The sequence below is a fragment of the Flavobacterium sp. genome (assembly GCF_035299245.1).
Taxonomy (GTDB): domain Bacteria; phylum Bacteroidota; class Bacteroidia; order Flavobacteriales; family Flavobacteriaceae; genus Flavobacterium.
Map to the genome: position 1 here is coordinate 1 of NZ_DATGWY010000005.1, position 57,671 is coordinate 57,671.

The 57,671-nt window shown below is 35.1% G+C and carries 52 protein-coding genes, 1 tRNA gene and 1 other RNA gene (1 of these 54 running past the window's edge); 34 read left to right on the top strand and 20 right to left on the bottom strand.

Annotated elements, in window-relative coordinates; all coding sequences use genetic code 11:
- Positions 1–235, top strand: a 235-nt coding sequence (locus VK161_RS03780) for a hypothetical protein (RefSeq protein ID WP_324213428.1), incomplete at its 5' end; no start/stop codon positions are given.
- Positions 236–427: 192 nt separating this feature from the next.
- Here VK161_RS03780 and VK161_RS03785 read toward each other — a convergent pair.
- Positions 428–1,108: a DUF4294 domain-containing protein gene (locus tag VK161_RS03785; RefSeq protein WP_324213429.1), complete on the bottom strand. Its 681-nt coding sequence runs from the start codon at positions 1,106–1,108 to the stop codon at positions 428–430.
- Positions 1,109–1,189: 81 nt separating this feature from the next.
- Here VK161_RS03785 and VK161_RS03790 point away from each other — a divergent pair, with 81 nt between their 5' ends.
- Entirely contained in the window at positions 1,190–2,278 is a 1,089-nt protein-coding gene (locus VK161_RS03790; RefSeq protein ID WP_324213430.1) for a M42 family metallopeptidase, read from the top strand.
- Between the two features lie 70 nt (positions 2,279–2,348).
- Here the strand turns inward: VK161_RS03790 and VK161_RS03795 are convergent, their stop codons facing one another.
- From VK161_RS03795 to VK161_RS03810, 4 genes are all read right to left on the bottom strand, one after another.
- The gene (locus VK161_RS03795; RefSeq protein WP_324213431.1) at positions 2,349–2,855 is read right to left on the bottom strand and encodes a hypothetical protein; all 507 of its coding nucleotides are present in this window, start codon (positions 2,853–2,855) and stop codon (positions 2,349–2,351) included.
- A gap of 264 nt (positions 2,856–3,119) precedes the next feature.
- Positions 3,120–4,064, bottom strand: a complete 945-nt coding sequence (locus VK161_RS03800; protein ID WP_324213432.1) for a phosphoribosylaminoimidazolesuccinocarboxamide synthase — start codon at positions 4,062–4,064, stop codon at positions 3,120–3,122.
- Positions 4,065–4,363: 299 nt separating this feature from the next.
- Positions 4,364–5,209, bottom strand: a complete 846-nt coding sequence (locus VK161_RS03805; protein WP_324213505.1) for an SDR family NAD(P)-dependent oxidoreductase — start codon at positions 5,207–5,209, stop codon at positions 4,364–4,366.
- Positions 5,210–5,351: 142 nt separating this feature from the next.
- The gene (locus VK161_RS03810) at positions 5,352–6,302 is read right to left on the bottom strand and encodes a PhoH family protein (protein WP_324213433.1); all 951 of its coding nucleotides are present in this window, start codon (positions 6,300–6,302) and stop codon (positions 5,352–5,354) included.
- Between the two features lie 107 nt (positions 6,303–6,409).
- Between VK161_RS03810 and VK161_RS03815 the strand changes: the two genes are divergently transcribed.
- From VK161_RS03815 to VK161_RS03845, 7 genes are all read left to right on the top strand, one after another.
- Positions 6,410–7,231 (top strand): SAM-dependent chlorinase/fluorinase, encoded by an 822-nt coding sequence (locus VK161_RS03815; RefSeq protein ID WP_324213434.1) that lies wholly within the window; start codon positions 6,410–6,412, stop codon positions 7,229–7,231.
- A gap of 163 nt (positions 7,232–7,394) precedes the next feature.
- Entirely contained in the window at positions 7,395–7,691 is a 297-nt protein-coding gene (locus VK161_RS03820) for an antibiotic biosynthesis monooxygenase family protein (protein WP_324213435.1), read from the top strand.
- Between the two features lies 1 nt (position 7,692).
- A complete protein-coding gene (locus tag VK161_RS03825) occupies positions 7,693–8,550 on the top strand; it encodes a class I SAM-dependent methyltransferase (RefSeq protein WP_324213436.1) in 858 nt (285 codons plus the stop codon).
- On the top strand, positions 8,551–9,276 hold the full coding sequence (gene gldF / locus VK161_RS03830) for a gliding motility-associated ABC transporter permease subunit GldF (RefSeq protein WP_324213437.1): 726 nt from the start codon (positions 8,551–8,553) through the stop codon (positions 9,274–9,276).
- 8 nt (positions 9,277–9,284) lie between these two features.
- Entirely contained in the window at positions 9,285–10,958 is a 1,674-nt protein-coding gene (gene gldG / locus VK161_RS03835) for a gliding motility-associated ABC transporter substrate-binding protein GldG (protein WP_324213438.1), read from the top strand.
- Positions 10,959–11,019: 61 nt separating this feature from the next.
- Positions 11,020–12,138, top strand: a complete 1,119-nt coding sequence (gene dnaN, locus VK161_RS03840; protein WP_324213439.1) for a DNA polymerase III subunit beta — start codon at positions 11,020–11,022, stop codon at positions 12,136–12,138.
- A 597-nt stretch (positions 12,139–12,735) separates the two neighbouring features.
- On the top strand, positions 12,736–13,422 hold the full coding sequence (locus VK161_RS03845; RefSeq protein ID WP_324213440.1) for a LipL32 family surface lipoprotein: 687 nt from the start codon (positions 12,736–12,738) through the stop codon (positions 13,420–13,422).
- Between the two features lie 52 nt (positions 13,423–13,474).
- On the opposite strand, the gene VK161_RS03850 is transcribed toward VK161_RS03845, so the two are convergent.
- Positions 13,475–14,305 carry a universal stress protein gene (locus VK161_RS03850; RefSeq protein ID WP_324213441.1) on the bottom strand — a complete coding sequence of 277 codons (831 nt, stop codon included), beginning with the start codon at positions 14,303–14,305 and terminating at the stop codon, positions 13,475–13,477.
- Positions 14,306–14,492: 187 nt separating this feature from the next.
- Here VK161_RS03850 and mnmE point away from each other — a divergent pair, with 187 nt between their 5' ends.
- The gene (gene mnmE, locus VK161_RS03855; RefSeq protein ID WP_324213442.1) at positions 14,493–15,899 is read left to right on the top strand and encodes a tRNA uridine-5-carboxymethylaminomethyl(34) synthesis GTPase MnmE; all 1,407 of its coding nucleotides are present in this window, start codon (positions 14,493–14,495) and stop codon (positions 15,897–15,899) included.
- Here mnmE and VK161_RS03860 read toward each other — a convergent pair whose 3' ends face one another.
- Positions 15,900–17,861, bottom strand: a complete 1,962-nt coding sequence (locus tag VK161_RS03860) for an endonuclease (protein WP_324213443.1) — start codon at positions 17,859–17,861, stop codon at positions 15,900–15,902.
- A gap of 157 nt (positions 17,862–18,018) precedes the next feature.
- Here VK161_RS03860 and VK161_RS03865 point away from each other — a divergent pair, with 157 nt between their 5' ends.
- From VK161_RS03865 to VK161_RS03875, 3 genes are all read left to right on the top strand, one after another.
- Positions 18,019–18,795, top strand: coding sequence for a DUF4369 domain-containing protein (locus tag VK161_RS03865; protein ID WP_324213444.1), 777 nt, complete (start codon positions 18,019–18,021; stop codon positions 18,793–18,795).
- A gap of 8 nt (positions 18,796–18,803) precedes the next feature.
- The gene (locus VK161_RS03870) at positions 18,804–19,214 is read left to right on the top strand and encodes a TlpA disulfide reductase family protein (protein WP_324213506.1); all 411 of its coding nucleotides are present in this window, start codon (positions 18,804–18,806) and stop codon (positions 19,212–19,214) included.
- Positions 19,215–19,365: 151 nt separating this feature from the next.
- A tRNA-Tyr gene (locus tag VK161_RS03875) sits at positions 19,366–19,447 on the top strand.
- Positions 19,448–19,784: 337 nt separating this feature from the next.
- On the opposite strand, the gene VK161_RS03880 is transcribed toward VK161_RS03875, so the two are convergent.
- On the bottom strand, positions 19,785–20,483 hold the full coding sequence (locus VK161_RS03880; protein ID WP_324213445.1) for an SIMPL domain-containing protein: 699 nt from the start codon (positions 20,481–20,483) through the stop codon (positions 19,785–19,787).
- A 38-nt stretch (positions 20,484–20,521) separates the two neighbouring features.
- Positions 20,522–21,169 (bottom strand): rhomboid family intramembrane serine protease, encoded by a 648-nt coding sequence (locus VK161_RS03885; protein ID WP_324213446.1) that lies wholly within the window; start codon positions 21,167–21,169, stop codon positions 20,522–20,524.
- Positions 21,170–21,268: 99 nt separating this feature from the next.
- Here VK161_RS03885 and VK161_RS03890 point away from each other — a divergent pair, with 99 nt between their 5' ends.
- On the top strand, positions 21,269–22,144 hold the full coding sequence (locus tag VK161_RS03890) for a lipid A biosynthesis acyltransferase (RefSeq protein ID WP_324213447.1): 876 nt from the start codon (positions 21,269–21,271) through the stop codon (positions 22,142–22,144).
- Here VK161_RS03890 and VK161_RS03895 read toward each other — a convergent pair.
- Complete coding sequence (locus VK161_RS03895) at positions 22,141–22,323, bottom strand: CAL67264 family membrane protein (RefSeq protein WP_324213448.1); 183 nt, start codon at positions 22,321–22,323, stop codon at positions 22,141–22,143. The two genes, VK161_RS03890 and VK161_RS03895, sit on opposite strands and share 4 nt — an antisense overlap.
- Positions 22,324–22,922: 599 nt before the next feature.
- Entirely contained in the window at positions 22,923–23,927 is a 1,005-nt protein-coding gene (gene holA / locus VK161_RS03900; protein WP_324213449.1) for a DNA polymerase III subunit delta, read from the bottom strand.
- A 61-nt stretch (positions 23,928–23,988) separates the two neighbouring features.
- Here holA and VK161_RS03905 point away from each other — a divergent pair, with 61 nt between their 5' ends.
- The 3 genes from VK161_RS03905 (at position 23,989) to VK161_RS03915 (ending at position 26,353) form a co-directional block, all read left to right on the top strand.
- On the top strand, positions 23,989–24,438 hold the full coding sequence (locus tag VK161_RS03905) for a type I restriction enzyme HsdR N-terminal domain-containing protein (RefSeq protein WP_324213450.1): 450 nt from the start codon (positions 23,989–23,991) through the stop codon (positions 24,436–24,438).
- A 6-nt stretch (positions 24,439–24,444) separates the two neighbouring features.
- A complete protein-coding gene (locus VK161_RS03910) occupies positions 24,445–25,431 on the top strand; it encodes a glycosyltransferase family 2 protein (RefSeq protein WP_324213451.1) in 987 nt (328 codons plus the stop codon).
- An 82-nt stretch (positions 25,432–25,513) separates the two neighbouring features.
- Positions 25,514–26,353: an OmpA/MotB family protein gene (locus VK161_RS03915; protein ID WP_324213452.1), complete on the top strand. Its 840-nt coding sequence runs from the start codon at positions 25,514–25,516 to the stop codon at positions 26,351–26,353.
- A 98-nt stretch (positions 26,354–26,451) separates the two neighbouring features.
- Here VK161_RS03915 and VK161_RS03920 read toward each other — a convergent pair whose 3' ends face one another.
- Positions 26,452–27,072 (bottom strand): L-threonylcarbamoyladenylate synthase, encoded by a 621-nt coding sequence (locus VK161_RS03920; RefSeq protein WP_324213453.1) that lies wholly within the window; start codon positions 27,070–27,072, stop codon positions 26,452–26,454.
- An 88-nt stretch (positions 27,073–27,160) separates the two neighbouring features.
- Positions 27,161–29,488 (bottom strand): ATP-dependent helicase, encoded by a 2,328-nt coding sequence (locus tag VK161_RS03925; RefSeq protein ID WP_324213454.1) that lies wholly within the window; start codon positions 29,486–29,488, stop codon positions 27,161–27,163.
- Between the two features lie 140 nt (positions 29,489–29,628).
- On the opposite strand from VK161_RS03925, the gene VK161_RS03930 reads away from it, so the two are divergent.
- Together VK161_RS03930 and VK161_RS03935 are read left to right on the top strand one after the other, a co-directional pair.
- The gene (locus VK161_RS03930) at positions 29,629–30,144 is read left to right on the top strand and encodes a hypothetical protein (RefSeq protein ID WP_324213455.1); all 516 of its coding nucleotides are present in this window, start codon (positions 29,629–29,631) and stop codon (positions 30,142–30,144) included.
- A 7-nt stretch (positions 30,145–30,151) separates the two neighbouring features.
- Positions 30,152–30,673 carry a hypothetical protein gene (locus tag VK161_RS03935; protein ID WP_324213456.1) on the top strand — a complete coding sequence of 174 codons (522 nt, stop codon included), beginning with the start codon at positions 30,152–30,154 and terminating at the stop codon, positions 30,671–30,673.
- 193 nt (positions 30,674–30,866) lie between these two features.
- Here VK161_RS03935 and VK161_RS03940 read toward each other — a convergent pair whose 3' ends face one another.
- Both VK161_RS03940 and VK161_RS03945 read right to left on the bottom strand, forming a co-directional pair.
- A complete protein-coding gene (locus VK161_RS03940) occupies positions 30,867–32,006 on the bottom strand; it encodes a carboxypeptidase-like regulatory domain-containing protein (RefSeq protein WP_324213457.1) in 1,140 nt (379 codons plus the stop codon).
- 208 nt (positions 32,007–32,214) lie between these two features.
- Positions 32,215–34,335: a M1 family metallopeptidase gene (locus tag VK161_RS03945; protein WP_324213458.1), complete on the bottom strand. Its 2,121-nt coding sequence runs from the start codon at positions 34,333–34,335 to the stop codon at positions 32,215–32,217.
- 94 nt (positions 34,336–34,429) lie between these two features.
- On the opposite strand from VK161_RS03945, the gene VK161_RS03950 reads away from it, so the two are divergent.
- From VK161_RS03950 to VK161_RS03980, 7 genes are all read left to right on the top strand, one after another.
- Entirely contained in the window at positions 34,430–34,945 is a 516-nt protein-coding gene (locus VK161_RS03950; RefSeq protein WP_324213459.1) for a hypothetical protein, read from the top strand.
- A gap of 4 nt (positions 34,946–34,949) precedes the next feature.
- Positions 34,950–35,642, top strand: coding sequence for an aspartyl/asparaginyl beta-hydroxylase domain-containing protein (locus tag VK161_RS03955; RefSeq protein ID WP_324213460.1), 693 nt, complete (start codon positions 34,950–34,952; stop codon positions 35,640–35,642).
- A 41-nt stretch (positions 35,643–35,683) separates the two neighbouring features.
- Entirely contained in the window at positions 35,684–37,789 is a 2,106-nt protein-coding gene (gene recG, locus VK161_RS03960; protein WP_324213461.1) for an ATP-dependent DNA helicase RecG, read from the top strand.
- Positions 37,790–38,097: 308 nt separating this feature from the next.
- A complete protein-coding gene (locus VK161_RS03965) occupies positions 38,098–39,156 on the top strand; it encodes an efflux RND transporter periplasmic adaptor subunit (RefSeq protein ID WP_324213462.1) in 1,059 nt (352 codons plus the stop codon).
- Positions 39,157–39,198: 42 nt separating this feature from the next.
- Positions 39,199–42,285, top strand: coding sequence for an efflux RND transporter permease subunit (locus tag VK161_RS03970; protein ID WP_324213463.1), 3,087 nt, complete (start codon positions 39,199–39,201; stop codon positions 42,283–42,285).
- Positions 42,286–42,289: 4 nt separating this feature from the next.
- Positions 42,290–43,600 (top strand): TolC family protein, encoded by a 1,311-nt coding sequence (locus VK161_RS03975; RefSeq protein WP_324213464.1) that lies wholly within the window; start codon positions 42,290–42,292, stop codon positions 43,598–43,600.
- An 89-nt stretch (positions 43,601–43,689) separates the two neighbouring features.
- Positions 43,690–44,613 carry an AraC family transcriptional regulator gene (locus tag VK161_RS03980; RefSeq protein WP_324213465.1) on the top strand — a complete coding sequence of 308 codons (924 nt, stop codon included), beginning with the start codon at positions 43,690–43,692 and terminating at the stop codon, positions 44,611–44,613.
- Between the two features lies 1 nt (position 44,614).
- Here the strand turns inward: VK161_RS03980 and VK161_RS03985 are convergent, their stop codons facing one another.
- Entirely contained in the window at positions 44,615–44,995 is a 381-nt protein-coding gene (locus VK161_RS03985) for a DUF779 domain-containing protein (protein WP_324213466.1), read from the bottom strand.
- A gap of 89 nt (positions 44,996–45,084) precedes the next feature.
- On the bottom strand, positions 45,085–46,587 hold the full coding sequence (locus VK161_RS03990; protein WP_324213467.1) for an aldehyde dehydrogenase family protein: 1,503 nt from the start codon (positions 46,585–46,587) through the stop codon (positions 45,085–45,087).
- A 234-nt stretch (positions 46,588–46,821) separates the two neighbouring features.
- On the opposite strand from VK161_RS03990, the gene VK161_RS03995 reads away from it, so the two are divergent.
- From VK161_RS03995 to VK161_RS04020, 6 genes are all read left to right on the top strand, one after another.
- On the top strand, positions 46,822–47,685 hold the full coding sequence (locus tag VK161_RS03995; protein ID WP_324213468.1) for a bestrophin family protein: 864 nt from the start codon (positions 46,822–46,824) through the stop codon (positions 47,683–47,685).
- 70 nt (positions 47,686–47,755) lie between these two features.
- Complete coding sequence (locus tag VK161_RS04000; RefSeq protein WP_324213469.1) at positions 47,756–48,667, top strand: hypothetical protein; 912 nt, start codon at positions 47,756–47,758, stop codon at positions 48,665–48,667.
- Positions 48,668–48,739: 72 nt separating this feature from the next.
- Positions 48,740–49,573, top strand: a complete 834-nt coding sequence (locus VK161_RS04005; protein ID WP_324213470.1) for a DUF3667 domain-containing protein — start codon at positions 48,740–48,742, stop codon at positions 49,571–49,573.
- Between the two features lie 146 nt (positions 49,574–49,719).
- Positions 49,720–52,143, top strand: coding sequence for a phenylalanine--tRNA ligase subunit beta (pheT, locus tag VK161_RS04010; RefSeq protein ID WP_324213471.1), 2,424 nt, complete (start codon positions 49,720–49,722; stop codon positions 52,141–52,143).
- Between the two features lie 10 nt (positions 52,144–52,153).
- On the top strand, positions 52,154–52,960 hold the full coding sequence (locus VK161_RS04015) for a DUF3822 family protein (RefSeq protein ID WP_324213472.1): 807 nt from the start codon (positions 52,154–52,156) through the stop codon (positions 52,958–52,960).
- The gene (locus VK161_RS04020; RefSeq protein WP_324213473.1) at positions 52,957–53,526 is read left to right on the top strand and encodes an RsmD family RNA methyltransferase; all 570 of its coding nucleotides are present in this window, start codon (positions 52,957–52,959) and stop codon (positions 53,524–53,526) included. Before VK161_RS04015 ends, VK161_RS04020 begins: the two co-directional genes overlap by 4 nt.
- Before the next feature lie 116 nt (positions 53,527–53,642).
- Here VK161_RS04020 and rnpB read toward each other — a convergent pair.
- An RNA gene (gene rnpB, locus VK161_RS04025) (RNase P RNA component class A) lies at positions 53,643–53,954 on the bottom strand.
- Positions 53,955–54,054: 100 nt separating this feature from the next.
- Here rnpB and dnaX point away from each other — a divergent pair.
- Entirely contained in the window at positions 54,055–55,137 is a 1,083-nt protein-coding gene (gene dnaX, locus VK161_RS04030) for a DNA polymerase III subunit gamma/tau (RefSeq protein ID WP_324213474.1), read from the top strand.
- Positions 55,138–55,409: 272 nt separating this feature from the next.
- Complete coding sequence (locus VK161_RS04035; protein WP_324213475.1) at positions 55,410–55,796, top strand: hypothetical protein; 387 nt, start codon at positions 55,410–55,412, stop codon at positions 55,794–55,796.
- Between the two features lie 28 nt (positions 55,797–55,824).
- On the opposite strand, the gene VK161_RS04040 is transcribed toward VK161_RS04035, so the two are convergent.
- Positions 55,825–56,994, bottom strand: a complete 1,170-nt coding sequence (locus VK161_RS04040; RefSeq protein WP_324213476.1) for a proline dehydrogenase family protein — start codon at positions 56,992–56,994, stop codon at positions 55,825–55,827.
- Between the two features lie 93 nt (positions 56,995–57,087).
- Positions 57,088–57,671, bottom strand: partial view of an SDR family oxidoreductase gene (locus VK161_RS04045; RefSeq protein WP_324213477.1) — the final stretch only. Its footprint extends 844 nt past the window's final position; the window shows 584 of its 1,428 coding nt (coding positions 845–1,428); its start codon lies off the right edge, out of view; its stop codon occupies positions 57,088–57,090.

The window sequence follows — 57,671 nt, forward strand, 5'->3', positions numbered from 1 at the left end:
AAACGGCTGTCAATTCAATATGTCTATGAACTTTTATTCTTTTATTTCGCCTCTCTCTCGATTAGCGGGTGCAAAAGTAGTCATTTTTTTTTACCAAACAAGCTTTTTTGAAATTATTTTTGAATTTATTTCTAAATCACTCTGCTTAACCAAAATCCCAATGAACTCCCTATTGCGGGGTGCAAATATAGAAAACTTTTTCCACCCTTTCCAAATCTTTTTAAACCTTTTTTAAACCTTTTTCTTAACATACTGATAAACACTTTTTTGAAACACCGTTTTTGTGCTTTTTACCTTCTATTTGGTTACATATATGCTTTTAGATGCTTTAAATAGCCCCGATTGAAATGAAAATCCCGACTGAAAAGGCGGGATTGTAGTGGAAAGCGGGAAAATAGATTGCTGAAAAAGCCCAAGCTATTTGCTCCTACTCTTTTTTATTTTTAACTAATTCGTTTGATTTATTCATCCAATGTACATTCAAATCATCAATATCTACAGGGTTAGCCGATTTTTGTTCTGCTAATCGACCGTTGTAAAATGCTCTGTAAAGAATTGTTTCAATAAGGTAATCTTCATTTACTTGATAAGGATCATAACCTGTTTTGAGGTTTATGTCAAAAAGTCGGGCCGTATTATTAGACCAAAATGCTTTCCAACCACTTTTGTGCTCCTTAATTAAATCATATGTAGAGACACCAGTTTGTCTGTAAATTAATTTGACTAAAATTTGTCCTTGCTTTCTAGAGAGTTTTTTTAATTGTGCCTTAAATTCATTCTCCATATAATCTTCAACAATCTTTGAATAGCGTTTTTTTTCCTTGTTTGACTTTAACTTGCTCATCGTATTGTTCAAAGAAACCAATCGTTCGGAAGCAATTTTGGCGTAAGGGTATACTTTATAGACTCTATTTTGCAACAACAAAAATTGTTTTCTCTCTTCGGCGCTTAATTTATTCCTGTAAATAATAACTTCTTTCAAAAGAATTGAATCTATTGTCGTAGTATCACTTTCTTCAACATCCAACTCCTTTTTTGTTTCAACTTGAGCAAAAAGAGAAGTTGATGTTATCAATAAGAGTCCGAAGATTATTTTTCTAAAAAACATCGTTATAAATTAAAGTGTAAAAATATAGAATATGATTAACAAGTGTAATGCCAAATTTATATTTTAGCAAAAAAAATATTTATGGCAACAAAATCAATACTAAACAAAGCTTCCTTAACCTTTTTAGAAAAATATTTAAACAATGCATCGCCTACAGGCTATGAATCAGAAGGACAAAAAATATGGATGGACTACTTGAAGCCGTATGTAGATACTTTTATGACCGATTCGTATGGTACTGCTGTTGGTATTATCAATCCCGACGCGAAATACCGAGTCGTAATTGAAGGTCACAGTGACGAGATTTCGTGGTATGTAAACTACATTACCTCAGATGGCTTAATATATGTTATTCGAAATGGTGGTTCTGATCATCAAATTGCACCTTCTAAAAGAGTAAACATTCACACCAAAAATGGAATTGTAAAAGGCGTATTTGGTTGGCCAGCCATTCACACCCGTGGACGCGGAAAAGAAGAACCTGCAACTTTGAGCAATATTTTTATTGATTGCGGCTGTTCTACTAAGGAAGAAGTTGAAAAGCTTGGAATTCACGTTGGATGTGTGATTACCTATCCGGATGAATTTATGATTCTGAATAAAAACAAATTTGTTTGTAGAGCAATTGATAATAGAATGGGCGGATTTATGATTGCTGAAGTTGCACGTTTATTAAAAGAAAACAAAAAGAAGTTACCATTTGGACTTTATATAGTGAATTCCGTTCAAGAAGAAATTGGATTGCGCGGTGCAGAAATGATTACTCAAACCATCAAACCTAACGTTGCAATTGTAACCGATGTTTGTCATGACACAACTACACCTATGATTGATAAAAAAATTGAAGGCGAGTTGCAAATTGGTAAAGGTCCGGTTATTGCTTATGCGCCTGCCACACAAAATGTACTTCGCGAACTCATCGTTTCTACCGCTGAAGAGAAAAAGATTCCATTTCAACGTCACGCGAGCTCGAGAGTAACTGGAACGGACACTGATGCTTTTGCCTACAGCAATGGCGGAGTTCCATCAGCATTGATTTCTTTGGCATTGCGTTACATGCACACAACCGTAGAAATGGTTCATCGTGATGATGTTGAAAATGTAATTCAATTAATATATGAAAGTCTATTAAAATTAGAAAACAATCATAATTTCTCTTATTTTAAATAGAATTGAAAATAATTACATAAAAAAAGTCCCAAGAATTAAACTTGGGACTTTTTTTTCATCTGATAGTAACTTACGATTTTAAGGCTTCGTTTCTTTTAACGATGAACCCTTCTCTGTTTTCACCCGAATAGTTGTTGATTAATTCTAAGTCGAGTGGAAATGACTCGTCAGTTCTATCGCTTTCGATGATCATTTCGTTTTCTAGCATAATCTCGTCAATGCTTCTTCCAAAATAACTATCAAAATCAAATTCTTCTTTGCTCTCGATGATTTGCTCGTTTTCTTTAATGGTTTCAATCATAGGTTTTACATAGTCTGCAGTGATTATTACGATTGACTCTGCTAACTCTGATTCAGATTCGATTACTACCGTCGGTTTTGATAATACAACTGTAGTTGCATTCGATTCGGCTACTAAAGTGCTTTCCATTTGATCGACATTATTTTGTTGATCGATAGCATTTCTTCCGAATGAACTAGTAATGAATACTATCGAAAGAATTCCAAAATACATAACCGATTTTCTAGTTATGTTAAGTAAATTACTTTTTCCTTGTGTTTGATTTGTTGTTTTCATGATGATTTGTTTTTTTTAATAATTGATGATTGATGATTGATGATGATTTTTATTGATTTCTTTTATTCTAATATCTTAAAACTAATACCTTGTATTACATAGTAGATGTTTGTAGTACTCCAAAATTTTATACTTTCATGATGTTTAACTAATTATGATTATACAAATAAGACGACAACACATTTTTTTTGTTACAAAAAAGTATAAAAAAAATTAAAGCCACGAAAAATTCGCAGCTTTGATCTATAAGAATTCAATAATTAGTTATTTCAAAAACTCTAAGACATTTTTTTCAATTCGTTTATTAATATTGGTGATGTCTGCTTTTACAAACGATTCTCCTAAAATATTTTCATACAATTCAATGTAACGTTCAGAAACCGTTTCAATATATTCATCAGTCATATTCGGAATTTGCTGACCTTCTTTTCCTTGAAAACCGTTTTCAATCAACCAACGTCTGACAAATTCTTTCGATAATTGCTTTTGCTCTTCTCCTCTATCTTGACGCTCTTGATATCCATCAGCATAAAAATATCGTGAAGAATCGGGTGTGTGAATTTCGTCAATCAAGACAATTTTCCCGTCTTTGGTTTTTCCAAATTCGTATTTTGTATCCACTAAAATCAATCCGCGTGAAGCAGCAATCTCAGTTCCTCTTTGATACAAAGCTCGCGTGTATTTTTCTAAAATTACGTAATCTTCTTCAGAAACAATTCCTTTTTCTAAAATAGCTTCTCGTGAAATATCTTCATCATGAGAACCATTATCTGCTTTAGTTGTTGGAGTAATTATTGGAATTGGAAACTGATCATTTTCTTTCAAACCTTCAGGCATTGTTACTCCGCAAAGCACTCTTTTTCCTGCTGCATATTCGCGTGCAGCATGACCAGAAAGATATCCACGAATGACCATTTCTACTTTAAAAGGTTCACACAAATGTCCGACAGCCACATTAGGATCGGGAGTTGCAATGAGCCAATTCGGGACAATATCTTCAGTCAAACTCATGAATTTAGTAGCAATCTGGTTCAGAATTTGACCTTTGTACGGAATTCCGCGTGGCATTACCACATCAAAAGCAGAAAGCCGATCAGTGGCAATCATCACTAATAATTCGTCATTGATATTATAAACTTCGCGCACTTTTCCGCGGTAAACGGATTTTTGATTGGGAAAATGAAAATCGGTAGTAGTTAGTGTGTTCATTGTATTTTTGTTGTTCTGAAAGGCTTCAGATTTTTAGTTGTGTGCGACAAAAATAGTGTGTTTTGAATAGAAATACAATAATTTTATTTAAAGAGATTTCAATATAATTTTTAATGAAATTAGTTCAGTCACAAATGACCAATATACTAAATGATGATAATTTTAGCCACGAATTCACGAATAAATACTAAACGCTATATAATTAGTTCATCATGGATGAACATTCGAATAAAATCAAATATTTTAAGAGCAAATTCGGTAATTCGTGGCTGTAAAATAAGTTTTTACTTAGTACAGAATTATTTGGCAAAAACTTTTCTTCGAATGACAATATTGAATAATCGATAGCCTAAAAATCGACGGAAATAACGCATGAAATTCGCATCAAAACCAATCGTATATTTTCGGAAGCATTTGTTTGGATGTTCGGCTATATAATATATTTTCTCTACAATATCATTCGTTAAAGTGGTATTCTTAGTAGATTTATTTTGCAGGATTTCCGATATTTTCTCCATCATACAATTGTACGACTGAATGTCTGATTTTTGACACTTGACTACATTTTTCTGAAAATTAGTTGGTGCATTTCCAAATTGAACGGTACAAACACTAATATTAAATTCCATTAGTTCATACGACATACATTCGGAGAAGCTTTCTACTGCTTGTTTGGTGGAATGGTAAAAACTACCCAAAGGCAAATTCACCAATCCAGCAATTGAGGAAATATTAATAAACTGACCTTTGCGTTGCTCTCTAAAATGCGGGATAAAAGCGCGGCAGATTTTCACCACACCCAACCAATTGATGTTCACGATTGAATCGATTTCGGCATCCACTGATAATTCTACAAAACTTCGGTAACCTACTCCTGCATTGTTCACTATAGTGTCAATGGATTTGTGATCCAAAAGAATTTGATCTTTTGCTTTCTCGATACTTTCTTGTGAAGTAACATCCAATTGATAACAATAAATATTGGAATAACCATCAAAAACTTTTCGATCATGCTCTGAAACCAATGTAGCAATTACCTTCCAACCATTTGAAGAGAAATGATGAGCAATTGCAGAACCAAGTCCGCCAGAAGCACCAGTAATAAGGATTGTTTTAATCGTTTCTGAATTTTTAAGCGTCCAAATCTATACTATTTTATATTTATATACAAAGATTATCTAACATATGAACAATTTATAGTGAGTACAGATAGTGCATTTCATAAAAAAACCTTTGTCAAAATTGGAACGCTGACAAAGGTTAACTTTTTAAATTATTTTAGAACTTCTAATCGTGATTCTCAATACTTTTGTATGCATCAATCACTTTTTTCACTAATCGGTGGCGTACAATGTCTTTATCGTCTAGATAAATAATTCCGATGCCTTCAACATCTTTTAAAATCAAAAGCGCTTCTTTCAAACCCGATATGGTGCGTCTTGGTAAATCAACCTGACCTGGATCACCAGTTATAATAAATTTAGCATTTTTCCCCATACGCGTCAAAAACATTTTCATCTGAGAATGAGTAGTGTTTTGCGCTTCATCTAAAATTACAAAAGCGTTATCTAAGGTTCGTCCACGCATGAATGCCAATGGCGCAATTTGTATGATTCCTTTTAAAATGTAATCTTCCAGAGTTTGTGGAGGCAACATATCGCGCAACGCATCGTACAACGGTTGCATATACGGATCTAATTTTTCTTTCATATCACCAGGCAAAAAACCTAAATTTTCACCTGCTTCTACTGCCGGACGAGTCAAAATGATTCGTTTCACTTGTTTTTCTTTCAACGCTTTTACTGCCAATGCAACTCCAGTGTAAGTTTTACCTGTTCCCGCTGGACCAACCGCAAAAACCATATCGTTTTTGTGAACAAAGTCAACTAACTTTTGCTGATTTGGAGTCATCGCTTTAATGAGCTTTCCTCCTATACCGTGTACCAAAATCTTGTCGTGATCAGGCATGCGTTGCTCTTCGTGGGAATTGCTCTGGATAACACGATCAATTACATTGCTATCAATATTATTGTAACGTGTAAAGTGGAGCATCAATCGACTGAACCTGTTTTCAAACTCATCGAGTTCTTCTTTTTCTCCGAATGCTTTGAGAGTAGTGCCTCGAGCGACAATTTTTAACTTGGGATAGTATTTTTTGATCGTTTCAAGATGAGCATCTTGCGCGCCCCAAAATTCTTTCGGAGCGATGTCGTGTAATTCAATGATACGTTCGTTCAAATGGATGAGTTTTTTAATTAATTTTTTGCTAATTATTCTTAGCTTTGCAATCATTTCAAATTTAAGAAATACACTAATACGTTTCTCATTTAGTTATAAACAATTTTATGTCAATAATTACCCTTACTACTGATTACGGCTTGAAAGACCACTTTGTTGGCGCCATAAAGGGGAAAATTATTAGCGAATATTCTGAATGTCAAATCATTGACATTTCACACCACATCGATCCGTTTAACATCTCCGAAGCAAGTTATTTACTTTCGGCTGCTTACTCTAGTTTTCCAAAAGGAACTGTTCACGTTGTAGGTGTTGATATTGAACTCAATAAAGAGAATCAACATATTGCCATGCAGTGGGACGATCACTTCTTTATTTGCGCCGATAACGGAATTTTGAGCATGCTGATTCAAAAGATTGTTCCTCAAAAAATTGTATCGATTAATATTCACGATCGATTGCTTCCTGACGCAACAGACATGGACGTTTTCATCAAAGTAGCGTGTCATATTGCAAAAGGTGGTTTACTCAATGTAATCGGAAAAGAAATCAAAGAAATCAAATCCATAACTGAGTTGCAAGCGATTGTAGAACCCGATTCAATCAAAGGAAATGTAGTTTACATTGATAGTTTCGGAAATGCTGTAACTAATATTTCTAAGAAAATGTTTTTGGAAGCCGCTAAAAATCGTCCTTACGAAATTCGCATCAAAAACAAAACCATTAAAACGATTTTGCCTCGCTATTCAGATATTGCCATTTCTGAGAAATACCCAATCAAATATTATGAAGGAGAAAAAATGGCCATTTTCAACGAAGCTGGTTTTCTTGAGATTGCCATTTTCCGCAGTAATCCTGCAACAGTTGGAACGGCAGCTACTTTATTAGGAATCGGTTACCGCGACATTATAACCATCAATTTTAGTTAAGAAGAAAGATGAAAGACCATTTCATTGAAAGAAGAAAGACTAAGCCTCTTGAACAAAGGGCAACTCACCATAGAGAGAAGCTTTCTTGCATCTTTCAGCGAAGCGGTCTTGCAGCGAAGCGGTCATACTGTCCTTCATCAACGAATCATTAACATTGTACTTTATGCTCATTCGAATAGTCAAATTATCCTTTCACGAAGAAAACATTCCAGCTTTTATGGAAAACTTCGAATTAATGAAGGAACACATACGAAACTCGCCCGGAAATCGTTTATTAGAACTTTATCAAGATAAAAACAATCCGTGTATCTTTTTTACTTACAGCTTCTGGGAAACCGAAGCTGACCTTGAAAATTACCGAAAATCGGCTCTATTTGATGAAGTATGGACGTTCACTAAAAAACTCTTCAATGACAAACCCGAAGCATGGAGTGTGAATCAGTTAGTTAGTTTGAAATAGTTTGAACAACATTAAACAACCCAAAACCTTGAAATCCATAACTCGAAAAATTTTCTATTCCTTACCCGTTTCGCTACGCTATTTGTTGCGGAAAATTATCTATTTACCACACGATTTGCTTTCCAAACGCAATCCGTTGGTTCCACCTAAAGGAAAAATTTTTATTGGTAGTGGCGATTTTCTTCGAATTGGAAATCAATTTTTTCAGTACTTTAAAAAATACGGAAACATCACTCCTGATAGTGCTGTTTTGGATGTTGGTTGCGGAATTGGACGAATGGCGGTTCCGTTTACGAGTTTTCTTTCTACCAACGGAAAATACGAAGGCTTTGATATTGTAAAATCGGGAATTGATTGGTGTACTAAAAACATCACTTCACGTTACTCAAATTTTCACTTTCGCCTGATTCCTTTACAAAATGATTTATACATCGACGGAAAGTTAGAAAAAGCAGCTCATTTGAAATTTCCGTACGACAATAAAAGTTTTGATTTTGTGTTTCTAACTTCGGTATTTACACACATGTTAGAAGACGATGTGATGAATTACATCAGCGAAATTCATCGGGTTTTGAAAGACGATTCGATTTGTTTTACAACCTTTTTTATTTTGGATGAAGAAAGCGAAAGTGCCATGAATACTAATGGTGTAAAGCAATTCAACTTTCATTATGATCATTATTCATTAATGGATAACCGAGTAAAAGAAGCCAATGTTGCCTATAGAAAAGATTTTTTATTTGAAAACCTGAAAAAGTATAACTTTGAGGTCTTGAAATTCATTCGTGGAAACTGGTCGGGATTAACCACTGGCGAACTCAATGAGCATCAAGACATACTGATATTAAAAAAATTGTAAATGAAATCAATATTAATTAGAGAAATTAAATCCTTTTTTGGCTCGCCCATAGGTTATTTAGTTATCGCCATTTTTTTATTGCTCAACGGATTGTTTCTGTGGGTTTTTGAAGGCGATTTTAATATTTTAAAAAGTGGATTTGCCGATTTGAGTCCGTTTTTTACCATCGCACCATGGATACTTATTTTCTTAATTCCAGCGGTAACCATGCGCAGTTTTTCAGATGAAAAAAAGCAAGGAACCATCGAATTACTGATGACCAAACCGCTATCGATTTGGCAAATTGTAAACGGTAAGTTTTTAGGAGCATTTTTATTGATTGTAATTGCCATCATTCCAACATTCATCTATGTTTATGTGATTTCTACTTTAGGTTTACCTGAAGGAAATATTGATATGGGAAGTACTTTAGGTTCGTATTTCGGACTCTTATTTTTAATTGCTGGTTATACTGCCATCGGAATTTTTACTTCTACACTATCCGAAAATCAAATCATCGCATTCATCACTTCGGTGTTTTTGTGTTTTGTGTTTTACTTCGGATTTGAAGGAATTGCTACATTCATCAAAAGCTTTGAAGACATTATCGCTTCCATCGGAATGGATTATCACTTCAAAAGTATGGGTCGTGGTGTAATTGATTCGCGTGATGTAATTTACTTTGTGAGCATCACTATCTTATTTTTGTCACTTACCGTTTACAAATTAAAATCCCTTAAATCATAATGAAAAGTATGAAAGCAAACTTGAAAAATCTGCTTACAATCATTGGGATTTTGGTTGTAATTAATGTGATAAGTCATTTCTTTTTCAAACGCATCGACTTGACCGCTGATCAACGGTATACCTTATCGGAAACATCACTAAACATTATCAAAGAAGTTAAAGAACCTTTGTATGTGGATGTTTTTTTAGAAGGAAATTTTCCAGGCGAATTCAAAAAACTACAAACTGAAACGCGTCAGTTGTTAGAAGAATTCAAAGCCTACAACTCCAACATTGTTTTTGATTTTGTTAATCCACTAGAAGATGGTGACGAAACCGAAACCATGCAACAATTTTTAGACAGAGGTTTAACTCCAATCAACGTAACACTCGATGACAAAGGAAAGCAAACTCAAGAAGTTGTTTTTCCGTGGGCTGTTGTAACGTACGGAAATAAAAGCACCAAAGTTCCATTGTTAAAGAACATGATGGGCGCATCAACCGCCGAAAAAGTGGTGAGTTCGGTGCAACATTTAGAATACGCTTTTGCGAATGCTTTCAACACAGTTGCCAAATCAAAAGAGAAAAAAGTAGCGATTATCAAAGGTAATGGCGAAATGCATGAACTACTTATAGCCGACTTTCTGAAATCAGTTCGAGAGAATTACTACATCGGTCCGTTTACCTTAGATTCGGTGGCTACTAGTCCGCAAAACACCATAAAAGCACTCAAAAAATACGATTTGGCTATCATTGCCAAACCAACTGAAACCTTTACTGATGAAGAAAAACAAGTATTAGATCAATTCATCATCAACGGTGGAAAAACCATGTGGTTGATTGATCAAGTAACCATGGAAATGGACAGTTTGTATACTGAAACAGGTTCGAATTTGGCGTATCCACGTGACTTGAATTTGAACGATATGTTCTTCAAATACGGTATTCGAATCAAGCCTGACTTAATTAAAGATTTACAAGCTTCTCCAATAGCATTGGCAACAGGAAAACAAGGTTCGGCCACTCAATACACGCAGTTCCCGTGGTTGTATTCGCCTGCTATTTTCCCCGAAATCAAAAACCCGATTGTCAGTAATTTGGACATGATTAAATTCGAATTTGCTAATCCGATTGAGTTACTTAAAAACGACATTAAAAAGACTGTTTTATTAACTTCTTCCAAATATTCTAAACCCGTGGGAACGCCCATTGAAGTGAGTTTGAATATGGTCGGCGAACAACCCGATCCAAAAGAATTTGCTCAAAATACAGGCTACATTCCTACCGCTGTTTTGTTGGAAGGAAAGTTCAATTCGGTGTACCAAAATCGCGTCCTTCCGTTTGAAGATAAAACCTTTTCTGCTACAGGAAAATCAACCAAAATGATAGTTATTTCGGATGGTGATGTGGTAAAAAATCAATTGGATAAAAACTACCAGCCTTTAGAATTGGGGTACGACAAATGGACCAATAAATTGTACGCCAATAAAGAATTCATGATGAATTGTATCAATTATTTGTTGGACGACAACGGACTTATCAACATCAGAAGTAAAGAAGTAGATTTACCTTTATTGGATCAGGAAAAAGTATACGAAAATTACACCCAGTCTCAAATCATAACTGTCGGACTTCCAATAGTAATTTTAAGTCTATTTGGAATTGCCTTTACATTTTTAAGAAAGAGAAAGTACGGTAAGTAATGTTAATAAAAATCTTTTTGAAATCGAGTTCTTTACGATATATTTGTAAAAAATAAAAAAAATGAAGTTTATAGTTTCAAGCTCGTATTTATTAAAACAACTACAAGTATTAGGTAGCGTTATTAACAGTAGCAATACCTTGCCTATTTTAGATAACTTTTTATTTGAATTGAATAAAAAATCGTTGACGGTTTCGGCTTCTGATTTAGAAACTACAATGTCGGCTACATTAGAAATTGAGTCAACAGACAAAGGAAGTGTTGCAGTTCCAGCTAAATTATTGTTGGATATTTTAAAGACATTTCCAGAGCAACCGTTAACATTTACCGTTGAAGAAAACAGCACTATCGAAATCAGTTCGAACTCAGGAAAATATGCTATTGCATACGCTCCAGGTGAAGAGTTTCCAAAATCGGTACAATTAGAAGATCCTTCTTCAACCATTGTTCCTGCCGAAGTTTTAGCAACCGCGATTAGCAAAACCATTTTTGCGGCTGGAAACGATGATTTGCGTCCAGTAATGTCGGGAGTTTTCTTCCAATTTTCTCCAGAAGGATTGATTTTTGTAGCTACCGATGCTCATAAACTAGTAAAATACGCTCGTACTGATGTAAAAGCTTCGCAAGTAGCCGATTTCATCATGCCGAAAAAACCATTGAATATTTTAAAAGGAATTTTAGGCGCTTCTGATGCTGAAGTGAAAATCGAATACAACGATTCAAATGCGACTTTCTCGTTTGAAAATTACATTCTAACGTGTCGTTTAATCGATGGAAAATACCCTAATTACGAAGCCGTTATTCCAAAAGAAAATCCGAATAAATTATTAATCGACCGAACCCAATTCTTTAACTCTGTCCGTCGTGTGGCGATTTTCTCTAATAAAACTACACATCAAATTCGTTTGAAAATTGCAGGTGCCGAATTGAACATCTCTGCAGAAGATATTGATTATTCTAACAAAGCAGAAGAGCGTTTGACGTGTGATTACCAAGGCGATGACATGCAAATCGGATTCAACTCACGCTTTTTATTGGAGATGTTAACCAACTTACAATCAGATGATATTCAGTTGGAAATGTCGATGCCCAACCGCGCAGGAATCCTTACTCCTGTTGATGGATTAGACGAAGGTGAAACCATTACAATGTTAGTCATGCCAGTCATGTTAAACAACTAAATTAACTAACCTATATAACCTGAAAGCCGTTTTAATTTATTTGAAACGGCTTTTTTTTATGCAGTTATTTTTTTTAAAACTGCACTTATTCGCTTTTCGCAATCACTTATCATTTTTTTGTTCTAAAAAAAGGTTTGAAATTTAACTTTGTTATTATTTCTTTCCGTTATGAATGATTCAAAACTGATGCTTAAAATCAATCGAAACAATGCCACTATATTGGCATTGACATTGTATTTAATTGCACTATTAATTGTGCTGAGTTGGTTTGTACTGACTTCTTTTAACTTTAAAGAGTTAACCCGATTCGGATTTAAGCACAGTCCAATCAATCAACTACCTGAATTTATTCGACCACTGTATAAAAAATTCCCTAATATTTTGACACTATTGTGCTATTTCATATTTACATTTTCAGCTTTTCTATTTTTAAAAGAAAAAAAGAAACTATTGAAATGCATCAGTATCACCTCGTTCATAATGATTTTTTTAATTTTATGGTTATTAAAATAAATATACTTATTTTTATATTTGAATTAAATTGATATGGAGTAACCGAAAATCCTTAAGAGTAGGCAAACCAAAATAAACAAAAACATGAAAAAAACATTACTTGCAATTGTATTATGTGTAGGATCATTATCAATTGCTACTGCTCAAAAATTAGACAAATTTGGAGCCGATTTAGCTAAAAAATCAGTTATGGGAAAAGAAATCAGAGTTCCTTATACTGACTTAACTAGTTATTACGGCTACATCAAACCAGGTTCTACTCCAGACGAAGTTAAAAACGGAAAAAAAATGTATTATGTATACGTTTGGATTCCAATGGCTGCTCCAGAAATCGGAATCAGAATGATTTCTCCTGTGCCAGATAGCGCTAAACCATCGGGAACTGATTATGTTTCTCCAGAGTACACTGCCAATGCATCGGATACAAAAAGCTTCTTTGATACATGGGTAACTTTTGAGAGAGCAGAAGGAATTTTACGCTTAGAAGATGTTTCTAAAGCTAAAACAGCAAAATGGGTAACTATCGAATCAAACGATGACTCAGGCGAAATGCCAGCTCAACCATCAGGAAGCAAATACAATTCGTTGATGAGAATTACAAGCGATACTGCAAATCCAACCAAATCATTGGTTATGGGATTGTACCGCATCGGATTTACCACATATAAAACAGGTGAAGTTCAAGGTAGTTTCTTGGCACAATTGGGAGCACCAATCAAATTGCCAGGAGTTTTAGTTGCTGTAAAACCTGAAGATTTAATTAAAAAGTAGTAGTTTATTTATATTGAAGAAACCGCCCAGACTTAGTCGAGGCGGTTTTTTTTTATTCGTGCAAAACCAAAATCGGAATCTCACTATTATAACTCATTTTTTCAGCTAAACTGGTTTCAAATAAGTTGACAAAGAAATTGCGTTTGTGTCGCACCATCGCCAAAACATCAATTTCTTGATTGGTAATAAAATCAAGAATGGTTGTGGTTACATCATCATTCGGAATTACAAAAAACTGAATCGGATCGTTTTTAAACTCTTCCTCCCAATAGGTAATTTTATCGTCAACTACATCGGATGAATCCGTTTGAACATACAAGCATTTAACTTTAGAATATGTCAGTTTTGCAATTTCAATGGTTTTAGTCAATGCGGCTTTGTCTTTTTCGCGGAAACGAGTCGTAAACCCGATGTTTTTTATGTAATTAAAATCGGCCACCGCCGGTATACACAACACCGGAACATTTACTGAAGAAATCACTTCACCAGTATTAGTACCAATAAAAACTTCTTTCCAACCCGTCGCGCCCGAAGTTCCCATTACTACCATGTCAATTCCTTCTTTAGAAATGCACTCTTTGATGTTGTATACCAAATCACCATCCATAATGATGTGGGAGAATTTAATATGTTGTAGTTTTCGTTCTTCAGCAATTGAGTGTAATTTCGGAACCAATTCTTTGAATTTTTCAAATTGCGCCATTTCCAACGAATCAAAAATGGTCTGATAATTTTCTGGAAAGAACTGATTATCAACAATGGGCAATTCGTAGGTGTGCAACAGTAACAGTTCAGCATCAACTTTACTAGCCAATTCCAAAGCGTGAACAAACGCATTATTTGCTACTTCGGAAAAATCAGTGGGAACCAAAATCTTTTTCATGTTGTTATGATTTAATTTAGTACTTTAAAGGTAGTTCATAATTATTCAAAAAAACATGATAACTATCATAATAACAACATTTTAACACGGTGTTAATGTTATGATAATTATAAATTTAAGGACTCTTCAATTTCAATCGCTAAAGAATAAAAATTGGTATCTTTGCAGTCTAAATTTTCAACCGATTATGATTTACAACGATACCATTGTAGCTTTAGCAACTCCATCTGGCGCTGGCGCAGTTGCCATTATTAGAATGTCTGGAAAAGACGCTATTGCAATTGCTGCTCAAGTATTTCAATCGGTTTCTGGAAAAGACATTACCCAACAAAAAACGCATACCATTCACCTCGGAACTTTAGTTGACGGAACCAAAGTATTCGATCAGGTATTGCTTTCTATTTTTAAAAATCCAAATTCGTATACTGGTGAAGATGTGATTGAAATTTCGTGTCATGGTTCGACGTTCATTCAACAGCAAATTATACAATTGTTACTGCGAAAAGAATGTCGAATGGCGCAAGCGGGCGAATTTACGTTACGTGCTTTTTTAAACGGCAAACTCGATTTATCGCAAGCCGAAGCGGTAGCCGATTTGATTGCTTCGGATAATGAAGCGTCACATCAAATTGCAATGCAGCAAATGCGTGGTGGTTTTAGTAATGAAATTGCCAAACTACGTGAAGAATTGTTGAATTTTGCATCGTTAATTGAATTGGAATTGGACTTTGCTGAAGAAGATGTAGAATTTGCCGATCGTACACAATTCAACGATTTATTGAATCGAATTGAGTTTGTTTTAAAACGATTGATTGATTCTTTTGCAGTAGGAAATGTAATCAAAAACGGAATTCCAGTAGCTATTGTTGGCGAACCTAATGTAGGGAAATCAACACTTTTAAACGCTTTACTCAACGAAGAACGCGCCATCGTTTCGGATATTGCCGGAACCACACGTGATACTATTGAAGACGAACTAGTAATAGATGGCATCGGATTTCGATTCATTGATACGGCTGGAATTCGCGACACAACAGACGTTGTGGAAAGTATTGGTATCAAAAAAACCTTTGAGAAAATCGAACAGGCACAAGTGGTGATGTTTCTAATTGACAGTTCACAATTGATAATTGATAATGATGGAAAATTTAAAGTTGAGATTGAAAAAGTAAGAAATCAGTTTCCATTAAAGCCTCTAATCATTGTTGTAAACAAAGTTGATTCGCTACAATCTAAGCAAATAGTTATTCTAGACGAGAAATTATCCATTATCAATTATCCATTATCCATTAAAATTTCTGCTAAACAAAAACAAGGCATCGATGAACTAAAAAATCAACTATTATCCTTTGTAAACACTGGCGCGTTGCGCAACAACGAAACCATCGTAACCAACACGCGTCATTACGATTCGCTACTCAAAGCCTTGGAAGAAATTCAGAAAGTAAAATTTGGCCTTACCTCTGGCCTATCGTCTGATTTAATGGCCATCGACATCAAGCAAGCGTTGTATTATTTTGGTGAAATTACGGGTGAAGTTACCAATGATGAATTATTGGGGAATATCTTTGCGAACTTTTGTATTGGGAAGTAACTACTTAACTACAATCTTCTTATTCACTACTTTACCTTCATTGGTAATTGTAGCAAAATAAATTCCAGAAGCGACATTCAACGGAATCGGTTGAGAATTTTCAAACTCTGAAGCGAAAACACTCATACCTAAGCTGTTATACATTTCGATTTTACCTTTTGATGTAAGTCCAGAAATACTGATACAATCCGAAGTTGGATTAGGATAAACCACAACGTTTACTTCATCAAAGTTAGTTGTACTCAAGGTAGAAAACCAAGGTTGTCCGGCATTTACTCCCCAAATGTAATCGGCCAAATTTGGGTAATCAATAAATGGGTTTCGGTTGACTTGCCACGTGTAAATATAGTTGTTACGGTTCATTTCAAAATCGTCTCTAGGATCGAGTGTATTCCAGGTCAGCAAACTTGCCAAATCACCCAATTGCCCTACAGTAGTATCAGGAATATCACCATTAACGACGCTTAATGCACTGTAACGTACCGCCATATAAAATACCGCACGTGCTACATCGCCTTTCCATGAATTTTGGTTTCCAGGCGGACCATTATAACCTGTTAAACCGTAATCTTTATTTCCACGCAAACTATTTTCGGGTCCATCTTCAGCGCGAATGTGATGCGCATCGGCATGACCCGCAGCAATGTCAGAAGCACTTGTAGGCAACCAAACATTGATTCCGTCACCTACTTCAGAAGTCGCATCAGAAAAACCTCCACGCGATTGCGGATAAATATGTTCACGGTTCCATTTTCCAGCACTATTACTCGACGTTTGAAAATCGAATTTAGCACGTGGTGTTTCTTTATACATCAACCAGACTTGATTGCTGTTGAGCGGATTTTGATCGGCGGTTTTTAAAATATCTATAATATCGCCATAATTGTGAGCACGCACTACAGCAGGATTCGCTATAATATCTTGAACCGCTTGTTTTAAAGCAGCACCCGAAAGTCCTTCTAAAGATGAATAATAACCTACTGGAGCTGTACTTGTAACGTTTCCGTAGGTTGGATTTAAAGGTGTTCCGAATGGTAAGGTGTAAAAATCATTATCAATAATTCGGATTTCAAAATTATCATTCAAACGATTGTAAGCAGAGGGCAATGTTCCAAATCGAATATTGGCCAATTCATCTCCTTCATCCAAAGCATCATCTACTAGTTGAATTGTAGTGCTATACGTAGCACTTCCTGCGGGAATAAAAACAGTTGTGCTTCCAGTAAAATCAGACGAATTGAACGAATAATTGTTTAACGAAAAAGTAAAAGTTAAATCGGAAGTTACATTGGTTTGTGTTGCAAAATTTATAGTAAACGAATTCCCTTCATTGTACTGATTGGCAGCTACAGAAATGGATAATCCGTTGAAAACAAAACCACTTCCATCATTATTGGCACCTGGTGTTGGAGTTTTAACTTCAAAAGTGCCATCGTTTTTGCGTTGAATCGATTGAGTAGTTGCAGCACTGTTTATATTTTCATCCAACTGATTGACAATCCCAAAAATAGCCATCAAACCAGCTGCATTTGGATCACTCGTTCCATACACCATTGCATCAACCAAATTGGTAGTTGTAGCCATGGTATTATTGGGAAAATCGGAGGAATTACCTAGATAAATCGCAACTCCATCGGGACCATTTTGAAAAATACTTTCGGGAAGAAATTTATCAGGAACTGGCGAAACAGTTTGGTTTCCGAGAACAAATATTCCGTTTACATCAGTAGAATATCCATCCAAATCAACCACATAATAACTCATATTAGCTTGAGTTCCAGTTCCGTTAAAAAGAACCAAAACATATCCATTCAATGAAAAATTGGGTGTTGTCGATTTTAATTCGATGAACTCTTTGTCGTCTGTACTTGGTGTGTCACAATCAAGTTCATTGATAACCAGTTGACTGTAAGCAAACAAAACATTGAAAAGAGTGAGAAAAAGGGCGAATTTTTTAAGCATTTTAATAAAAAGATTACCTGCAAATTTAGATAAAATATGTTATTATTCAGCGATTTGTAACAATTTAATAACACATAAGTTAACATATTACCAAAGTAAATTGGTAGTCTCAAATTTTTAAATACTTTTGCAAAAAAATAATTATAAATCATAAGTAATGAGAAAAATTGTAAGTGTACTAATTCTTAGTTTAGTTTTATTTTCATGTAGTAAAGTTAAAAAGGGAGAGTTTTTAATTAGTGGAACAGCCAAAGGAATAGAAAACGGAAAATCAGTTGTTTTACAAACTCAAGATGACAGTGGAATGATGATGATGCCTGTTGACACTGTTAAAGTAAAAGACGGTAAGTTTGAGTTTAAAGGAAAAATTAAAGAACCAAAAATGTATTCAATAGTGTTTCCAGAATTACAAAACGGTTTTTCTTTGATCGTTGAAAATGATGAAGTTAAAGTTGAAGTATACAAAGACAGTATCCAATCGTCAAAGATTTCTGGAACTTACCATAATGATGAATTCTACAAGTTCAATTTGGACATGAAAAAAGTTGGTAAATCAGTAGAAAAAAAGATGCAAGATTTCCAAACAAAGAATTTAGCGGCTTACCAACAAGCTACTACAGCTAAAGATACTGCTACCATGAATAAAATCATGAAAGAAGCAAACAAAATTCAGACTGCTTACACAGATTCTATGTTAAGTTATGCCAAAGATCACCCAAAATCATTCATCTCATTATTGATTGTTGAAAATATGTTTAGAATGCCAAATGGTGACCCTAAAAAAATCAAAGAAATGTACGATGCTTTGGATGGTGATTTAAAAGAACTTACAAGTGGTAAAAAAATAAAAGATCAATTGGCAGCAATTGAGAAAGCAAAAAAAAACCCAGCTCCACAGCCAGTTCCAGCACCAGCAGCAGCTCCAGCGCAATAATTGGTAAAATTGCACCTGATTTTTCTGCCAAAACTCCTACTGGAAAAGTAGTTTCTTTGAAAGAATCATTAGGTAAAGTTACGATTATCGATTTTTGGGCTTCGTGGTGTGGACCTTGCAGAGCAGAGAATCCAAATGTTGTTGCATTATACAATAAATACCATTCTAAAGGACTAAACATCATAGGAGTTTCATTGGATGATAATGCTGAACAATGGAAAAAAGCAATTGCTAGTGATCAGTTAACTTGGACTCACGTTTCCAATTTAAAACGATGGAGAGAACCAATTGCGATTTTGTATGAAGTGGAACAGATTCCGTGTACATTTTTACTCGACAGTTCTGGGAAAGTTATTGGAAAAGATGTAATGGGTGCAGAACTTGAGGAACGAATTCAATCACTTTTAGAAGCAAAATAACATCAAAACGAAATAAATAAAAAGTCTCTTCTGTGAAGAGGCTTTTTTATTTGTCTCAACTCCAAACAATTAAAATTTATTCGAAAATATTGTTGCCTTTTTCTTTGGAAAGCCTAAAAGTGTTTTTATATTTGCAATCGCTTTAAGCAATGGGGAGATACTCAAGCGGCCAACGAGGGCGGACTGTAAATCCGCTGATTACATCTTCGCAGGTTCGAATCCTGCTCTCCCCACGAATAAATACAATAAAAGAAAAAAACCACCAAGTTTTACTTGAGTGGTTTTTTTTCTTTTATTGCATTTTCAAAGCGTAGCTTTGCAGGATGGACGAAGTAAATCCTGATTCGTGAAATCTTCCATTAAACCAAGCTCTGCTTGAGCACTTTTTTTTTTATACTTTCTATTTTCATCCCGAATGCCTTCGGGAAAAGGCTGCACGAAGTCAATCCTAATTCGTTAAATTAACTAGTTACTTTAACATTCAATTGAATTTGTAACTATTAACAAATACAAAAAACAAAAAAGCCCAGTTATTAAACTGAGCTTCTTTATCTTATTTTTAAAAAAAAATTACTCCAATACAAACGAAACTTGTACTGTTGCTGAAATCTCAATTTCACCAATGGCTAAAGTCTCTTTTGGCATACTTCCACCTTCAGCATCCATTGACATCATTGCACCTTTAAACATTGGCATTGGCGGATTTACATAAGTAGCATCAGAAATTAACAATGCTTTACCTATTTTTTGATTCAACACAGACAAGTAATCTTCTGCTTTTTTCTTAGCATTTACCATTGCGCTTTTTCGAGCATCACTTTCGTATTCTGCTAATTTAGAAGATTTGAATTCAACACCATGAATGGTAGTTACACCCGTATCAGAAATTCCCATCATAAATTCGTTGTATTTTTTCAAATCTTTCAAAGTGATGGTAATGGTTTGATTGGCTACAAAATTGTATTTCTTCTTTTCGTAATCGTAATTCTTATACAAACTCACATTCGTAGTTTGGAAATCGGATGCAGGAATGCCATTTTTTTTAATATACTTAATGACTTTATCTACAATGTCATCATTTAGTTTTTTTACTTCTGCGGCATCTTTTCCTGTATTTTCTACTCCAAGTGATATTACACCCGTGTCAGGAACTACTTTGATTTTTCCTTCACCGGTAACTGAAATTTGTGGAATTTGATTTGCCTTTTGCTCTTGAGCTTCCATTAATGTACTCATTAAAATGGTTAATACTAAAATTGTTTTTTTCATGATGTATGTTTTTCTATGGGTATTCAAAAGTTGTGCCACTATAGTTTTCCTGCCTTAGTTAGAAAGTATAAAATTACAATCGGAATAGCCAGCACTACAACCAAAAATAAATTCTCAGATAGAATTACAGGTGCTTTTAATAAGGTGATTAAATAACCCCCAATAGCACCACCAAAATGCGCTGTGTGACCAATATTGTCGTTTTGAGCTTTCATTCCGTAAATCGAATACAACAGATAACCAACTCCAAAAATATAACCTGGAATATCAATTGGGATGAACATAAAATTAACGTTCAGATTGGGATCTAACAAAATAGCCGAATAAATGATTCCGGTTACTGCTCCTGATGCCCCAATAGCTCTGTAACTGTAATCGTTTTTGTGCATCATTAATGTGAGTAAACTTCCAAAAATTAAACTGCCAAAATAAATCAATAGAAAGGAAAAACTACTCAAATACATACATACAATAGGCGCAAAAAAATAAAGCGTTATCATATTAAAAGCCAAATGCGGGATGTCGCCATGCAAAAACCCCGATGAGACCATTCGGATTTGATCTCCTGAACGAATACTTCCTATGTGGAATTCGTATTTTCTAAAAAAATAAACGTCTGAAAAACCTTTGTAACTAATAATGATGTTGGCTACAATAATGGCAAGTATGAAAATATTTAAATCCATAAAAAATTATTTCTGTAAATTTAATAATACTTCTTTAGGATTTGTTAAATGCTAAAAATAAAATTAGGATTTCTTGTATCTTTGCCAAAAATAGTGTCAATGCAGTTCCTTTTTTTTCTACTACTCTATCCTATCTTTTGGTTCATTTCGATTCTTCCTTTTCGATTGTTATACATTCTATCGGATGGTATTTATTTGCTTATTTACTACGTATTGGGTTACCGAAAAAAAACGGTTCGCAATAACTTAGCGTTAGCCTTACCTCATTTATCAGATAAAGAACGCTTGGTCATCGAAAAAAAGTCGTTTCAGCATTTGTGTGACATGTTCTTAGAAATGATTAAAACCATGTCAATTTCTAAAAAAGAAATAGAGAAACGGTTTGTACTCACCAATATGGATTTGTACTACGAAGAAGAAAAAAAGGGAAAAAGCATTGCTCTAATGTGCGCTCATTACGCGAGCTATGAATGGGTAATTTCGATGAATCATTACATTTCATTCAACGGTTACGCTATTTACAAACGCATAAAAAACAAGCACTTTGATAAATTGGTAAAAGACATTCGCTCCAAATTCAAAGCCTATTTGATTACAACTAAAGAAACTAAAAATGTTATTGAAACCAATGTAAAAAAAGGCATTCTAGGTATTTACGGATTTGCGAGTGACCAAACTCCACGCCCCACCGAAAATATGTATTGGTACCGATTTATGGGAATTGAAACGCCGATTCACATTGGCGCCGAATTACTAGCCAAACGCTACAACATGAACGTAATTTATTTAAAAGTAAAAAAAGTAAAACGTGGCTATTACGAAGGCACATTTGAAGTACTAACTAACGATGTACAATCCATTCCAGATTTCAAATTATCAGAGCAATTCATGGACAAAGTAGAACAACAAATACTCGAAGCGCCCGAATTTTACTTATGGACACACAAGCGCTGGAAACACAAAAGGAAAGACTAAACTCTGCCTTTCAAAGAGCTAAAAACCCACGCATTAGCCAAAAAACCTACTCCAGTCGCACCAAAACCCCAACCAGCCGTTTCATCGTAGCGAAATGCTCCCAACGCGATTAAAGTCAATCCCATAATGATCATTATTAAAGTTGCCCAACCGAAAACGGTGTTTTTATTCATTCCCATGATTTTGTTTTTTTAGTTTTTGAGGACAGCAAATGTCGGGAAAAATGATTAATTTTTAAACTATTTTTTCAATTTATACTCAATTGAACCTAGAAAAAATAGTGTTGATCCTATTAGATTGATTAGAATATCTTTTCTATTGTTTTGATCTAAAATGAATACTTCAAGATGCCTAAAATAATTCTGAACGTACTCGTTCACTACTCCAATACAATTAAAAACAACCAACACAAGAAGCAAATTTCTAATGGAATTCTTTTTTAAAATCGCAAACAATTGTAAATAAACACTAACTAAAATACAAATGGTTACAGCAAAGAAAAAATGTTCGGCTGAATTTAAATGAAATTCTGTTGATTCTGAAAACGAAAATGAACGCGTTCGCACCCAAACAATAAAAGCCAAAAAAAGTATAAAAATCCAATTATAAACATTATGTTTTTTCAGCGCTAGATAATTGTTATTCTGATTCAAGTATTCAAACGAAATATAAAACAAACTCGAATACATCAATAGCAAATAGTGTTTACCAAAAATAATTACGGAAATCAGAAACCAGAATACGCCTCGTTGTATATTTTTTCTTAAAATCAATAGCATCAATTAAAAATCTTCACCAACATTTCTTTCAGCAAATCGTGTGTGGAAAGCGAATTGGCCCCGATTCCTTTGCTTTTATTGTCAACATCGCGCAACGTTGCTACAATACTACTTACTTTTTTCATTGGGTAATTGCGCAACGCGACATCGTAGTCTTTGAGGAAAAACGGACTAACGCCGAGTACCGAAGCGACATTTTTAGGGTTTTTATCTTTTAATCCATGATATTTCAAGAGTTTGACAAAAAAACTAAACACCAAACTGGTTGTCACCACCATTGGATTGTCTTTGGGATTGTCGGCAAAATACTGCGCAATTTGGTAGGCTTTGACTTGGTTTTTGGAACCCAAGGCGTTTTGCAATTCGAACACATTAAAATCCTTACTGAAACCAATATTCTCTTCGATGTCTTTGGCCTTAATCGTGCTTCCTTTGGGCAAAATGATTTGCAGTTTGTCTAACTCATTGCTAATGCGGCTCAAATCGTTGCCCAAAAACTCGACCAACATTGCATTGGCTTTAGGCTCGATGGTCAAACCTCGACCTTGTAAAACACGCGTAATCCAAGTTCCAACTTGATTGTCGTACATTTTTTTACTTTCAAAAAGTACACCGCTTTTCTCAATTAGTTTAGGCAATTTTTTGCGTTTATCGAGTGTTTTGTATTTGTAAGCAAACACTAAAACCGTTGTTGTTTGTGGATTTTCGACATAACTTTCGAGTTTATCAATGGTTTTGGAAAGTTCTTGCGCTTCGCGAACTACAACTACTTGCTTGTCGGCCATCATCGGATAGCGTTTGGCATTGGAAATCACATCATCTACAGTAGTATCACGACCGTAAATTACCATTTGATTGAAGCCTTTTTCGTCTTCCGAAAGAATGTTATTCTCTATGTATTCGGTCAATTTATCAATATAATACGGTTCGTCACCCATAAAAAAGTAAATGGGTTTGATGTTTCCGGCTTTGATGTCGTTGATGATTTTGACTACTTCATCCATTTTTCAGTGTTCAGTTATCAGTCGCAGTTGACAGTTAGTTAAATTTAGTTAATTTTGTACTATGCAAAAACTCAATTTTCCTTCGTATTCGTTTCGCTTCAAAAATAGTGAAAATAAAGTTGCTATCTTTGATGAAATAAGGAAAAAATTCATCATTCTCACACCCGAAGAATGGGTTCGACAACACGTAGTTTCGTTTTTATTGGAAGAAAAAAAATACCCAAAATCGTACATCAATGTAGAGAAATTGATTAAAGTAAATGATTTAAATAAACGTTACGATGTTGTTGTTTTTCAACCCAATGGCGATTTATTTTTATTAGTTGAATGCAAAGCACCCGGAGTGAAAATCACGCAAGATACATTTGATCAAATTGCGCGTTACAATCTGACTTTAAAAGCCGAATACTTGATGGTAACTAACGGACTAAATCATTACTTTTGCCAAATGGATTTTGAAAATGAGAAGTATCATTTCTTAAAAGAATTACCTGATTTTACTACTAAATAATTCAAATTGAAAAAAATAGCGGTTGTCATACTGAATTGGAACGGAGCAAAATTGTTAGAGCAATTTTTGCCTTCGGTAGTAGCGTATTCTAATGAGGCGAATGTTTATGTGGCTGACAATGCTTCTACGGATGAGTCCATTCTGGTAATTAAAGAGCGATTTCCATCAGTAAAAATCATTCAAAACGAGTCCAATTACGGATTTGCAAAAGGATACAATGTTGCCTTGGAGCAAGTGGAAGAAGACTATTATGCCTTAGTGAATTCGGATATTGAAGTTACCGAAAATTGGCTCGCTCCTATTCTATCTATTTTTGATGCTGATTTAGGAATCGGTATCATTCAACCCAAAATTTTAGACTACAAAAACAAAGAGTACTTTGAATATGCAGGCGCAGCTGGTGGTTTTATTGACCAATTCGGTTATCCTTTTTGTAGAGGTCGCATTTTTGAAACCATAGAAAAAGACAACCATCAATACGATGACGAACGTGAAATTTTCTGGGCATCGGGTGCGTGTTTTTTCATTCGGAAAGAAATTTACCGCCGATTAAAAGGTTTTGATGATGATTTTTTTGCACACCAAGAAGAAATTGATTTGTGTTGGCGTGCTTTTAATTTGGGTTATAAAGCAAAATACACGTCTAAATCAATAGTGTATCATGTTGGCGGTGCGACTTTAAACGAAGGCAATCCGAGAAAGACCTTTTTGAATTTTCGCAATTCATTATTAATGTTAGTGAAAAATATCCCTGACAGTCAATTGGTTGGGATTGTATTTACTCGATTAGTTTTAGATGGTTTGGCTGGAGTTCAATTTTTAATCAAAGGAAAGTTCAAACATTGTCTAGCTATACTCAAAGCCCATTTTTCTTTTTATACTTTGATTAGTAAAAATTACAGTAAAAGAGCTTCCACTCAAAAGAAGAATTATTACCACACCAAAAGTATTGTTTACCGCTATTTCATCAAGAATGGTAGGGTTTTTGAGTAAGTATTTAACAATACTTTACATCACTTAAACATTTTTTTACAATTTTAAATTGTAATTTTGCGAAACCTAATTAATAGATACAATGAGAAAAATAGTTTTATTACTTTCTGTTGCTGCATTGACTTTGACATCGTGCGGAACTAAAAAGAAAATAGCTGAATTAGAGCTGAAAAATAAAGAATGTCAAGATTTATTGAATTCGACTACAGTAAAATTAAATTTGTGTTTGTCAGAAAAAGAGGCTTTGTCCCAACAAAACGACTTTTTAAAGAAAAACAATACCGATTTGATTAATAATATGGGGAACATGACTACGTTAACCCAACAAGGTGCTGCGAACATTGAAAAAGCATTGGAATCCATCAAAGAAAAAGACTTAAAAATTTCAAGATTACAAGATGCTTTGACCAAAAAAGATTCGGTTACATTGGCATTGGTAACCAGTATTAAAAGTTCGGTTGGTGTTTCTGATCCAGATATTGAAGTGAATGTTGAAAAAGGAGTTGTTTTTATTTCAATTGCTGACAAATTATTATTCAAAAGCGGAAGCTACGTTGTAACCGACAAAGCAAAAGAAGTATTGGCAAAAGTGGCCAAAATCATCAATGACAAACCAACTTTCGAATGTATGGTGGAAGGTCACACTGATAATGTTCCGTTTACAGGAAATGCCGTTTTGATTGACAACTGGGATTTGAGTGTTAAAAGAGCCACAGCCATTACACGTGTTTTGACTCGTGATTTGAGTGTAAACCCAAAACAAATTATTGCTGCTGGACGTGGAGAATTCATTCCGTTAGTAGAAAACAATACAGTTGAAAATCGTTCGAAAAACAGAAGAACACGCATCGTGATTTTACCAAAAATTGATGAGTTCTACGAAATGATCGAAAAAGAAATGAAGAATTTATCGAAAGGTTAATATCCGGAATTATATAAAATAAAAAATGCCTTAATAAGTTAAGGCGTTTTTTTTTTACTGTTTTTCTGAATTCTGCTACTGCATTCTGCCTTCTATTTTTAAATAATATCAATATCACCTTTCCCTTCACGAACAATCTCTGGCTCGTAACCCGATAAATCAATAATGGTTGAAGGAACATTATCACCATAACCACCATCAATGACTAAATCGACCAAATTCTGCCATTTTTCAAAAATCAGTTCAGGATCGGTTGAATATTCCAATACTTCATCTTCATCATAAATGGATGTAGAAACAATCGGATTTCCGAGCATTCGAACAATATCAATGACGATTCGATTATCCGGAACACGAATTCCGACTGTTTTTTTCTTCCTGAATTCTTTGGGCAAATCGTTATTTCCGGGTAGAATAAAAGTATATGGACCAGGAAGTGCTCGTTTTAAAATCTTAAATGTCGAAGTATCAATCTGCTTCACATAATCGGAAAGATTACTCAAATCACTGCAAATGAAAGAAAAATTGGCCTTTTCCAACTTGATGCCTTTTATTTTGGCAATGCGTTCCAAAGCTCGAGTATTGGTAATATCACAACCCAAACCATAAACTGTATCGGTTGGATAAATAATCAAACCACCATCACGCAAAACTTCAACGACTTTTTTTATCGCTGCCTCGTTGGGATTGTCTTCGTATATTTTAATGAATTGAGCCATTCTTTTTAGATTACAGAACAAAGATAATAGAACATAGACTCACTTTGTCTGAAGTATTACGTTTGTCAATTAATTCAACTCTATTTTATTATCCTATCACATCCAATTTCGCAAAACGCAATAACAACTTCTTTATTCCGCCTACGTCAAATTTGATTTCCGCTTTTCGGTCGGCACCAACACCTTCTAGATTGAGAATCTCACCTTTCCCGAAGCGCTCGTGCATCACTATATTCCCAATAGTCAATTTACTATCAAATAAATTAGCACTCGATGGAGGATCACTTGATACAGGTTTCAATTTACGAATATTTGCCGAAGAAACAGGTTCATCACCGTATTTCTTTGGCGGAGTTCCAGTTATAGGTTTTGATAAACGCAATTTTGATTTATCAATATCTCCAAAAATGTCCAAATCGATGGTCGGTTTGTAACGATAGCCATTGTCCATTGGATTGATGTATTCTAAATAGTCGTCTTTAATCTCTTCAATAAAACGCGATGGTTCACTGTCCATCAATTTTCCCCAACGGTAACGCGATTGCGCATACGTCAAATACGCTTGATGTTCAGCTCGAGTAAGCGCCACGTAAAACAAACGACGCTCTTCTTCGAGTTCGCTTCGTGTATTCAAACTCATAGCGCTCGGGAACAAATCTTCTTCCATTCCGACCACAAAAACATATGGAAATTCTAGTCCTTTGGCCAAGTGAATGGTCATCAACGCCACGCGATCGTCATCACCCGTATCTTTATCCAAATCGGTTGCCAAAGCGACATCTTCTAAAAACTCAGATAAAGCACCGCGTGCACCATCGATTTCTTTTTGACCTTCGATAAAATCTTTGATACCGTTGAGTAATTCTTCAATGTTTTCGATACGAGCAATACCTTCAGGAGTTCCGTCTTTTTTCAATTCTTGGACCAATCCTGTTTTTTTAGTTACATGTTCGGCCAGATAAAATGCATCATGAGTTTCATTTAAAACTTGGAAACTCTTAATCATCATGACAAAATCATTGAGTTTATTCTTGGTACCAGAGTTGAGCTTCAAGTCAATTTTATCAATATGTTGCATTACTTCAAAAATGGAACGCTTGTAATGATTGGCTGCAACCGTAAGTTTTTCAACAGTAGAATCACCAATTCCTCTTGCTGGATAATTAATCACTCTTACTAATGCTTCTTCGTCTTTTGGATTGATAATCAATCGCAAATAACACAAAACGTCTTTGATTTCTTTGCGTTGGTAAAACGATAATCCACCATAAATTCGATATGGAATGTCACGTTTACGAAGTGCATCTTCCATGGCACGAGATTGCGCATTGGTTCGATACAAAATGGCAAATTGACCATTGTGTAATTGGTTGCGCATTTTTTGCTCGAAGATTTCACTTGCTACAAAACGTCCTTCTTCGCCATCAGTAACACTTCGATGCACTTTTATTTTGGGTCCGAAATCATTCGCTGTCCAAACGACTTTATCTAATTTCGTTTTATTTTTATCGATGATGGAATTCGCAGCTTCAACAATATTTTTGGTAGAACGATAATTTTGTTCCAATCGATACGTTTTTACATTGTCATAATCCTTTTGAAAATTAAGAATGTTATTGATGTTAGCGCCACGAAACGCATAAATACTCTGAGCATCATCTCCTACCACACAAATATTTTGAAACCGATCGGATAAAGCACGAACAATCAAATACTGAGAATGGTTGGTATCTTGGTACTCATCGACCATAATATACCGAAAACGATCTTGGTATTTGGCCAACACATCAGGAAAACGATTTAAAAGTTCGTTTGTTTTTAATAATAAATCGTCGAAATCCATTGCGCCCGCTTTGAAACAACGATCAACATAATTGGCATAGACTTCACCTGTACGTGGTTTTTTACTCATTGCATCGGCTTCTTGCAATTCGGGATTATTCAAATACGCTTTGACAGTGATGAGTGAGTTTTTATACGATGAAATTCTACTCAACAACTGTTTTGGTTTGTAAATGTCTTTATCCAATTGCATTTCTTTGACAATGGCAGAAATCAATCGAACTGAATCTTGCGAATCATAAATGGTAAAATTAGATGGATAACCTAATTTGTCAGCTTCACTACGGAGAATTCGAGCAAAGACCGAGTGGAATGTTCCCATCCAAAGATTTTTGGCCTCGTTGGTTCCAACAATATCAGCAATACGTTTTTTCATTTCACGTGCTGCTTTGTTGGTAAAAGTCAGTGCTAAAATATTGAATGCGTCAACTCCCAAACTCATCAAATAAGCAATTCTCATGGTCAATACTCGTGTTTTTCCTGATCCAGCGCCAGCAATAATAATCATTGGTCCGTCTTTTTGATAAACAGGTGCTTGTTGCGCTTCGTTGAGTTGGCTGATATAATGTTGCATAATAAAAATGAAGTGACTTAATGTACAAAAATAGGTTTAGTTCGGTTGAAATACAATACAATTAGAATGGAATTATCAACTATTTTATTGTTTCCAATTTTTAAATTGTTTTACTTTGTATGTACTAAAATCAACTCAACATGAAAACATTATACTTATTCGTATTTTCTTTGATTATTATTTTCTTTGGATGTTCAAGTCCAGCAAAAAATCTGAAAACAACTTACAATGCTGAAGCCAACGAAGGTATGATTGTGGGTACCATTTGCATAGAAAAAAAGTTGTACAATATTTTTACTTTTAATTATTGCAATGATGTACCTGCGATAAACAATTACCCTAATTCAAAAGATTCATTTACTTTTAAAAATTCGATAGGCGATTTTAATGAGAATGGAAATGTATACTATCTTTTTACGATTGCAAAACCCGCTGGAAAGTATAAGTTCTTCGAGATTAAAATCTTCAACAACATGAGAAACGATCCTTCGACAATTAAAATTCCAATCGACATGAAGTTTGTTGTTGAAAAAGGAAAAACAACCTACTTTGGTGAGTTGAAAGTGAATACTCAAAAGAAATTGTATACTGTAGAAAATCAATTAGAGAGAGATAAAAAATGGTTTGCTGAAAAAGCACCACAAATCCAATTTTAATACTTATATGAATACCGACAAAATTATTGAATTAGCCTTTTATTGTTTACCTTCAGCTATTACTGGAGCTGTTGCTTATTATTCGTTTCAAACTTTTTCCAATAGTGAAGAAAAAAGAAGACAATTTCAATTACTAAAAGAAAATCAAAAACAAGCTTTACCACTACGATTACAAGCCTACGAGCGTTTAGCTTTGTTTTTAGAACGAATTAATCCAACAAAATTATTAATTAGAGTGGCACCACTTGGAACCGACAAGATGGATTATCAAAACTTATTGGTTCATCATATCGAACAAGAATACGAACACAATTTAACCCAACAAATTTATGTTACCGATGAATGTTGGACCATGATTTTGACTGCCAAAAACACCATCATTCAAAACATTAGAAAAACTGCTTTAGATACCAGTGTTGCCGATGCAGATAAGTTAAGAGAAAAGATTTTAAGCAATCTTTTTGAAACTGAATCGGCTAGCGGTATTGCTTTAACTTACTTGAAGAATGAAGTTAAAAGTTTTCTTTAAAAACTAATTACCCATTTATACAAAAAGCCTTTCTTAATGGAAGGCTTTTTTTGTATTATTAGAATATGACAATAAATTAGTAAAACATTAGTGTTACAATCATCTCATCAAATTCAATCAATAGTAAATAAAACAAAAAAACCGTCTAAAATAAATTTAGACGGTTTCAGTATTAATCGGGTTTAATGTAAAATTATTTTCTGATGTTTGGATTAGCCAATCTATCGATAGTTGGAATAATTACCGTAACATAACGTTGTAAATCTGGTGAAGCTGGTAATACTTGTTGGTTGATCAAAACACCTTGTGTATTGTAAGCTCTGAAGATTAATACTTCATTTCTTGGAACACCAGCACTTAAAGTACCATTTGCTCCCGTAACACCTAAATCCATCAATACATCTCCTGTGCTTCCTGCTTGTCTAGTAATAGTAACTCTTACTCCGTTTACTGGAGATTCATCAGAATTTTTAACGGTTACATATAAAGTAGCAACTACATAAGCATAATCATTATTCCACCATGTGAAGTGAGAAACTTCTCCGTAGTATTTGTTACCCACTTTTCTTGAGAAACCTTCTTCTTTCCACAATCCTGAGTTTTCGTCAAATGACCATAATGGAATTGTAGCTGGAGCTGTATCTAATTGATTTTCTGCAATAGGGAAAACGATTTCAGCTTTGTGACCTGTTGCGATTTGTAATTTTTCGTTGTTGTCGCCTTTTAACTCAAGGTTAATCATACCGTAAGTTTCCATACCAGAAAGAGTACCATCAGTTCTTTCTCCGATTAAGTTACCAGGCATTTTGATGAATACATCTGGATCAGTAGAAGTTAAAACGTGAGCTACTACATTAACATTACCTGTGTAAGCTGCACCATTCTCAGTCATAAAAGCACCATCAAAAGCAACTTTTACGTTGTTTGGTAACATTACATTTTTAGGTGTTCCAGCTGCAAATGTATCAACAACATTTTCTGGTAATAACATAATAACCATATCATTTTCACCATCGTGTGGCATTGTAGCACGAGAACCTTTCATAAAACCAGCTTTCTCCGCAGTTAAATAAGCAAAACGCTCTAAAACTGGAACATTAGCTAAAGTAAATTCTCCGTTAGAATCTGTTAAAGTTGTTAAACTTCCCATTTTAATTGTTGCGTTTGCAACTGGGTTGTGGTTGTTGTCAACGATTTTTCCTTTGAAATTTCTTGTTACAGCATTACCAAAGTTGAATTCGTAAGATACTTCTTTCTCATCTCTAGTGTCACAACTTGTAAATAGAATCCCTACAAGAGCGAATGCTAAAATAAAAAGTTTGTTAATTTTCATAATTTCTTAAAATTTAATTAGATGTTATAATTAATAAATTCGGGTTCAATAATTTTTCAAGGCAAATAACACAACAAGTTTCTTAACACAAAAAATTATTCGTTATACAACTGTAAAACTCGATGAAATGCATAAAAAAATCATTATTAACAAACGATTGTTAAAAAACATTATGGATTTAATAAAATTAAGTAGTACTTATTCGACATCAATGATTTAGCAGTCTCTCGACTCTATTCTTTTCGATATCGCTTACTGATGGAAGTAAATTTTGAATAATTTCTTTTACCTCATTGTCTTTTGATAAAGTAGTAATTTTATCCTTTGCATAACCTGAAAAACGCCATTTGAAGTGAGAAGTAGCGTTAATTAAATTTTTAAGAACTGTTTCATCTTTTGGATTCAATTGTAAAACTGCTTCGAACGCATTTTGACGAACGGAACTTTCATAACGAGACGATGTGTAGTTTTGAAGTTCTAAATAAAGTTGTTGTCTATCAACTCCTTCAATTGATTGGTCAAATAACTGAATATAAAGCAAGTAGAGTATTCGAGATGATTTTTCATTATTGCCAATCCAGTTCTTTGCTTTATCCAAATACACTTTTCTACTATCTGGGAAACTATTCCATAAGTTTACAAAGGCAATTTCTCTGGTATCATAGGAATTGTCATCCAACAGCATTTCAAACTTACCTTTCAAATAATCAGGAACTTTAGGGAATGAATTGACAACTGCTTGTCGCACTCTAAAATCAGTTGATTGCAAAGCCGATTCAACTAGATCTTTGTTCGATTTGTAATTGAGATTCCGAATCTGATATACAATTTCTTGCTTAATGGGATAATACAAATCCGATTGTAGTAAAGTTCTGTAATCATCTATGTACGTCACGAAATTAGTATTGTTCAACTCTTTCTGCTTCTTAATTTCGATGTACTGAGCGATGAATGAATTCCTCTTGGTCAATAACTTTATGGCTTCCTGATATTCAAATCCAGACTTTTCCAACCACACTTTTTTGAAATTATCCGTATCAAAATCAGATACTTTGTTGACTTCCTTTAAAAAATCATCGGTTTCAACATTATTAAATTTATACTTTTTAAGGTAATTTTTCACTGCTTTTCGAAATGCTTTCTCTCCAATCGATTCCTTCAACATATGTAAGGCCCAAGCACCTTTTTGATAAAAGGTAAGCGAACTTGCCTTTTCATTTAGAATCGGAATCGTATCGTTTTTAGCGGCAATTCGGAGTTGATTAGCGGTTTTGTACAATTCATAATGAAAATAATCATTTCCAAAAACTTCTCGCTCAGCCATCAAAGCATAGTACGTTGCAAATCCTTCTTGCAACCAATGATGTTTACCTGATTTGGCAGTAATCAAATCACCAAACCACTGATGAGCCAACTCGTGTGCATTCACGTTAACATAATTTCGATCATTGAAACCAATTTCATCCACCACATAATCTTGAGCAAAAATGGTAGAAGTTGTATTTTCCATTCCAGCATACAAAAAATCGCGAACAGGAACTTGGCGGTAAATTTTCCAAGGATACTTCACTCCTATTTCTCTTTCAAAAAAATCAAAAATTTGCTTTGAATAGCGGTACGTTGGTTCGTATTTGGAAACATCGTTTTTATCTAAATAAAGTTCTAATGGGATTCCGGTTTTTGAAATTTCTGTGTTTTTAACAAAATTACCGATGGCTAACATAACCAAATACGATGGCATGGGTTTGTTCATTTTGTAATTATACGTAATGAAATCAACTCCTTCTGACCACGACTTTCGGGTCACAACATCCTTTAAAATACCATTACTCAATACCGTTTTTTGAGTTATTTTTTCATCTTCAAAATCATATACATCGGTGATACTCAAATTAAAAATCACTTTCTCATTCACATCATCAAAACTGGGCAACCAATGACTAGTATAGCGGCCTTGACCTTGAGTCCAAATCTGTAAATCATCGCCTTCACCAATAAAATAAAGTGTTTGTTTGGGTGTAGCCGAATAACTAAATGTGAGTGTGTTTTTTCCTTTTTTAAATCCTTCAAAAAGCAACAGATGAGTACTTGTTTTTTTGAAAGCAACTTCTTTTCCGTTGATTTTCAAATCAGTAAAAGTCATGTTCTTTGCATCTATCTTAATAGTATCAATAGCCGATTTTACTTTGAACGCATAGCGAATTTGTCCTTCAATAGATTTGGTTGCAGCTTTCGGAGTCAAAATAGCATTCAATTCTAAAAAATCAACTTTTTCCGTTTGTTGAGCGAACGAAAATGAAGCAATTAGTAAAAAAAGAAAATAGCGCATCGTTTTGTAATTTGTACAAATATAATTATTCACAAAGAATTGTCTTTTTTTGTTCGGAATATTAACTATTTTTATGATTCAATTATAACATCAGATGCCAGAGGTAAATTCAAATACAGAGTTAAACAAAATAATCGCTTTCTTAGATGAAATCGGAATCACTATCGTCGAAAAAGAGTTGGACGATAGTACTTTTCTTCCCGGATTGGCATTAGGCGCAAATTGCATTTTTATCGATTATAAAAAATTGTCTTATCCTGGTGACATTTTACATGAAGCCGGACACTTAGCAGTAACTTCTCCGAGCGATAGAGCCAAAATCGGAACAGAAAGTATGGCCAACGATTGGCCAAGCCAAGGCGAAGAAATAGCTACTATGTTATGGTCGTTTGCTGCCTGTAAACATTTGGATTTGCCGTTGGATTATGTTTTTCACGCTGGCGGATACAAAGGAAGTTCGAATTGGTTAATGGATAATTTTGACACGGGAAATTATATTGGTTTGCCTTTTTTTGAATGGACTCAGATGGCGTACAGTAAAGAAAAAGCTACCGAAATGAATGTGGTTGCTTTCCCGAAAATGGTAAAATGGATGCGCGAAAAAGAATAAATTTATGGATGAATTAGTACGACATATACAATTTCCTCTTTATTTTGACAGCAATCGTCTCAAAGAAGATGTGCAAAAAGTGATGAACACCAACTGGGTTGATCATTACAATCAAAATGATTATGATGGAAAATGGACCTCTATCGCTTTGATGTCGGCCAACGGAAAATCAGACAACATTTATGCTTTCAATTTTGATTCAAAGGAAATCATAGCCACTGAAGCACTTGAAGTTTGTACCTATTTTAAAGAAATTTTAGACTCATTTCATTTCGATAAAGCCGCTGTACGATTGCTAAATTTATCCGCTGGCGCTCAAATCAAACCTCATAGCGACCATTGCTTGGGTTATGAAGATGGATTTTTCAGATTGCACATTCCGATCATCACCAATCCAAATGTAATTTTTATTCTAGACAGTAAACGATTAATTATGAATGAAGGTGAATGTTGGTACATAAATGCCAATTTCACTCATTCGGTAGCCAACAATGGTTCTGAAGATCGAATTCATCTGGTTATTGATGGCATTCGAAACGACTGGAGCGATCAACTTTTCTTTGAAAATCATACCGAAAATCAGTTTCAAAAACCAGTACCCGAAATGGACGAGAAAACCAAACAACTAGTAATTGAACAGTTAAAATTGATGAATACAGATGTTGCTAATGAAATGATTGAGAAGTTAAGTAAATGATATTTATTATCTTCGTGATTCAATTTCAATTATAAGCCAAAATGAAAATCCTACTCGACACACCTATTGAATACCTAAAAAGCGTTGGTCCGCAGCGTGGTGATTTGTTGCGCAAAGAACTCAACATTCACAAATACGGCGATTTAATTAATCTTTACCCCAATCGCTACATCGACAGAACACGCTATTACAAAATCAATCAATTGGCAAATAACAATGCTGAAGTTCAAGTTATTGGTAAAATCATCCACCTAAAAACAGTAGATCAAGGAAAAGCCAAAACGCGTTTGGTGGCTACTTTTGTAGATGAAACGGGCGAAATGGAATTGGTTTGGTTTCAAGGTCACAAATGGATTCGTGAGAGTTTGAAAATTAATGTTCCGTATGTCGTATTCGGAAAAGTAGCACAATTCGGAGCAACGTTCAATATGGCACATCCCGAAATGGAACTGCTCGACGAACATAAAGCAAGTCTTCGAAGTGCGATGCAACCCGTTTATCCTAGTACAGAAAAGCTGGCTAATAAAGGAATTTCGAATAAAGTCATCAACAAAATGATGCAACAGTTGTTCGTCGAAACGCAAGCTAATTTTTCGGAAACATTACCTAATTATTTGTTGGAAGAATTGAAATTGATTCCGAAAAACGCCGCTTTATTTAATATTCATTTTCCTAAAAGTGCCGATTTGTTAGCGAAAGCTCAGTTTCGACTAAAATTTGAAGAATTGTTCTTTATTCAATTGCAATTAATCACCAAAAACCTTGTTCGAAAACACAAAATCAAAGGCCATCCTTTTGAAAAAGTAGGTGACAATTTCAACGATTTTTACCAAAACCATTTGCCTTTTGATTTGACTAATGCACAAAAAAGAGTATTGAAAGAAATCCGAAATGACTTGGGAAGCAACGCTCAAATGAATCGTTTACTGCAAGGTGATGTGGGTTCGGGAAAAACAATTGTCGCCTTAATGTGCATGCTTTTGGCCAAAGACAATGGCTTTCAAAGTTGCTTGATGGCACCAACCGAAATCTTAGCAACTCAGCATTTTAACGGTTTAACCGAATTGGCTAAAGATTTAAATATCAGCATAAAACTACTTACAGGTTCAACCAAAACTGCAGATCGAAAAATCATACACGAAGCATTAGAAAATGGAAGTTTAGACATTCTAATCGGAACGCACGCTTTACTCGAAGATAAAGTACAATTTCAAAATTTAGGCTTGGCTGTAATTGACGAGCAACATCGTTTTGGTGTGGAACAACGCTCTAAATTATGGAAGAAAAACGAAATTCCGCCTCACGTTTTAGTAATGACCGCCACTCCGATTCCACGTACCTTAGCCATGAGTTTGTACGGTGATTTGGATATTTCGGTCATCGATGAATTGCCACCAGGCAGAAAACCCATTCAAACCGTTCATCGCTACGATAGCAATCGTTTAAAAGTATGGAAATTCCTCAAAGACGAAATCGCTAAAGGAAGACAAATCTACATTGTTTATCCATTAATTCAAGAAAGTGAAAAAATGGACTTCAAGGATTTGATGGACGGTTACGAAAGTATTTCAAGAGATTTTCCGCTACCTCAATACAGTATTTCAATCGTTCACGGGAAAATGAAACCTGCCGAAAAAGAAGCAGAAATGAAACGTTTTTCAGAAGGCAAAACCAATATTATGGTGGCTACTACCGTGATTGAAGTTGGCGTAAACGTTCCCAATGCCAGTGTAATGGTAATTGAAAGTGCTGAACGTTTTGGATTATCACAATTGCATCAGTTACGAGGTCGTGTAGGTCGTGGTGCCGAACAAAGTTATTGCATTTTAATGACCAGTTTCAAACTCAACAACGATACTAAAACGCGTTTAGAAACGATGGTTCGCACCAACGATGGCTTCGAGATTGCTGAAGTTGATTTAAAACTACGTGGTCCAGGTGATATTATGGGAACACAACAAAGCGGTGTTTTGAACCTGCAAATCGCTGATTTGGTCAAAGATCGTGATATTTTACAACTTGCCCGAAACTACGCTTTGCGATTGCTCAAAGACGATCCGTCAATGACTAAAAATGAACATCTTACGCTAAGAAATGTATTTTTAGAATTGAGTAAAAAGAAAAACATTTGGAACTACATTAGTTAACGCTAATCATTATTCTAAATATGTTTTAGCCACTAATTCACGAATTTGAAATTGTATAAAATTAGATTCAATTCGAATTTTCATCGCAGATGAACAAATTTTAGCATAGAAATTCATGTTTAGATTAGTGAATTCGTGGCAAAAAATAGTTTATTCTTTAATTTTTCATCGAAATTATTTATTCTTAAGAAACTATTGAATAAAATATAATTAAGTTGATTGAAAGTTATGTTAATTAAAAACTAACATTACCCATAAATCCATCTACAACTTCTAATTTTGCTTCTGTCAAATTTTAACTACAATCCATGAAACTGAAGCATATTTTCCTGACGATTTTAGTATTAGGCTTAGCCAGTTTAATCGTTTATCGAATCACAAAAAACAACAGTCAAGAAGAAAAAGGAAAAGGTAAAGGCGATAAAAAACCGCCCATTTCTGTAAATGCAATTATTGCTAAATCGGGAGATTTCTCGAACGCATTAACACTCTCAGGTTCGATTGAAGCCAATGAGCAAATTGAAGTGCGCAGTGAAGTTTCTGGAATTGTTGAGAAAATAGCTTTTAATGAAGGAAGTTTTGTGAGTAAAGGTCAATTACTATTTAAAGTAAATGATGTAGAACTTAGAGCACAATTAGCACAGGCTAATACTCGACAAAATTTGGCCTCAGAAAACGAACGACGTGCTAAACTTTTACTTCAAAAAGAAGCCATCAGTCAAGAAGAATACGATATTGCCAGTGCTGATTTCAGAACAGCTCAAGCCCAAACACAACTCATTCGTGCTCAAATAGCCAAAACATCGGTTCGCGCACCATTCTCAGGAAAAATCGGATTACGATCCATTTCGCCAGGAACGTACATCACTCCTACTACTTTGGTTGCCAAATTAGTAAGTACGAATCCGTTGAAAATTTCATTTTCTATTCCAGAAAAATACGCTGCTGACATCAAAGTCAATTCGCAAATCAATTTCACGGTTAATGGTTCAGAAGAAAAATATTCGGCCAAAATTTATGCTATCGAACCTGAAATTGAAACCACAACTCGAACATTAAAAATCAGAGCCGTTGCACAAAACAACAACGGAAAACTATTACCCGGAACTTTCGCAAACGTTGAACTGCCATTAACAACAATCAAAGACGCAATTGTCGTTCCAACTGAAGCCATTATTCCGGTTCAAGGCGGAAAAAAAGTATTCATTGCCAACAATGGAAAAGCCAAAGAAGTAATGGTAGAAACCCTAACCCGAACCGAAAAAGATGTGGTAATTACTTCAGGATTGACTGTTGGTGACACCATTTTAACCACTGGAGTAATGTCGTTGAAAGATGAAGCCGACATCAAAGTAAAACTAAAATAATAGTAGTATTTCTATTTAATGAAGTTCTAAACCCAAATTGCTATGAGTTTATCCACTTTAAGTATAAAACGCCCCGTTTTTACCATTGTAATCAATTTGACCATTATTCTTTTTGGTATCATTGGTTATACGTATTTGGGTGTGCGTGAATTTCCTTCGATTGATCCAGCTCAGATTTCTGTACGCACCAATTATACGGGAGCCAATTCTGATATTATTGAATCGCAAATCACCGAGCCTTTAGAAAAAGCAATCAATTCAATTGACGGCATCCGAAACATCACTTCTTCCAGTAATCAAGGTGCGAGTAATATTACCATAGAATTCAAACTCGAAAAAAATCTTGAAGAAGCCGCCAACGATGTTCGTGACAAAGTTTCTCAAGCCGTTCGTAGTTTACCGCAAGATATTGATGCTCCGCCAGTAGTTTCAAAGGCTGATGCCGATTCCGATCCGATCATAACAATGACGGTTCAAAGTGACACTAAAAACACTTTAGAACTAAGTGATTATGCCGAAAATGTGATTGCTGAACGTTTGCAAACCATTCCGGGTGTGAGTAGTGTTCAAATTTGGGGACAAAAAAGGTATTCGATGCGCATTTGGATTGATCCAATTAAATTGAATTCCTACGGATTAACCGTTTCCGACGTTCGTTTGGCTTTGGACAAACAAAATGTGGAACTTCCATCAGGAAAATTAACGGGTAAAAACACCGAGCTTACCGTTAAAACACTAGGAAACTTATCGACTCCAAAAGAATTCAACGATGTTATTATTGTGGCTACGAATGATAATATCGTTCGTTTGAGCGATGTGGGTTATGCGGCTTTAGAACCCGAAAACCTCGAAACTAAATTAACCGAATCTGGAAAACCAATGGTTGGTTTGGCTGTAATTCCGCAACCTGGAACCAATTATTTGGATATTGCCAACGAATTTTACGAACAATTCGATCAACTCAAAAAAGATCTTCCATCTGATATTAAACTGGATATTGCGCTTGACAATACGCTTTTCATAAAAAAATCGGTAGTTGAAGTAGCCGAAACCTTGTTGATTTCCATCATTTTAGTAATCCTAATCATCTTTTTGTTTTTCAGGGATTGGTCGATTGCTTTCAGACCTTTAATTGATATTCCGGTTTCGTTAATTGCCACCTTTTTCATCATGTATTTATGTGGATTTTCGGTAAACGTTTTAACGCTACTTGCCATTGTTCTGGCTACCGGATTGGTAGTTGACGACGGAATTGTAGTCACCGAAAACATATTCAAAAAAGTAGAAGAAGGAATGTCGCCTATCGAAGCTGCTATAAAAGGTTCAAATGAAATCTTTTTTGCAGTAATTTCTATTTCCATTACACTGGCAGCTGTGTTTTTACCTATCATTTTCTTAGAAGGATTCGTCGGACGATTGTTCCGTGAATTTGGTGTCGTAATTGGCGCTGCGGTTTTGATTTCGGCCTTTGTTTCGCTGACATTAACTCCGATGTTAAATGCGTATTTAATGAAAGGTGGCGAACAAAAAAAGACCAAATTCTACGAATTCACCGAACCGTATTTTGTCAATTTAAATAAAGGTTATGCGCAATCGCTGACCAATTTTATGAAACGAAAATGGTTGAGTTTCCCAATCGTTGTGGTTTGTATCGGATTGATTGCTTTGTTTTTCAATATACTTCCAAAGGAAACCGCTCCGTACGATGATCGAAATTTAGGAATTGTAAGTGTTACTACACCCGAAGGTTCCACTTTTGAGTATACCGATCGCTTCATGCAAGAATTATCGCAATTGATTGCCGATTCGATTCCGGAGAAAAAAGTGGCTTTAGTAATCACTTCACCCGGATTTTTATCTTCATCAGTCAATGCTGGAAGAGTTCGTTTAGCCTTGAAAAATCCAGATGAAAGAGAACGTTCTCAAAAAGAAATCGTAGACGATTTGAATAAATGGACCAAAAAATATCCAGATGCCAAAGTCAATGTTTCAGAACAACCAACAATATCGGTCAATCGACGTGGTGGTTTGCCTGTTCAGTACATCATTCAAGCACCGAATTTTGAAAAATTAAGAGAAAAAATTCCGTTGTTTATGGAAGAAGCCAATAAAAACGAAACGTTCTCTAATGTAGATGTGAACTTGAAATTCAACAAACCCGAAATCAACGTAACCATCAACCGAGAAAAAGCTGAAAGTTTAGGAATTTCTGTTTTGGATGTGGCGCAAACACTGCAATTATCCTTGAGCGGACAACGTTTTGGCTATTTTATGATGAACGGAAAACAATACCAAGTCATCGGTCAATTTGATGAAAAAGACCGCGATGCACCGTTGGATTTGACGTCGATGTTTGTCAAAAATAATAAAGGTCAGTTGATTCAATTGGACAATGTGGTCGAAGTGGACGAACAAAGCAATCCGCCGCAATTATTTCACAACAACCGCTACATGTCAGCCACTATTTCAGCTGGTTTAGCCGATGGAAAAAGTATGGGCGATGCGATTGAAGCGATGGACGAAATCAAAGAAAAAGTCTTGGACGATTCGTTTACAACCGATTTAGGTGGCGAATCACGTGATTTTGTAGAAAGTAGTTCGAATACGCTTTTTGCTTTTGGATTGGCTTTACTACTGATTTACCTCATCCTGGCAGCTCAATTTGAAAGTTTTATTGATCCGTTTATAATCATTTTGACCGTTCCGATGGCGGTTGCTGGAGCACTATTTTCACTTTGGTTATTTGGTCAAACGTGGAATATTTTCAGTCAAATTGGAACAGTAATGTTAATCGGACTGGTCACGAAGAACGGGATTCTAATCGTTGAATTTGCCAATCAATTGCGAGAACAAGGCAAGTCCAAATACGAGGCGATTATTGAAGCTTCAGAAGCTCGTTTACGTCCGATTTTAATGACGAGTTTAGCCATTGCGCTTGGTGCGTTACCCATTGCTCTTTCTATTGGTTCGGCTTCAGCCAGTAGAATCGGAATGGGAGTTGTGATTGTGGGTGGAACGATATTCTCATTAGTATTGACATTATTTGTAATTCCGGCTTTTTATTTGATGTGGTCGAGAGCCAAAAAACACCGACCTGAATTTGATAACTTAGAAGCATTAGAACGATAATATTATGTTTTTAAAAAAATTATATATACCACTTTTTATAGTATTCTTCGGGCTTCAATCTCTAGCCCAAGAAGTACTTACTTTGGAAGATGCAGTAAAAATTGCATTGGAAAACAATTACGAAATCAAAATAGCCAAAAATGATTTAAAAATTGATGAAACCAATTCGACTGCGGGAAATGCAGGAATGTTACCTACAGTTACAGCTTCAGTTGTAAACAACAACAGTATTTTGAACACTACGCAAACTCAAGCCAGCGGTGAACAACGAACGTTAGACAATGCACGAAATTTAAATTTAACCTATGGTGTTGGTTTGGATTGGACTGTTTTTGATGGCATGCGGATGTTTGCCCGACGTGAGCAATTAAAAGTACTGCAACAACAAGGTGAAGCCGAATTGAAATTGGCCATCGTTACCAAAATAAGTGACGTGTATGCAACGTATTACGATTTGGTTCAACAGCAACAACAATTGAAAGCATTGGATACGGCAATCGTTATTTCAAACCAACGATTGACTACTGCTCAAAATCGTTTTTCCATCGGGAAAGCATCAAAATTGGAACAATTGAATGCGCAAGTTGATTTGAATACTGATACGAGTTCGCGCTTAAAGCAACTCGAATTGTACCGAAATGCCAAAATTAAATTGAATGAAATTCTGGCACGAGACACGTCTTTAGATTTTAAAGTTACCGATGAAATTGAAATCGACAACTCGTTAGTATTCATAGATTTAAAATCGTTAGCCGAAAAACAAAATCCGCAGTTACAAGCACAAGTTTTGGCGAAAAATAGTGCCGAGTTACAATTGAAGCAAGTCAAAGCTGGACGCTATCCAACAGTCCGAATCAATTCGGGTTATAACTTCACTCGCTCAGAAGCTTCGTTAGGATTTGTGACGCAATCGTCTGGAAGAGGTTTTGTATACGGAATCAATGCATCGGTTCCAATCTTTGATGGATTCAATCAAAGTCGAAACGAAAAAGTAGCCAAACTTCAAGTAGACAATGCCGATTTAGTCATCAATCAACAAAAGATAATGCTCGAATCACAATTGGCTACTGCTTTTCAAAGCTATCAAACCAACATGGAATTGAGCAAAGTTGAAGAAAAAAACGTAGAAATTGCTAAACAAAACTTAGACATAACATTGGCAAAATTCAAAATAGGAACCATCACTCCTATTGAATACCGAACGGCGCAACTGAATTATGTAGAAGCATTGGTACGATTGAGTAACGCACAATTTCAAACCAAATTATACGAAATCAGCTTAAAAGAATTGAGCGGAAGTTTAAAATTGGACTAGTTTTCATGTATATCAAGTAAGCAAGTTTTAATAAATCTTAAGTTTAAGTTATATTCTTTTTACTTATCTTAGTGTTTTAAATTTGCTGAATGTCAATTAAATCACTTCTTCACACGCCTGCACTCACACACGAGAAATCACTGAAAACTTTGGTCGAAAATCGCACTATTTTTTCACTGAACAATTGCGAATTGAACATTTTTGAAACCTATCAAGAATCGGCTTTGGTTCCGCTAAAATTCAATGATTTAGTTGTGACAAGTATGTTGCGCGGTAAAAAAGTAATGCATTTGTTTGACGAACCCGGTTTTGATTATTTACCTGGAGAAACCGTTGTGATTCCGTCGAATGTGGAAATGAAAATTGATTTCCCTGAAGCTTCCAATCAAAATCCGACTCAGTGTTTAGCATTGGCCATTGATCAAACTAAGATTTCAGAAACGCTGAATTTCTTAAACGAACGCTATCCCAAAGAAGGAACCGACAATTTTTGGCAACTGAATTACCAGAATTATTTCTTTTACAACAATGTTGATTTGGCTTCCACCATCAACAAACTCATCAAAGAATGCATGAGTACATCGATTACCAAAGATGCATTGGCCGATTTGACGTTACAAGAATTACTCATCCGAATAATTCAAACCCAAACCGTAAAATCGATTGATCAAGGTGACCTCAGCAATCAAAATAATGCGATGGCTCAAGTCATTGATTACATCCGTAAAAACTTGAAAGAAGACATTAATTTAAAACATTTAAGTGATAAAGCGTGCATGAGTACTACTTCATTTTATCGTTTTTTCAAACGTGAATTAGGCATGAGTCCGATTGAATTTGTATTAAGTGAAAAGATAAAACACGCTAAGAAATTACTTAAAAACCCTACAATACAAATCAATGAGGTGTGTTATTTGTCTGGGTTTGATGATGCTAATTATTTCATTCGATTGTTCAAAAAGCACGAAGGTGTGACTCCAAAACAATACCAATTGATGAATTTTACGAACTAGTTCATTCATTAAGACGAACTTCTTCCAAATTACTGCTTTCTTCTTCTGAAAAAATTCGGTAGTGCACCACAAATGTTTTACCGTAAGGCGTTTCCAAAGAAAAACCGCCTGCTCCTATTGCATCAGTAACATCCAAAGTAAAATGAGCGTGTTTCCAGTATTCAAATAAATCTTTGTCCAACCAAAATTCAAATCCTTTGATGGTTCCGATGCAAACGTCACCCAATCGAAGATAAAATCCGCCTTTTTCAAAACACTGAGGCTGCGTTCCTTCACAACAACCACCAGCTTGATAAAACATTAAATCGCCGAACTTCTCGCTCAACATCTCAATCAATGCTAAAGCTTTTTCGGTAGCATCAAGTCGTTTTGTTTTTTCCATAATTTAAAAGTAGTAAAAAAATCCACGAACAGAATTTTCAAATTGAATTCAAATTCGTGGATTTCAGTTAGAGGCAAAAAATATATCGATTAAAAGAAACCTAATTTGTTTTTGTTGTACGAAATCAACATGTTTTTAGTTTGGCGGTAATGATCGAGCATCATTTTATGGTTTTCTCTACCAATTCCCGATTGTTTGTAACCTCCAAATGGCGCTCCAGCAGGATAAGCATGGTATTGATTCACCCAAACACGTCCGGCTTGAATCGCTCTTGGCACTCGATACAATTCGTGCGCATCACGTGTCCACACACCAGCTCCCAATCCATACAAAGTATCATTGGCAATTTCAATCGCTTCTTCGGTAGTTCTAAATGTGGTAACCGCCAAAACTGGTCCGAAAATTTCTTCTTGAAAGATTCGCATCTTGTTGTGACCTTTAAAAAGTGTAGGCTGAATGTAGTATCCGCCATCCAAATCATCGCCTAAATGATTCACATCGCCACCGCATAATAATTCGGCTCCTTCTTCTCTACCCAATTTGATGTACGATAGAATTTTGTCTTTTTGAATTTGAGAAGCTTGTGCGCCCATCATTACAGTTGGATCCAATGGGTTTCCGACTTTGATTGCTTTGACGCGTTGTAATACTCTTTCAATGAATTTATCGTAAATCGATTCATGAATCAACAAACGTGACGGACACGTACACACTTCACCTTGATTTAAAGCAAAAAGCACTGCGCCTTCGATGGCTTTATCCAAAAACTCATCATCAGCTTCCATAACCGATGGAAAGAAAATATTCGGTGATTTTCCGCCTAATTCTAATGTAACAGGAATAATGTTTTCGGTTGCGTATTGCATTACCATTCTTCCTGTTGCTGTTGAACCCGTGAATGCTGCTTTGGCCACTTTCGGATTGGTAACCAACGTTCTACCCAATTCACCTCCAAAACCATTTACTATATTTACTACTCCAGCCGGAATCAAATCTTCAATCAATTCCATCAACACCATAATGGATATTGGCGTACTTTCTGCTGGTTTTAAAACCACACAGTTTCCAGCAGCCAAAGCTGGAGCCAATTTCCATGTAGCCATTAAAATTGGGAAATTCCACGGAATGATTTGTGCGATAACTCCCAGTGGTTCATTTACAATAATAGAAACGGTGTCTTTATCTAATTCGGTTATGGTTCCTTCTTCTGCACGAATGACACTGGCAAAGTAGCGGAAGTGATCAATTGCTAATGGAATATCAGCAGCCATAGTTTCGCGAACTGCCTTTCCGTTATCCAACGTTTCAACAGCTGCAATGTATTCTAAATTGGCTTCAATTCGATCGGCAATTTTATTCAACATAATGCTTCGTTCTGTTGCCGATGTTTCGCTCCATGATTGAAACGCATTGTGTGCTGCATCAACTGCCATTTCAATGTCTAGCTTGGCAGAATGTGCCGCTTTTGCCATTGGCTTTCCATCAACAGGAGAAACAACTTCAAAATACTGGCCCGTTGAAGGTGCTGTCCATTTTCCGTTAATGTAATTATCATACTTCTCTTTTAATTGTGGTCTTTGTATTGTACTCATAATTATTAAATTTTAGTTCAATCCAAAAGTACTTTCAAATTCAAAAAAAGAATAGCACAAAAATGACAATTAATAGCACAAAATTGTTAAGTTGAAAATTTTAGCGCTATTTAATTAGATATATCAAAAAAATAAAGCTAAATTTTAATCATATTGATAATTAATTGTTTGACGAATTATATTTCAAAGAAAAATTTAGAATTGAGTATATTTGCTTTCAAATTTTAACGCTACATGGTACAATACAACCCAAAAGATTGGATTACTTTTATATTTCGTTTTCACAAATCAGATACGTTCCGACAATTATTACCGATGATGATTTTCATCGGATTGTACACAGGAATAATTGGTTATTTAGAAATTGAATATTGGAAGTTATCCGAACAAAGTCATGTGAAAAATATTACCATGATGCACGGTATGTTGGGTTTTGTAATTTCCTTATTGTTAGCCTATCGTACTAACACAGCCTATGATCGCTGGTGGGAAGGACGCAAACTTTGGGGTTCATTGGTCAACAACAGTCGTAATTTGGCCATCAAACTTTCGGCAATCTTAAAAGATGAAAACGATCGTCATTTTTTCAGAAAAATCATTCCGAGTTATGCCTCAATTTTAGCCAAACATTTGCGCAATGAAGAAACGAGTAAAATGTTGTTTGAAGGATTGGATTTGGAAATTGACCATCATAAGCACCGTCCGAATCAAGTAGCACAAATGATTTTTCATAAAATAAATGATTTACATAAATCTGGAAAAATTTCGGGTGAGCAACTGATTATTTTGAATACCGAATTACAATCATTTACCGATGTTTGTGGTGCTTGTGAGCGAATCAAAAACACCCCAATTCCCTATTCCTATAGTGCCTTCATCAAGAAATTCATTTTCTTTTACGTGATGACTTTACCTTTTGGATATGTTTTTAGTTTAGGATATTATACAATTCCAGTTGTGATTTTCATTTTTTACGTATTAGCGAGCTTGGAACTCATTGCAGAAGAAATTGAAGATCCATTCGGAACCGACGCTAATGATTTACCCACTGGGAAAATTGCAAGTAATATTAAAAAGCACGTAGAAGAATTAATATAAGTTGTGATTCGCTTTGTAAATTCCAATCTTAATTCTATTTTTGAATTAGAAAAACATCAAATAAAACCTAATGGAACTCATCGGTAAGTATAAAAAATACATCATTATTTCCCTTCTTGTTTTGATTGCCTTTTTTGTTGCTTACAAATTCATCAAAAAGGAATCAATCTTGGAAACTTTTAGTACTTCAGCTAAAGAAGACGATTATGACTATTCTGATGGAAATACGAAAAACGATACATTAGAAAAATATGGTTTTCATGCTGTAGAAAATTACGTAGTTAAAGAAGTGGGTGAAGTAAGAAGAACTCCCAATTTTGCTCCTTATAACACCATTCATAAATTGCGTTTTGGAACTAAAATTTACACCAAAGAAGTCGACTCAACCAGCAACATTGAAATTGATCCTGCATTGATTGCTCGCGAAATTAGAAACGATTATGTAGCCGTTTATGCTAGTAAACCTGTGATGTTTTCGGATATGCCAGTTGGTTACATGGCTAAAGGTGATTTTGTTCGAAAATCAGAGTTTAAGAATTTTAAACCCGAACCTATTAAACCCGAAAAAATAGAGTTTGATGCAGGTGTTAAAGCTACCATCGAAGAAACTATTCTAACTAGTAATGATGGTTTTGCTTTAGCAGATGATTTTAGACGCTACAACAAATCGGTTGTGTATGGAGATTTTAATAACGACGGTCAAAGTGATTTTTCTGTTTTGCTCGATAATGCAGACGGAACACGTTCAGCAGTTTTGATTTACTTTTTTAACGCTGAAAAAAATGTTTATGATTTAATGTTGAAGAAAGCGTATGACGGTTTACTCAATATTAAAAGTATAAAAAAGACCACTTCGATAGTCGTAAATTCTGAAAGTACTAGTTTTCCACTCGACGGAGTTTTGATTACTAATGCTTCCAATTCTGGTTATTTTCATGTATTTAACCCTGACAACAAATCGTTCATGATTTTACCACACTGATAAGTCAATTGAATTAAAACTATAAACAACCTTTTAAAAATACAAATACCTAAAACAAAAAGTGTAAGCCCAATGTCAGAAACTCTAGAAACTTTAGAACCAATTGAGAAAACTTGCCCTAACTGTTCAGCTGTGATTATTGATAACTTCTGCAGTTCTTGTGGCCAAAAGAAATACAAACGAATTGATCGAAAATACGTTATTGACGAATTACAATACACTCTTTTACATACCAACAAAGGGCTTTTCTATTCGATTAAAAAGATATTAAGAAACCCTGGCAAAACAGCTCGTGAATTCATCGAAGGCAACAGAGTAAACCATTACAAACCTGTTTTACTTGTTTTCATACTAAGTGGTATTTCTACCTTCATTTCGTACAAAATTTTAGGCATAACTGAGGTAATGACTGCCTATTACAAGAGCAAACACATGGATTTGAATGCGCAATTAAATGCTGATGTCATGTCATTTTTAGCGAGTTACAATTCAATTATCATGCTTATTCTTGTTCCTTTGTTTGCTATTACCACTAAGTTAGCTTTTCGAAAATGGGGACAGAATTACTATGAACATGTTGTTATGAACTGCTTTATCTTGTCTTGTTATACTTTAGTTAGTATGATTTTAATTTTTCCCTTTTTATTTCTATACCGGAATTCACCCGACACTTTCTTCTTAATATCACAATTATCTTTAGTCCTTATACCAATTATAATCTTTTGGTTTTTTAAAGGATTTTATTCAAATCACCCAACAAAAAGCATCATTTTTCGAACTTTTGGAATATTGGGTTTGACACTTTTGGGTTATATCCTATTAATAATCGTATTTTCAATTGGTTTTGGAATCTACATGGCATTAATAAATCCTGAAGCATTAAAACAATTTGCACCAAAGAAATAATGACAAACTAAGATTTACTTGAAGTTAAGCTTAAATCTTCATGCTATTTCAGAAAATACTAGTCAAAAACGATAAAAACACATTTGCAATGCAATTGTAGTTTATCGAATAAACGTTATCTTTGCACACTCAAAAAAACAATTATTATGCGCATTTCATACAACTGGTTAAAACAATTTTTAAAAATAGAATTACCTTCAGAAGAAACTTCTGCTATGCTTACCGACTTAGGTCTGGAAGTAGAAATAGTAGAATCATTTCAATCGGTTAAAGGTGGATTACTCGGAGTTGTAGTTGGTGAAGTGATGACGTGCGAAAAACATCCTGATGCCGATCGTTTGAAAGTAACAACTGTTAATTTAGGCGATGGAACTCCAGTACAAATTGTTTGTGGCGCGCCGAATGTTGCTGTCGGACAAAAAGTACCAGTTGCCACCATAGGAACTAAATTGTACGATAAAGACGGAAGTGAATTTGAAATTAAGAAAGGTAAAATTCGAGGTCAAGAAAGCCACGGAATGATTTGTGCTGAAGATGAATTAGGTTTGGGTGATAGTCACGACGGAATTATGGTGTTGGATAAAAAAATCAAACCCGGAACAACTTTAGCCGAAGTATTAAAAATTGAAAACGACGAAGTATTCGAAATTGGTCTTACTCCGAATCGAGCTGATGCCATGTCGCATTATGGTGTAGCGCGCGATTTAAGAGCAAGTTTATTGCTAAAAAATAAAAATGTTGAATTAATCACTCCTTCTGTTTCTGCTTTTAGAGTGGATAAAAGAACGTTAAAAATTGACGTCGATGTGGTAGATTCTAAATTGGCTCCACGCTATTGTGGTGTAACAATTTCGGGTGTAAAAGTAAAACCTTCGCCAGATTGGTTGCAAAACCGTTTAAAATCTATTGGATTGACTCCGAAAAACAATATTGTTGACGTTACTAATTATGTACTTCACGCATTTGGCCAACCCTTACACGCTTTTGATGCTTCCAAAATCAACGGAAAAGTAATTGTAAAAACAGTTGCTGCCGGAACCAAATTTGTGACTTTAGATGACATTGAACGTACGCTTCACGAAGAAGATTTGATGATTTGTGACGAAAACGGTCCGATGTGTATTGCAGGAGTTTTTGGTGGGAAAAATTCAGGTGTTTCGGATTCGACTACTTCTATATTTTTAGAAAGTGCCTACTTCAACCCAATTAGTATTCGAAAAACGGCCAAACGTCACGGTTTAAGTACGGATGCGTCGTTCCGTTTTGAAAGAGGAATTGATGTCAATTTAACGGATTACGCTTTAAAACGCGCAGCGATGTTGATTCAAGAAGTGGCTGGTGGCGAAATTACCTCTGACCCAGTTGATTTTTATCCAAAGAAAATAGAAGATTTTACTGTGTTTTTGAATTTTGACAAAGCACGAAAAATAATCGGTCAAGAATTACCGAAAGAAACCATAAAAAAAATACTCGCTTCTCTTGATATCAAAGTGAATAGTGTTACCGATGCTGGATTGGGATTGATCATTCCGTCGTACCGTGTTGATGTTCAACGGGAAATTGATGTTATTGAAGAAATTCTTCGTGTTTACGGCTACAACAACATTGAGTTCTCTAAAAAGTTAAACGCAACCGTTGCCAATTCGCCTCGTAACGAAGATTATAAAATCCAGAACATTGTAGCAAGTCAGTTGAACTCCAATGGTTTCCACGAAATGATGGCCAACTCATTGACTACTCCAGAATACATCAAATTGTCTGCGATGTTGAAAGAAGATTACAATGTCAACATTTTGAATCCGTTGAGTAATGATTTGTCAGTTATGCGTCAATCGCTTTTATTCTCTGGATTGGAAGCTATTTCGTACAACATCAATCGTAAAAATTCGGATTTAAAATTATTTGAATTTGGTAAATCGTACCACAAATTATTATCCGGAAATACCGAGAAAAAACACTTAACCTTATTCCTTTCAGGAAATAGAAGTGGTGAATCGTGGACCAATACTGCTGTAAAACCAACTGATTTCTTCTTGTTTAAAGGATACATCAACGCAATTTTAACTCGTTTAGGATTGACCAAAACTGTTTCTAAACCAGTTGAATCGGATGTTTTTGCCGAAGGAATTGCGATTGCTTCTGGAAATGATACGTTGGTTGAATTTGGTATCATCAAAAAATCAATTTTAAAAGAATTTGATATTAAGCAAGAAGTCTTGTTTGCCGATTTCAATTGGGATTTAGTATTGAAATTAATTTCATTAAAAATCAAGTTCCAAGACATTCCTAAATACCCAGAAGTTAGAAGAGATTTAGCTTTATTGGTAGACGAAAAAGTTAGTTTTGAATCGATTTACAACATCGCCAATCAAACGGAAAAATCATTGTTGAAAGAAGTGAATTTATTCGATGTATATCAAGGTAAAAATTTACCCGAAGGTAAAAAATCATACGCTGTGAGTTTTGTCATTCAAGATGCCACAAAAACATTAACTGATGCACAGATTGATAAAACGATCGGTAAAATCAAACAAAATTTAGAAACCGAACTAGGCGCAAGCTTACGTTAAATACAACAATTTGAATAACGCAATCACAGATAAAACCTATAAAAGACTAGTTATTCAAGTTTCATTGAATGGCTTTAGTTTTTGTATAGTTGACACTTTATCGGAGAAACCGATTGCTCTGAAAAACATTCACTTTGATGCATTTCAACGAAGTGCCAACATCAACGATTTGTACTCTCTGGTATTCAGTGAAAATCCGGAATTATTAAATAAGTACGACGAAATTTCAATCATTCACAGCAATAATTTATCCACTTTTGTTCCCACAGCACTTTTTGATGCTGATTATTTGGGAAGTTATTTACAGTACAATACCAAAGTATTCGATACTGATTTTTTTACTTTTGATAAAGTCGGAAGTTACGACATGAACAATGTGTACATTCCGTACGTCAACATGAACAACTTTTTTATTGATAAATTTGGTTCGTTTGATTACAAACACGCCAATACTATATTGGTATCGAAATTATTGGATGTTTCCAAAAATAATGACGAACGCAAGATGTTTGTTCACAAAAGTGAAAGCCATTTTGAAATTGTTGTCATTCAAAATCAAAAACTACTATTCTTTAACTCGTTCGATTACAAAACTCCAGAAGATTTTATCTATTACATTCTTTTTACTGCTGAACAATTGCAATTGAATCCCGAAAATTTTAAGTTGGAAATCATTGGAGATTGTACTTCAGAAGACGAGTATTTCTCTATCGCTTACAAATACATACGAAACGTTCAATTGTATGATGTATCGTCGGTTCAGAATTCATTTTCCGACAGAGAAAAACGCGAACACTTTATACTTTTACACTCGTGAGAATCATATCTGGTAAATACAAAGGCCGACGCATCAATCCACCACGCAATCTTCCCGTTCGTCCTACAACCGATATGAGTAAAGAAGCGCTGTTCAATGTACTCAACAATCATTTCAATTTTTCTGAATTAAAAATATTGGATTTATTTTCGGGAACAGGAAACATCAGCTATGAGTTTGCCTCGCGTGGTGCCACTCCAATTGTTTGCGTGGATGGTGATTTTGGTTGCATCAAATTCATCAAACAAACGGCGACCGAATTTGATTTTGACATTACCGCCATCAAAAGCGATGTGTTTTCGTTTTTGGAAAAACACAAAGCGTCTTACGATATTATTTTTGCTGATCCGCCTTATGGAATGGAGCAAAAAGACTTTGAAAAACTGATTCTGAAGGTTTTTGAAAACGAACTCTTAGACGAGGAAGGAATGTTGATAGTGGAACATTCAAAACACACCCAACTCAATCATTTAGAGCATTTTTCATTTGATAGAAATTACGGTGGTTCGGTCTTTTCGTTTTATGAATTGGGTACTGAAGAAGTTGATGAATCAGAAGAATCGTAAGATTCTATGACTATAAGATTATAAGACTGTAGGATTTTGAGACTGTAGGACTGTATGATTATAAGTTAAACCAATAGCAAGTCTTACTGTCCTAAAATCTTATAATCCTATAATCAAAAAAAAGCAGACCTATAAGCCGGATTCTGTCACTTTCTTACGAAAATGCCTTATCATTTATCTAGTTCCGAAATTACTCTCGGAATCCATCTTTCTACCCTTCGACAACGGACGAGTAACCCTTAAATGTCGATATACTTGAAATTTCACCGCATAGAGTTTACCTGGTTTCACTACAGCTTAACCTGTACATACTTTCTGTTGCACTTGTCCTCGCCTTTCAACGGTTGGGCGTTACCCAATATGCTACTCTTTGGTGTCCGGACTTTCCTCTCCTCGCCTAGGCGAGCAGCGATAAGGCGGTCTGCGCTGCAAAGGTAATTGTTAATTGCGAATTATAAATTACGATTTTGGAATTTGTTATTTGCTTTTTGGAATTTCAAAACCTATATTTGTAATCAAGTAATCGCTATGGAACAATTTGTAGTATCAGCTCGAAAATACCGTCCGCAAACATTTAAAGATGTTGTCGGACAACAAGCTATTACCAACACTTTGCTGAATGCCATAGAAACCAATCACTTGGCTTCTGCTCTATTGTTTACTGGTCCGCGTGGCGTTGGAAAAACTACTTGTGCTCGAATTCTAGCACGAAAAATCAATCAAGCTGGTTACGATGATCCAAATGAAGATTTTGCTTTTAATGTCTTCGAATTGGATGCGGCTTCGAATAACTCAGTAGATGACATTCGAAATCTGATTGATCAAGTTCGAATTCCACCACAAACGGGTCAATACAAAGTGTACATCATTGATGAGGTTCACATGTTATCGTCTGCGGCTTTCAATGCGTTTTTGAAAACCTTAGAAGAACCGCCAAAACACGCCATTTTCATATTGGCTACGACCGAAAAACACAAAATCATTCCGACTATATTATCGCGTTGTCAAATCTTTGATTTCAAACGAATTACCGTCAAAGATGCTAAAGAACATTTGGCAGAAGTAGCTCAAAGTCAAGGAATCCAATTTGAAGACGATGCTTTACACATTATCGCTCAAAAAGCCGATGGTGCGATGCGCGACGCTTTGTCTATTTTTGACCGTGTGGTTTCGTACTGCGGAACCAATTTGACACGACAAGCCGTAACTGAAAATTTGAATGTGTTGGATTACGAAACCTATGTCAACGTAACCGATTTGATTTTGGAGAATAACATTCCTGAAATTTTGGTGGCTTACAATGATATTTTATCCAAAGGTTTTGACGGACATCATTTTATTGCAGGTTTGGCAAGTCATTTTAGAGATTTATTGGTGTGCAAAAACCCAGCAACACTGACTTTATTGGAAGCAGGCGAACAAGCGCAACTGCTGTACGGTCAACAAGCACAAAAATGCAATGGCGACTTTTTATTGAAAGCCATTGAAATTGCCAATGATTGTGATTTGAAATACAAGGTTTCTCAAAACCAACGATTGTTAATCGAATTAACACTTATGCAATTGTGCTCTATCAACTTTGATGGAGAAAAAAAAAAGCTGACTTTATAATTCCGCCTACCTACTTCAGACGAAATGATTTTTCGATTAAAGAAGTAGTTACTCAACAACCCCAAACTGAGAAATCAATTCCTCCGGAAGTTAAAATTCCGGAAGTTGAAGTTAAAGAAGAACCAAAAGTAATTCTGGAACTTCAACCAATAACTCCAATTGAAAATTCTCCATCTCCAAAACCAGTAGATTCTAACGAACCCAAAGTTTCGGCTTTATCGTTGGCAAGTATTCGTGCGAAAAAAGAACTGTTAGAACAACAAAAAGGTGTTGTGAAGCAAGATGTTCAATTGCCTGCCGAGCAATTTTCTGAAACCGAGATGCTTCAATTTTGGTTCAAATACGCCGATCGATTAGGAGATAAAGGTCATAAAATAATGGAATCGTTGTTGCGCATGAACGAACCCAAATTAGAAGGTTTTAAGATTGTATACGAATTACCTAACGAAGGTTCCAAAATCGATTTTGAAAAAGAAAAACCCGAACTTTTAGGTTATTTACGCGGTCATTTACACAATCACGAAATTACAATAGATGTGATTGTAAATGAAGGAATCAAAAGTAAAATAGCTTTTACGAGCCAAGACAAATACAATCGTTTGAACGAAATCAATCCAAATGTTGAGTTACTCAAAAAGACGTTTGATTTGGATATATAAAAAAAGCCTCATAGTTGAGGCTTTACTTTTACTTTATCTTTCTACGTTCGCGTTCGGTTTTCAATAAATTCAATTCTCTGCTCGTTTGCCCAGCAACTGAAGTATTTTCTTCGGCACGTCGAATCAAATACGGCATCACATCGCGCACTGGTCCAAAAGGTAAATACTTGGCCACATTATAACCGTGAGCAGCCAAATTGTAACTGATGTTATCGCTCATTCCGTACAATTGTCCGAACCACAAACGTTGGTCGTTTTTTGCAATTCCGTTAGCATTCATCATTTCCATTAACTTATACGAACTTTCCTCATTATGCGTTCCTGCGAAAATCGCCATTCGATCAATGTGTTTCATCATGTAATCAACGGCTGTATTGTAATTGTCATCTGTTGCTTGTTTAGAAGCGCAAATAGGAGTTGGATAACCTTGTTCTTCGGCACGTTTGTGTTCTTTTTCCATGTAAGCGCCACGAACCAATTTCATTCCGATGTAAAAACCATCCGCATTGGCTCTTTCGTGTAAACTTTTTAAATAATCCATACGATCCCAACGGTACATTTGCAACGTATTGAAGACAATGACTTTTTCTTTGTTGTAGCGACGCATCATTTCTTCTACTAAATCATCGGCAGCATCTTGCATCCAACTTTCTTCGGCATCAATCAGTAAAGCCACGTCTTTTTGGTGTGCTGTTTTACAGATTAAATCAAAACGCTCTTTCACTTTATTCCATTCGGCTTGTTCATCATCAGAAAGCGGTTGCTTCGCTCCTACTTTTTCGTACAAATCCAAACGACCTAAGCCTGTTGGTTTGAACACCGCAAAGGGAATTGCTTGACGTTCTTTGGCGAATTCAACTGTTTTCAATGTCATTTCTAAAGCAGCATCAAATTGTGCTTCTTCCTCTTTGCCTTCTACTGAATAATCCAACACAGACGAAACGCCTTTAGTATACATTTTATCAACCACAGTCAAACAGTCGTTTTCATTTACACCTCCACAAAAATGATCAAAAACCGTTGCACGAATCAGTCCGTCAACTGGTAAATGCGCTTTTAAAGCAAAGTTGGTAACGGCTGTTCCGATTCGAACTAATGGTTCGCTGGCAATCATTTTGAAAAGAAAATACGCTCTATCAAGTTCGGTGTCGCTTTTTAAAGAGAAAGCAACTTGAGTGTTGTTGAAGATTTTATCCATTGATTATAAATAATGTAACTAATTATCAGTTAAAACATTAAAATAGTAAGTATGTATAATGTTTGTACAAATATAATTAGAATTTGATAATTTTTATTTAGAATTGGCTATTCTTTTTATCATTCCGTTAAAAATAAAAAAGTGAAAAGGCAGCATGCTGTACCAATACAATCGACCGAAAATTCCCTTCGGACGAAACGTAGCAATTTGGTGTAAATAATTCTCCTCGTCGATTCTGAATTCGAGCCAAGCTTCACCTGGAACACGCATTTCGGCAAATAATAAGAGTCGTTTGTTTTCTTTATCGGCTAATAAAACCCGCCAAAAATCGAGTGAATCACCATTGTCCAGATGCGTCGGACTTGTTCTTCCTCTTCGCAATCCAACTCCACCAAACAATTTATCAATAAAACCACGCAATTGCCACATCCAACTGCCGTAATACCAACCTTTTTCACCGCCAATCGACCAAATATTATTGAGCACTTGATTTACATCGTCAATCTTCATTTTTTTAGAATCTTTCAAACAACCGTAGTTCGGAATTTGTATGTAGTTGGATAAATTATGAGTTAAACGACTACTGGTCAAACTGTCTTTCCAACTCGAAATCACTAAATTCTGTTCGATTTTTTGGAAGGCCAATTTGATGGCATCCACATACGAAATCGGTTTGA

What these genes read in the sequence shown, in the direction of transcription:
- mnmE (WP_324213442.1), top strand. Translation starts at nt 14,493, where the DNA reads ATGATTTACAACGATACCATTGTAGCTTTAGCAACTCCATCTGGCGCT.
- VK161_RS04000 (WP_324213469.1), top strand. Translation starts at nt 47,756, where the DNA reads ATGGAACTCATCGGTAAGTATAAAAAATACATCATTATTTCCCTTCTT.
- VK161_RS03990 (WP_324213467.1), bottom strand. Translation starts at nt 46,587, where the DNA reads ATGAGTACAATACAAAGACCACAATTAAAAGAGAAGTATGATAATTAC.
- VK161_RS04005 (WP_324213470.1), top strand. Translation starts at nt 48,740, where the DNA reads ATGTCAGAAACTCTAGAAACTTTAGAACCAATTGAGAAAACTTGCCCT.
- VK161_RS03945 (WP_324213458.1), bottom strand. Translation starts at nt 34,335, where the DNA reads ATGCGCTATTTTCTTTTTTTACTAATTGCTTCATTTTCGTTCGCTCAA.
- VK161_RS03975 (WP_324213464.1), top strand. Translation starts at nt 42,290, where the DNA reads ATGTTTTTAAAAAAATTATATATACCACTTTTTATAGTATTCTTCGGG.
- VK161_RS03920 (WP_324213453.1), bottom strand. Translation starts at nt 27,072, where the DNA reads ATGGCTCAATTCATTAAAATATACGAAGACAATCCCAACGAGGCAGCG.
- dnaX (WP_324213474.1), top strand. Translation starts at nt 54,055, where the DNA reads ATGGAACAATTTGTAGTATCAGCTCGAAAATACCGTCCGCAAACATTT.
- VK161_RS03795 (WP_324213431.1), bottom strand. Translation starts at nt 2,855, where the DNA reads ATGAAAACAACAAATCAAACACAAGGAAAAAGTAATTTACTTAACATA.
- VK161_RS03955 (WP_324213460.1), top strand. Translation starts at nt 34,950, where the DNA reads ATGGATGAATTAGTACGACATATACAATTTCCTCTTTATTTTGACAGC.
- VK161_RS03905 (WP_324213450.1), top strand. Translation starts at nt 23,989, where the DNA reads ATGCAAAAACTCAATTTTCCTTCGTATTCGTTTCGCTTCAAAAATAGT.
- VK161_RS03790 (WP_324213430.1), top strand. Translation starts at nt 1,190, where the DNA reads ATGGCAACAAAATCAATACTAAACAAAGCTTCCTTAACCTTTTTAGAA.
- gldF (WP_324213437.1), top strand. Translation starts at nt 8,551, where the DNA reads ATGAAATCAATATTAATTAGAGAAATTAAATCCTTTTTTGGCTCGCCC.
- VK161_RS03880 (WP_324213445.1), bottom strand. Translation starts at nt 20,483, where the DNA reads ATGAAAAAAACAATTTTAGTATTAACCATTTTAATGAGTACATTAATG.
- VK161_RS03800 (WP_324213432.1), bottom strand. Translation starts at nt 4,064, where the DNA reads ATGAACACACTAACTACTACCGATTTTCATTTTCCCAATCAAAAATCC.
- recG (WP_324213461.1), top strand. Translation starts at nt 35,684, where the DNA reads ATGAAAATCCTACTCGACACACCTATTGAATACCTAAAAAGCGTTGGT.
- VK161_RS03820 (WP_324213435.1), top strand. Translation starts at nt 7,395, where the DNA reads ATGCTCATTCGAATAGTCAAATTATCCTTTCACGAAGAAAACATTCCA.
- VK161_RS03970 (WP_324213463.1), top strand. Translation starts at nt 39,199, where the DNA reads ATGAGTTTATCCACTTTAAGTATAAAACGCCCCGTTTTTACCATTGTA.
- VK161_RS03965 (WP_324213462.1), top strand. Translation starts at nt 38,098, where the DNA reads ATGAAACTGAAGCATATTTTCCTGACGATTTTAGTATTAGGCTTAGCC.
- holA (WP_324213449.1), bottom strand. Translation starts at nt 23,927, where the DNA reads ATGGATGAAGTAGTCAAAATCATCAACGACATCAAAGCCGGAAACATC.
- VK161_RS03895 (WP_324213448.1), bottom strand. Translation starts at nt 22,323, where the DNA reads ATGGGAATGAATAAAAACACCGTTTTCGGTTGGGCAACTTTAATAATG.
- dnaN (WP_324213439.1), top strand. Translation starts at nt 11,020, where the DNA reads ATGAAGTTTATAGTTTCAAGCTCGTATTTATTAAAACAACTACAAGTA.
- VK161_RS03985 (WP_324213466.1), bottom strand. Translation starts at nt 44,995, where the DNA reads ATGGAAAAAACAAAACGACTTGATGCTACCGAAAAAGCTTTAGCATTG.
- gldG (WP_324213438.1), top strand. Translation starts at nt 9,285, where the DNA reads ATGAAAGCAAACTTGAAAAATCTGCTTACAATCATTGGGATTTTGGTT.
- VK161_RS03815 (WP_324213434.1), top strand. Translation starts at nt 6,410, where the DNA reads ATGTCAATAATTACCCTTACTACTGATTACGGCTTGAAAGACCACTTT.
- VK161_RS04040 (WP_324213476.1), bottom strand. Translation starts at nt 56,994, where the DNA reads ATGGATAAAATCTTCAACAACACTCAAGTTGCTTTCTCTTTAAAAAGC.
- VK161_RS03930 (WP_324213455.1), top strand. Translation starts at nt 29,629, where the DNA reads ATGAAAACATTATACTTATTCGTATTTTCTTTGATTATTATTTTCTTT.
- VK161_RS03950 (WP_324213459.1), top strand. Translation starts at nt 34,430, where the DNA reads ATGCCAGAGGTAAATTCAAATACAGAGTTAAACAAAATAATCGCTTTC.
- VK161_RS03935 (WP_324213456.1), top strand. Translation starts at nt 30,152, where the DNA reads ATGAATACCGACAAAATTATTGAATTAGCCTTTTATTGTTTACCTTCA.
- VK161_RS03890 (WP_324213447.1), top strand. Translation starts at nt 21,269, where the DNA reads ATGCAGTTCCTTTTTTTTCTACTACTCTATCCTATCTTTTGGTTCATT.
- VK161_RS03845 (WP_324213440.1), top strand. Translation starts at nt 12,736, where the DNA reads ATGAAAAAAACATTACTTGCAATTGTATTATGTGTAGGATCATTATCA.
- VK161_RS03915 (WP_324213452.1), top strand. Translation starts at nt 25,514, where the DNA reads ATGAGAAAAATAGTTTTATTACTTTCTGTTGCTGCATTGACTTTGACA.
- VK161_RS03885 (WP_324213446.1), bottom strand. Translation starts at nt 21,169, where the DNA reads ATGGATTTAAATATTTTCATACTTGCCATTATTGTAGCCAACATCATT.
- VK161_RS03925 (WP_324213454.1), bottom strand. Translation starts at nt 29,488, where the DNA reads ATGCAACATTATATCAGCCAACTCAACGAAGCGCAACAAGCACCTGTT.
- VK161_RS03785 (WP_324213429.1), bottom strand. Translation starts at nt 1,108, where the DNA reads ATGTTTTTTAGAAAAATAATCTTCGGACTCTTATTGATAACATCAACT.
- VK161_RS03940 (WP_324213457.1), bottom strand. Translation starts at nt 32,006, where the DNA reads ATGAAAATTAACAAACTTTTTATTTTAGCATTCGCTCTTGTAGGGATT.
- VK161_RS03850 (WP_324213441.1), bottom strand. Translation starts at nt 14,305, where the DNA reads ATGAAAAAGATTTTGGTTCCCACTGATTTTTCCGAAGTAGCAAATAAT.
- VK161_RS03860 (WP_324213443.1), bottom strand. Translation starts at nt 17,861, where the DNA reads ATGCTTAAAAAATTCGCCCTTTTTCTCACTCTTTTCAATGTTTTGTTT.
- VK161_RS03995 (WP_324213468.1), top strand. Translation starts at nt 46,822, where the DNA reads ATGGTACAATACAACCCAAAAGATTGGATTACTTTTATATTTCGTTTT.
- pheT (WP_324213471.1), top strand. Translation starts at nt 49,720, where the DNA reads ATGCGCATTTCATACAACTGGTTAAAACAATTTTTAAAAATAGAATTA.
- VK161_RS03865 (WP_324213444.1), top strand. Translation starts at nt 18,019, where the DNA reads ATGAGAAAAATTGTAAGTGTACTAATTCTTAGTTTAGTTTTATTTTCA.
- VK161_RS03980 (WP_324213465.1), top strand. Translation starts at nt 43,690, where the DNA reads ATGTCAATTAAATCACTTCTTCACACGCCTGCACTCACACACGAGAAA.